The following is a 57,671-nucleotide window of genomic DNA, read 5'->3' as shown; positions in this document are numbered from 1 at the left end:
GCCGAAAGCTCGCTTTCCGGTACGCCCGCTGATCGCAAATAGGCAAAAACAGATTCCCGTTTTTTCCGACTGGCGACAAACGCCACATAGGGGAGGTTTACCTTTAGCGCTGCTTTCAACGCCATCTCGTCCTGCTCGCCCTGCGTGGCGACCACCACAAAGGTATGCTTGTTGACAGGCGTTTTGGTGAAACTGAATGCTATTTTAACGTCGTCGACGCCGGTAAATGTTCCTTCGGGTATCCCCATGGCCATGACCGTTACCCGATAGTCGAGGAGCTTGGCGGTGGTGGCCAGGGCCTGCGCAATGGCCGATTTTCCCATGATGATCAAATGCGTTTTGGGCAGTATCGGCTCAATAAACAAGTCGACACTGCCACCACTCTGACACGTCATTTTATATTCTTTGATGCCCTGTTGAGGAGCCACGTCGGGGTTGGGGCTTACCCGTACCAGCCGGGGGCGGCCTTCCTGCATGGCGGCACTGGCTTCTTTCAACACGATGCCTTTGGTGCAGCCACCGCCTACCCATCCCCATACCTCACCCTGGCTGCTGATGATGGCCCGGTCGCCCGCTTTGCCCGAACTGGGAGCTTCGCGCCAGACGACCGTAGCCGTGGCAAACAGTTCGTTACGCTGGCGGAGGAAGTTGTATTGCGTCAAAAATTCGTCAAGCATGGGCTAAAATGGTTTCAAGTTCTAATAGACTATTCAGGGTGTGGGCGGCATTAAAGGCGTCGACGGAGGGCAGGGCGGCTGCCATACCCCTGGCCGTTGGCTCGTAGCCGTTCATGCCTTTGAGTGGGTTGAGCCAGACTACTTTTTTGGCTTTGCGATGAATGCGCTGCATCTGCTCCGCTAGTTTTTCAACGCTCCCCGTCTCCAGCCCATCGCTCAGGATAATTACGGTAGGTGAGCCATTCAGGGTGCGTTTTCCGTAAGTATCGCAATAGGTTTCCAGACAGTCGCCGATTTTTGTACCGCCCGACCAGTTGTTGGCCTGTTGATTGAGCAGGGACAAAACCGTCTCGATCTGGTTGTGCTGCAGGGCTTTGCTGATGCGAATCAGGGTAGTGCTGAACACGAAAGCCTCAACTTGACGAAACTGTTCGCGCAGCACCATGATGAACCGAAGCAGAAAGAAACTGTATTTGTCCATCGAACCACTGACGTCGAGCAGCACAATGAGCCGTTGCTTTTTGGGTTTCCTGGCCCGCCGGAACAGCTCTACCGGCTCTCCTCCGTAGCTGATGCTCCGCCGGATGGTTCGACGCAGGTTGATGCTGCCTTCAGTAGTGCTTTCCTTCATGCGTCGGCGCAGACGGAGGGCAATTTCCCGGAACAGTTGTTGAGCAATTTCTTCCAGTTGCCGGACATCAATGTCGTTGACTTTGGCAAAATCGGTTTGACGTAGCCGCTCGATCTCATTCGCCCCCGATACGGTTTTTGCTTCCTGAAGGATGTCGGCCGTTTTGCCTGCTCCCAGCAGCACCAGCGTGTTGTTGGTCTTCTTTTTGACGGCTCCCTGAATACTGGTTTTGTTTTTCTCTTCCCGCAGATCAATGGGGTTGGTATCCCAGTACAAGGTGAAAAGCCGGTCGAAAATTTGCCGCTCTTCGGGCGAGGTGCAGAAAATCGCTTTTAGTGAATACCTGAGCGATGAGCGGCTGGTTAGCAAATCATTATTGGCCGCGTGGAGCGCATCCTGCGTTTCCTGGATGCCCACATTAAGGCCATGGCTGCGCACAAATTGGGCAAACCCGACAATCGACTCCGTGAGGCTACTCGTGGCGAAGGCTTGTAACTTCATCTGGGCGGTATTCCGTTTTTATCGCTCGTATATCATCCACCGATTTCAGAATGCTGCCTAGCGTTTGCTCGATGGCTTTGCGGTTCAGGTCGCGATGGCCCAGCGCTACCAGCGATTCGGCCCAGTCGAGGGTTTCGGAGATGCCCGGTGTTTTTGCCAGTTTCCGTTGCCGCAAATCCTGTACAAAGTCAACCACCTGCGCCAGCAATTGAGGCTCAATCTGGGGCAACCGCTTCTGTACAATCGCCATTTCTTTTTCGAGCGAGGGGTAGTCGATCCAATGGTACAGACAACGCCGTTTCAGGGCATCACTCAACTCGCGGGTCCGGTTCGACGTCAGGATGATGTAGGGCTTATGCGTGGCTTTGATCGTCCCGATTTCGGGAATGCTGATCTGAAAGGCGGAGAGCAGTTCGAGCAAAAAGGCTTCAAACTCTTCGTCCGAGCGGTCCAGCTCATCAATCAGCAGCACCGGCGATTGCGTTTCGTTGGTAATCGACTGCAGGAGCGGGCGTTTGAGCAGGTAATCGGCCCCGAAGATGTGCTTCTCTTTCTCCAGCACCGATAAACCGCTCCCTTCCTGAAGTTTGATACCCAGCAGTTGTTTCTGGTAATTCCACTCATACACAGCCGCGTTGACATCCAGCCCTTCGTAGCATTGCAGCCGGATGAGGGGTGTTTGCAGCATCTCGCTCAGCACGAGGGCGATTTCGGTTTTTCCGACCCCCGGCGGCCCTTCGAGCAGCAGCGGTTTGCGAAGCGTAAGCAGTAGAAAAAGTACCGTCGCCAACTCTTCATCGGCGACGTACGTATGATTTTCTAAAGCAGCGAGTATCTCAGAAGAGTTTTTTAATGAATCCACCAATACCGGATTTTGATTCGTCAGATGTACTGTCTACGGCCGTTTCAGCGGTTGAGGCATCCGTTGCTGCGGGGGCAGCCAGCTTCTCTTTGAAATTGGATACAAACTGATTGAAGACCTGGTTGGACACATCGTTGATGAGCCGGGCGCCAAACTGCGCCAGCATGCCGGTTATGCTGATGTCCATGGTGGCTTCCACGTGCGTTTGCCCATCCACTTCGGTCAGGGTGGCATTCATGAGCATTTCGGCGCTGCCTTTCCCTTTGCTGTCGAGCCCCAGGCCTTTCAGCGTCATTTTTTTGTTGACGGCATCCCGCTCAACAAACGTTACCAGGCCGTCGTAGCCAGCTTTTACGGGTCCGAACTTAAGGCCAACGTATCCTTTATAGTTATCGGCATCGACCTGTTCGGTGAGCGACGCGCCCGGAACACAGTCGACAATTTGCGGTGGATTAGTCAGCGTCGCCCAGACGAGTTCGATGGGCTGCGCGACGTCAAATGATTTGGTGAGATTAGTCGTCATTTTTTCTTGGTTTAAGGCTTACGGTTTACGGTTCAGCAACATTGAACCGTAAACCGTAAAGTTTGTGGTTACACAACTCCCTTTTCCCGCAGTGCCTTCCAGACTTTGAACGGCGTGATGGGAATGTCGAGGTGGGTGATGCCGTAGGGCGACAGCGCATCGACGATGGCATTGGCGATGGCCGGTGGTGCGCCCACCGTTGGCGACTCACCCACACCTTTGGCCCCGATGGGGTGGTGCGGAGATGGCGTAATGGTATGCCCCGTTTCCCATTTCGGCGACTCAACAGCCGTTGGCACGAGGTAGTCCATGAGTGTACCGTTCAGGATGTTGCCATCTTCGTCATACACCAGTGATTCGTACATGGCTGGGGCGATACCCTGTGTAAGGCCACCGTGAACCTGCCCTTGCACAATCATCGGGTTGATGATGTTGCCGCAATCATCAATGGCAACAAACCGGCGAACGTGAATGCCGCCCGTTTCCTTGTCCAGATCGACCACGCAGATGTAGGCGCCCGAAGGGAACGTCAGGTTTGGTGGATCGTAGTAATGGGTGGCTTCAAAGCCCGCTTCCATACCCTGCGGGTGGTTGGTATAGGCGGCAAAGACCAGTTCCTGAATGGTTTTGGCTTTCTCGGGCGCTCCTTTTACAAAGAATTTGCCCGGCTCCCACTCCAGATCATCTTCGCTTACTTCCAGCAGGTAAGCCGCAATTTTGCGGGCTTTATCCCGGAGCTTGCGGGCGGCAATGGCCGCAGCGGCACCCGCCGTGGGTGTGCTTCGGCTGGCATACGTACCCAGGCCGTAGGGGGCGGTATCGGTGTCGCCCTCTTCAATCTGTATGTTTTCGGCCGGGATACCCAACTCCTCGGCAATGATTTGGGCGTAGGTAGTTTCGTGGCCCTGTCCCTGCGATTTGGTGCCGAAACGGGCAATCGCCTTGCCGGTTGGGTGTACCCGAATCTCGGCGCTGTCGAACATTTTGATACCCAGAATGTCGAAGTCCTTTGAGGGACCGGCACCCACCACTTCGGTAAACGTCGAGATACCAATGCCCATCAATTCGCCTTTGGCCCGCTTTTCTGCCTGCTCTTTTCGCAGACCATCGTAGTCGATGGCTTCCATGGCCTTTTTGAGCCCCGCTTCGTAGTCACCACTGTCATAAATCCAGCCGGTGGGCGAGTGCCAGGGGAAAGCTTCTTTCTTAATGAAATTCTCGAAACGTAACTGAGCCGGGTCTTTGCCAACTTCCAGTGCAAAGCGGTCGGTCATGCGTTCGATGGCGTGAACGGCTTCGGTCACGCGGAACGAGCAGCGATAGGCAACCCCTCCCGGTGGCTTGTTGGTGTAAATCGCATCGGCTTCCATATAGGCCGTGCCGTAATCGTATGACCCGGTAGCAATGGAGAACATACCCGTCGGGAATTTCGATGGATTAGCCGACGCATCGGTATAGCCGTGATCGGCCAGCACTTTGAAGCGGGTCGCCTGAATCTTACCGTCTTTAGTACCCGCCATTTCGGCGGTGATGTGGTAGTCGCGGGCAAACGAGTCAGCTTGCAGGTTCTCGCTCCGGTCTTCGATCCACTTTACGGGTTTGCCAATCAGGAACGACGCGGCAATGGCAATCACATAGCCCGGATATACCGGTACTTTGCCGCCAAAGCCTCCCCCAATATCCGGCGAAATGACCCGTACTTTCTCCTCGGTCAGCCCCACGTGGCCAGCCACCAGCGCAATGACCGTGCGGATGGCGTGAGGAGCCTGCGTGGTCATGTACATGGTGAGGTGATTGTTGACTTTGTCGTAGTCGGCCACGCAGCCGCAGGTCTCAATAGACGCTACGTGAATGCGCGGGATGTGCATCTGCTCTTTAACCACCACGTCAGCATTAGCGAAAACTTCTTCGGTTTTGGCTTTGTCGCCTACTTCCCAGTGCCAGATGTGGTTGTCGGTCTTGCCCGGCTTGTCGGTCCGCAACACGGGTGCCGATGGGTCGAGCGCCTTGAAGGGGTCGATAACGGGCTTCATCGGCTCATATTCCACCCGGACGGCTTCGCGGCCGTCGCGGGCGGCATAGCGGCTGGTGGCAATAACGGCCGCCACTTCCTGCGCCTGATACATGACCGTATCGGTCGGCAACACCATTTGGGTGTCCGACATGAGGGTGGGCATCCAGTGCAGGTTGTATTGCTCCAGGTCACGGCCCGTAACAACGGCCAGTACACCGGGCACTTTGAGCGCGGCTTCGCTGTCAATCTTTTTAATTTTAGCGTAGGCGTAGGGGCTCCGGACAATGTCCATATAGAGCATGCCGTCGAGCTTGATGTCATCGACATAGTTACCCTTACCCTGTAGGAATCGGGCATCTTCTTTCCGCTTGATGGAATGGCCCATTCCACCAATGGCTTTCGATGTTTTACACGTTTGCATTATAGCTGATGAGTTAAGAATCGGTGAGATTAAACGAATTCGGGTTCGGTCGAAGCGGGCTCCTCGCCCCGTATTTTGGCTCCTGCATACTGGATGGCTTTTACAATGTTGTTATAGCCGGTGCAGCGGCAGAGGTTGCCCGAGATGCCCCACCTGATCTCGTCTTCGGTTGGGTTCGGGTTGTTTTCCAGCAGCTCGGTAGCGCGCATCATCATGCCCGGCGTGCAAAAGCCGCAGTGCAAACCGTGGTTCTCCTTGAACCCTTCCTGAAGGGGGTTCAGGGCGGCACCCGGCGCACAAAGTCCTTCGACGGTCGATACGGATTTGCCATTGGCCTGCACAGCCAGTACCGTACAGGATTTTACCGATTTGCCATCGAGCAGAATCGTACAGGCTCCGCAGCTGCTGGTATCGCAGCCGATGTGCGTACCGGTCATGTTGAGGTTTTCGCGGATGAAGTGAACAAGCAGCAAACGGGGTTCTACCTCGGCGGTATGGGCCTGTCCGTTTACGGTGATGGTTATTGGTTTCGTGGGCATATACTGAATGTTTGAATGGTTGGGAGTTTCTAGGCGATGGCTCGTTCGGCAGCTTTATGGATCATTCGTTTGACCAGCACACCCACCATGGCCCGCTTGTATTCTTCGTCGCCACGCAGATCGGACGATGGGTTGCAATCTTCCGAGGCAAAGAGGGCGGCTTCGGCAATCACGTCATCCGTCAGGGTTTTACCCAGCAGGGCCGCTTCAGAGCGTTCGGCGCGGAGTGGCAGGGGATTTACGTTGGTAAGCCCGATACCGGCATAGGTACATACGCCGTTGCCATCGAGTGTTAACTGAACGGCTACACCCGCCGTGGCATAATCACCCACTTTGCGTTCCAGTTTATGATAGGCGCTACCGGTTCCGGCCGCTGGCATGGGAATCTGAATCTCGGTCAGAATTTCGTCGGGCTGGAGGGCGGTCATGTAGAAGCCCATAAAAAACTCATCGATCGGGATGCTGCGCGACCCCTCTGACCCGGTGGCGACAACCGTAGCGTTGAGGGCTAGCATAACGGCGGGGTGGTCGTTGGCGGCATCGCCGTGCGCCAGGTTACCGCCGATGGTACCCATGTTCCGTACCTGCGGGTCGGCAATCAGCTTGGTTACGTCGCCAAAAATGGGGAAGTGCTCTTTCAGCAACGCCGAGTGTTCGAGGGCGGCTTCCCGCGTCAAGGCACCAATTTTCAGCGTCTGCCCGTCTACCGAAATATCGGACAGACCGGGGATATTGTTGATGTCGATGATATGTTCCGGCGATGCAAACCGGAGTTTCATCATGGGGATCAGGCTATGCCCACCCGACAGAATTTTGGCCTCGTCGCCATACTTCTGAAGCAGCGCGATGGCTTCGTCCAGGGTGGTAGGGGCCTCGTAATTAAAATCTGCAGCGATCATTTGGGATAATAAATGGTTTAGGTGAAATGCAATTCATGGTAAAAACTGTCATTGGTATACGTCGCTCTTCGACCATGCCGTCAACGACCAGGAAATGTTACACTAGTTTACTCAACCACCGGTAGCCGCGGCCATTGTAAAAACTGCCTGAAAACAGGAGGATAGCCCCGACATAATACCAGCCCATGGAATCGGGAGTAAACAGACCTATGCCCAGAAAAGAAAGGCCGGAAAGTGCTATGCATAGGGCCGTACGGGTGCCCTTACCCCGGTAGTTTGTCGCAATGCTGCTAAAACAAATTGCTGCCAGCCCAATGGCCAGCCAGGTTCCCCAGCCGATTTGAAAGTTGACAACTGATGGGGCTCCGCAGATAGCCATTGAACTTGTATAGGCAACTATACAGAATGGACATTTTGGGAGCAGAAGAACAAGAAGAGCTGAGGCTGTAGAATACCAGTGACCGTCTGGCTGTTTTCCAGATGAATTACCCGCATGGCAAGCCATGCATGGGGTTTCCTGCACATAATCCATTTGATGAAGTCAGTTAAAAAACTACAGGAGTATACGTTGAGCAGGGACGGCTTAAAAAGTGGTAATTTATGTGTATTTACTTTAATTATTCTTCTAAATACATCATTAAATTTTATTTTTTATTAAAATATTCATATGAAAATTAAAGCATTATTATTTGATCGATGGCATAATTCAGCCAACAGCCCATGTATCGTTAGATGGTTTTCGGATTAGTTGATCGGGGTTTTACCGAGAAGTGATCAACAAATAGGCATCCTATTAATGAAGCTTCGTAACAACCGATACCACATGACGAATAGCGGCATCAACCTCGGCTTCTGTGGTGAAGCGGCCCAGACTAAATCGCACCGAACTGTAGGCCTGATCATCCGATAATCCCATTGCTTTCAGGACGTGTGATGGATCGGTGGAAGCCGAGGTGCAGGCTGACCCATTGGAAACCGCAATTTCATTGAGGGATAGTAACAGCAGTTCCCCGTCCAGTCCCGAGAAACAGATGTTAGTCGTATTGGGCAGACGGAATTGGCGGCTTCCATTAACGGTCGCGTTGGGTAGCTGGGCCAGAATCCCCGCTTCAAGTTGATCGCGCAGGGCCACAATTCGCACTGTTTCGGTGGGCAGATGAAGCTGTGCCTGGCGGGCCGCTTCACCCAGTCCAACAATGCCCGGTACGTTGAGGGTGCCGGAACGTCGCCCCCGTTCGTGCCGACCGCCATCCTGCTGGGCGGTGAGGGTGACGTTTTTTCTGACAATCAAGGCCCCAATGCCTTTAGGCCCGTAGAGTTTGTGTCCCGACAGACTCAGCAAATCAATGGGGCTGTTGGTCATTGAAAGCGGTAATTTGCCAATGGCCTGAGTAGCGTCGGTATGGAATAAAGCCCCCTGTTTGTGAGCGACTGCACCGATTTCCTGAATCGGCTGTAAAACGCCCGTTTCGTTATTGGCCGCCATGACGGACACCAGCAAGGTATCCGGCCTGATCGCTGCCTCCACCTGATCGGCCGTAATAAGCCCATCACTACCGGGCTGAAGATAGGTGACCTCAGCCCCCTGACGGGACAGGTGTTCGAAGGTGTCCAGCACGGCTTTGTGTTCGGTGCTGACGGTGATAAAGTGCCCCGCCCCCCGATGTTTATTGGCCTCCCAAACACCTTTTAGCGCCAGATTGATCGACTCGGTGGCACCACTGGTAAAAACTACTTCTTTTCGATCGACGCCCAGTAGACGGGCGAGTTGTTGCCGGGCTTCATCAACTGCTTCTTCCGCTTTGGCACCAAAAACGTGCGTACGCGAAGCCGCGTTGCCGAAGTGCAGGCCGAAGTAAGGCAGCATGGTTTCCAGCACCACCGGGTCGACGGGTGTGGTGGCATTGTAATCGAAGTAAGCAGGGTAGTTCATGGATCAACCTGGTCTGTTGTCAATACAACGTTCGGGCCGGGGAAATTCAGTTGCTTTTATTTTTTTACGACTTCAATATGCTTCGGTGATGGATGTATTAAACAAGAAGCGCGATAGGAAGTATTCCTTATCGCGCTTCTTGTTTAACAGGGTAAACCCTATTCGACGGTTACCGATTTGGCCAGATTACGGGGCTGGTCGACATTACGACCGCGCATCACGGCAATGTCGTAGGAAAGGAGTTGCAAGGGTATCACTGAGATCAGAGGCATCAAAATCTCATGTACTTTCGGAATCTCAATCGTGAAATCGACCATACCGGGCAACTGGGTGTCGCCTTCGGTCGTGATCGCGATCACGCGGCCTTTACGGGCTTTTACCTCCTGAATATTCGACACAACTTTTTCGTAGGAACTGTCTTTGGTGGCAATGACCACGACCGGCATATCTTCGTCAATGAGGGCAATGGGGCCGTGTTTCATCTCAGCCGCCGGGTAACCTTCGGCATGGATGTACGAGATTTCTTTCAGTTTCAGCGCACCTTCCAGGGCCACCGGAAAGTTCAGACCCCGGCCGAGGTAGATGAAATTCCGGGCGTAGGTGAAGATATACGCGATTTCTTTGATCTTGTCGGCCGCTTGCAATACCCGTTCAACTTTGGCGGGAATACTTTCCAGTTCGGCCAGCAGTTGCCGGAAAAGCGAGTCCGAAATAGTGCCTTTTCGTTTGGCCGCAGCCAGTGCCATTAACGTCAGTACCGTTACCTGGGCTGTGAACGCTTTGGTGCTGGCCACCCCAATTTCAGGTCCTGCGTGTGTGAAAGCACCGGCATGGGTGGCCCGCGCAATGGATGATCCCACTACGTTACAAACGCCGAAGATCGTGGCACCTTTCGATTTCGCCAGTTCAATGGCGGCCAGCGTATCGGCCGTTTCGCCCGATTGGGAAATGGCAATAACGATATCGCCTTCCTTGATGATCGGGTTGCGGTACCGGAATTCCGAAGCATACTCTACCTCGACGGGAATACGGGCCAGTTCTTCAAAAATGTATTCGGCTACCAGACCTGCATGCCACGACGTACCACAACCAATGATTACGATACGTTTCGACTTCGCCAGCTTATCCAGGTAATCACGCAAGCCGCCGAGTTGCAGGGTACCTTCATCGGCCTTCACGCGACCCCGCATGGAATCGGCAATGGAGCGGGGCTGCTCAAAAATTTCTTTAAGCATGAAGTGGTCGAAGCCGCCCTTTTCAATGGCCTCCAGCTCCAGTTCCACCTTATGGACATAGGGCGTGGTGGTGGTATTATCGAGCGTAACTACGGTTAGCTCACCATTTTTGATAACGGCTACTTCGTAATCGTTGAGGTAGATGACGTCTTTGGTGTATTCGACAATGGGTGTCGCATCGGATGCCAGAAAAAACTCGTTCTCGCCAACACCAATCACGAGCGGTGAACCTTTGCGGGCCGCTATGAGCTGGGTGGGGTCGCTTTCGTTCATGATAACAATGGCGTAGGCACCTACTACTTCCTGCAACGCCAGTCGTACCGCTTCTTCGAGGGTACCGCCGTTGTTTTCCCAGATATCTTCGATAAACTGACCAAGAACTTCCGTGTCGGTTTCGCTGCTGAACGTGTGGCCCTTTTTGAGCAATGCCTGCTTGATGGATGAGTAGTTCTCAATGATGCCATTGTGAATGATGGCCAGCTTACGGTGGAATGAGTAATGCGGGTGAGCGTTCACATCGTTCGGCTCGCCATGCGTGGCCCAGCGCGTATGACCCATGCCAATAGTGGCGTGCAGCGCTTTGCCCGCCAGTTCCTGCTCCAGCGCGGCCACTTTTCCTTTTTTCTTGTAAACGTTCAGGCCCTCGCCATTCATCAGCGCCACGCCTGCACTGTCGTAGCCCCGATATTCGAGTCGTTTTAAGCCTTTTATTACTATTGGACACGCTTCCTGGTGTCCTACATAAGCGACAATACCACACATAAGTCAATACATACCGGAACGCCGGTGCGTTTATCTGTTGGAACGGATAAAAGGAGATAAACTGATTTTGAAAGTAAATTAAACTTAAAAAGCCGGAAACGTCCGGCTTTTTAGAAGGGTCTTACTGATATTGAACAAGCTAGTGTACTAGCCAGCCAGCTGCGTATACAGGTTGTAATAGCGGTCGGTTACATCTTCGTCTTCAACAGCGTCGAACTTGTGTTCGGGGAAGTCCGTCAAAATGGCGTTCAGGCTTTCGCTCGATTCTTCTTCGGCCCGAACAACGGCGTCGGCATAGGTAGAGCCAATGCGGATAAAGCCTTCGAAATCGGCCGTTTTTAGCTCGGCCAGCATTTCGTCGTCAATATCCATCATGCGTGCCTTTTCGATGATGTCGCCTTCAAAGCGGTGCTCAAACGAATTGTTGTAGACCGTAAAAACTGACTTAGTGTCTTTGAACATGGGGTCATTTTTGTAGGTCGTTTTCAGATACAGCGGGATTAAAGCTGTCATCCAGTCATTGCAATGAACGATATCGGGTGCCCAACCTAGTTTCTTAACCGTTTCGAGCACGCCTTTGCAGAAGAAAATCGCCCGTTCGTCGTTATCGTCGTAGAATCGATTCTCCTTATCGTGAAAAACATATTTCCGCTGGAAATAGTCTTCGTTATCAATGAAATAAACTTGCAATTTCGCCGTCGGAATAGAGGCAACCTTGATAATCAATGGTTTTTCATCATCTCCTACGGCAATATTAATTCCCGACAACCGTACCACCTCGTGCAACCGGTTTTTTCGCTCGTTAATAAGCCCAAAGCGAGGCACCAGAATTCTAATTTCCATCCCACGCTCCTGCATGGCCTGCGGCAATTTGCGGACGAAATCAGCGACGTCAGACGTTTTCAGGAAAGGGTTGATTTCGCTGGCAACGTAAAGGATGCGGAGTTTGCTCATAAGTTAGGGGAAGCGTGTGTTGTCTGAGTGAACCAAAAAACTTGCAAAATTATACAAATTTTTCCCGTATTTCAATACGTTTTGTGCAAAAAAGATCAGGTTCCCGTATCATTGCAGCCCCAAAAAGACTTGACCCATTATGTATCGTTTCGACACGGTTTCTGCACTTCGGCAATACTTGAATTCCATTCGTTCTGAACAGTCCATTGGGCTGGTGCCAACCATGGGTGCCCTGCACCAGGGTCACATAACGCTCATTGAAACGGCTCGCCGGGAGAATGATGTGGTGGTAAGCAGTATTTTCGTCAACCCGACCCAGTTCAATAACCCCGATGATCTGGCCCGCTATCCCCGAACGCTGGAAGAAGACTGCGAAAAGCTCGAAGCGGCTGGCTGCGACGTGGTGTTTGCCCCGTCGGTATCAGAAATGTATCCCGAGTCGCCTACGCTACGCATGAACTTTGGCGAACTGGAAACGGTGATGGAGGGGGCCTTCCGGCCGGGCCATTTCAACGGCGTCGGTATTGTGGTGGCCAAACTATTCAACATCGTACAGGCCGACCGCGCCTATTTTGGTCAGAAGGATCTGCAGCAGGTGGCCGTTATCCGGCGACTTATCCGCGACCTGAACGTCCCGGTCGAGCTGATCCGCTGCCCGACGGTTCGGGAGAGTGATGGACTAGCGATGTCATCCCGCAATCGTAATCTTACACCTACCGAGCGAAAGGAGGCTACAACGTTATTTAAAGGCCTGTCAATGGCACACGAGCTGCTGATTGAGGGTCATAGCACTGCGCAGGCGAAAGCGGCTGTAACGGGCTTATTTGCGGGCAATCCCCACTTCCGGTTAGAGTATGTTGAAATAGTCAATGCCGATACGTTGCAACTGGCCAACGAAGTGCTGGCGCCGGGGCAAACGGCCATCTGTCTGGCCGCTCATTTGGGAAACGTCAGACTGATCGACAATCTGGTGTTCTGAGCGGAGAGTTCTCAATAATTGGATTTAGGGAGTCGGATTGGCGGCCAGCCAGGCTGTTTGAAAGACAAGTGTTGCCCGTTTTTGAAGCAGATCATAGGTAATCTTATCCGCTGTGTCGGAAGGCTGATGGTAGTCATTGTGGCTACCGTTTGTGAAAAATAGGGCGGGGATACCTATTCTGGCGAAGTTGTAGTGGTCTGACCTGTAGAAGAGCCGTTCAGGATCGTTTTTCGTATCATATCCACCCTGATTTAATGTCAGGTTCACGGATTGTTGATTCGCTGTCTCAGCGATTTTCCGTAATTCGTTGACCTGATCTCCTGTCAGTAGATAGCAGTAATCGGGATTCTTGCGATGAGCATTATCGACTCGACCTACCATGTCAACATTTAGGTCACACACGAACTGGCTTAATGGAATAGGACTATTCCTGACGAAGTATTCCGACCCCAGCAACCCACCTTCTTCACCAGAAAATAAAACAAACATGATCGTTCTGCGAGGTTTAATACCCCGCTGGGCCAGACTATCAAACAAGGCGGCCACGCTCAAAACGGTAGCCGTCCCCGACGCATTATCATCAGCACCATGAAAAATCCGATTGCCAGTTCCACCCAGATGATCGTAATGGGCGGACACAATGACTACTTCTTGTTTTAAGTCGGTTCCAATAAGTGCCCCTGCAAGATTGTCGCCAAAAAGCACATGGCTGCTGTCTTTGGCTGTGAGTGGTGGAGGTGATAATTCGTACTGTTTATAGGCAGGTGACGTAACACGATAAGCACCGGCTGAACCAAAATTGGCTACCTCCGTGGTGATGAAAGGGTACGTCTGGCGAAAAGAACGCCGAATGGAATCAATCGGGAATACCGTAACTAGATGATTTCTTCGGAACGTTGTTGAGCAGTAAAATGCGGCCTGAAGCTGGCCTTTGGTTCCGGTTGCTCGGCCCTGCAAACTATCAGAAGCTAACAGATAAACGTGCTTTTTAAGCAGTGAATACGAAACAGAGACCGACGAAACATCGGGTTGCCCCAAACAGTGCATGCTACTGAAAAGCATGTAAAACGCTGTGCTTAGGAACGTTGTTTTTATCACGTAACGGCTGGATAAACGGTTATATACATGCTTTTTACGGGCTGGGTTCCATTAAGTCACTTCCTGTAGGTTAATCCACAATCCGAAACATCATCTTCGCTTTCTCCCTTGACAGCGAATTGAAATGCCACCACTCATATTCAATTGGCGTGAATCCCCCCTGTCGCATGGCCGTACGCAGTATCTGGCGATTGTCGATTTGCTGCTGTGTTAATTTGCCGGATTTTAGGAGTTGTTTTTCGCGGGAGGGGTAGGCCAGTTCGCCGAAGAAATCGTATTTGGTGCCCATATCCAGCGCCTTGCCGTCGGCGGTGGCTACGGTTAAGTCGACCGCGCAGCCATAGTTGTGAATAGAGCCAATGCGCGGGTCGGCTACGTATTTCCGGCGCTCATTTTCGGATAACTCGGGCAGGGCGTTCCAGAGTTTCCATTGGGCCGAGCGGGGGCGGGCGGCATCATACACCAGCAAGCGAAGATTGGGGTGATGCGCCTGCAAGTATTTGCTGGCTGCTGCCAGTTTTTTTGCCGCCATCGGTTGCATATACGCTCGTGTCAGATCGCCGTACACGTCTCTCCCTATGAAGTTGTCGGTGGTCGAATACTTGAGTTCGACCAGAATCGTCGGGTCTGTTTTCTGCACGTCGACAAGGCCCTGTTTGGCCATAGCGGCTTCGAAGTCCTGCGCTTGCAAGGGTAAGCCACAGAGGCACACAAAGACGCACAGAGATACACGGAGAAAAATCTTTGTGTATCTCTGTGTTTGCTCTGCGCTGCTCTGTGGCTTAACTTTTTTACCATTCATCATAACGCAAATAACGCCAAAACGCACTACTTTGCTTGCTAAACCGCCCGTAACATGGCCTTAAATTACATTTGGGTTGCCTTTTTTATCATTGCGTTTGTCGTTGCACTGGCCAAACTGATCTTCCTGGGCGACACCGAAATCTTCAAAATTCTGGTCGAAGGACTGTTCGATTCGTCAAAGGTCGCCGTCATGGATATTGCCTTGCCGCTGGCGGGGGTGATGACGTTTTTTCTGGGCTTGCTCAACATTGGCGAGAAGGCGGGAGCTATCAATTTTCTGGCTCGCATCATCGGCCCCTTCTTCCATAAACTCTTCCCCGAAGTACCCCGCGATCACCCGGCCAACGGCCAGATGATCATGAATTTCTCGGCCAATATGCTTGGTCTGGACAATGCCGCCACGCCGTTCGGGCTGCGGGCTATGGCGAGTTTGCAGGAACTGAACCCAACGAAAGAAACGGCCTCCAACGCCCAGATCATGTTTCTGGTGCTGCACACTTCGGGATTGACGATTATACCATTGAGTATTATGGCGCAGCGGGCTATTCTGGGGGCCAAAGACCCGTCGGATATTTTCATTCCGTGCCTGATTGCCACCTACGTAGCCACGGTCGTCAGCATGATTGCGGTGGCTATCAAGCAGCGCATCAACTTGATCAATGCCACGGTAATGGGCTGGTTGGGGGGTATCACCAGTCTGATTGGGCTGGCGTTGTGGTTCCTGTCGACCAAGACGAAAGATGAAATTGAGATCATATCCAAAGTAACGGGCAACCTGGTGCTGATGCTCATTGTGGTGTCGTTTCTGCTGGGGGCGATGCGCAAAAAAGTAGACATTTTTGACGCCTTTATCGAAGGAGCCAAAGGCGGTTTCGAAACGTCCGTCCGCATTATTCCATACCTGGTCGGTATGCTCGTTGCCATTGGTGCGTTCCGAAATTCCGGGGCCATGGATTACGTGATCGACGGACTAAAATACGTGTTCAGCCTGACAGGTATCAACACCGAATTTACGGATGCGCTGCCGGTGGCTCTCATGCGGCCTTTAAGTGGTTCGGGGTCGCGGGCGCTGATGATCGATGCCATGAAGCAGTTTGGCCCCGATTCCTTTGTGGGACGACTAGCCTGCATGTTTCAGGGGGCAGCCGACACCACGTTTTACATTGTGGCCCTGTACTTTGGCTCGGTTGGTATTCGCAATTCGCGCTATGCCATTCCCTTCGGGTTATTTGCTGATCTGATGGGCGTTATCGCCGGTATTGCCCTCGGTTATTTCTTCTTTCATTGAGCGAAAAACATCAGAAATGTGTTAGCTAACTAGCTAATCCAACAAACTAACCGCTTCGGCGGAATTACCGAATGAATATTACCCAGGTACGTGAACAACTCCACTTACTGATCGACGAGGTCGACGATATTTATGTACTCAATGGCCTGTACCGCAACCTCCTTTCCGATAAACGGCAGCGGGAAGAGTATGAGAAAGAGCAGGTAGAGAAAGCGAAAAAGCAGGGTCGGGCTGGTAAGTACTCCTAAACTAATTAGCTAGACCGCCAACCGTCAGGGCGATAATAATGGCGTTGAACCCGAAGGATAGTACCCCGTGAACAAGGGCCGTTCGGCGCATGGGTTTCGACCGAACCGCCACGTCAGAAACCTGACTGGTCATGCCAATCACAAACGAGAAATAGGCAAAATCCAGGTAGTCGGGTTCGTCGTCGCCGGGGAAGTCAAGTCCACCCGGGTGGGTTTTCCGGCTCTTATCATTGCCGTAAAACAAGTGTGCATAGCGGAGGGTAAATACCGTATGGACAAGCGTCCAGGCACTGGCAATGGCTGAGATCGCCAGTAGTCTGTTTCGTGGCCATTCGGGGGCATTTTTATTGGTCGAGTCCAGCAGTTCGATAACGGCGAAGAGGCTGGCTATAGCGGCTACAACGACGAAAAGCATAATCAGTGTTCGGCTCGAATCCTCAAGGCTTGTCAGTTTGGGTAGATCGCGGGGATGCGCAATGCTTATACTCGTCCACATCAGCACAAGTATTGTCACGGCAAACGTTATCCAGACAACGGTCAGGTGGGCAGCTACACTGAACTTGCCCGGAACGGCGAAGTAGGCAACGAATGCCGCGAACAGACCAATTGCTAACCGGTGTTGAGAGTCCAGGCGGGCAATGGAGTGCAGTGGATGGGTCGACATTTTCTAAATGAGTGAACGGGTAGGTTACGAATAACGTCCTTCAGGTAGTGTTCCCCAAATTTTTAGCGGCTCTCGTCACAACTTTTAATGTATTCCGTAAAAGGCTCTATGTCTCAACCCATTCAGCATCAACTTGTCCGAATTGGCACCGGTAGCGATTCACTGTCGAAGTCGCAGAAGGAATTTAATCGGCTTACGCAGAAAATAGAAGAAACAACGGCTGAATTACAGCAACTGCGGGAGTCTTCGGACTACATATACCAGCGATTGCAGGCTGATTATCAACCTTTCGTTGATCAATATATTCAACTGCGGGTCAATCTGGTTCGGCTGTTCGACCGGGCGTATGAGCATGACGATATGACACGGGCGGAACAGAAAAAACTGGCTGACCTGATTCAAACCATCGCGTCCGACCTGATTTACCAATACGACGTTGATAGTCTGGAGTCTATTTATGCCAAATACAAAACATCCGACTTCGATGAGTCCGATCAGCAACTGGCACCATGGACAGAAGGCGATGACTCCGGGTACGAGTCGGATAGCATAGCCGCTCAGGAAGCCGCCGAAGCGGAACGCCAGCGACAACGAGCCAGTAAACCCAAGTCGGAGAAACGGTTAGCCCGCGAGGCCAAAAAGAAAGCCGATGAGCAGAACACGACCAAAGCGGTTCGGACGCTTTACATGGATCTGGTAAAAGCGTTCCACCCTGATCGCGAACCGGATGAAGCCGAAAAGGTGCGTAAGACCGAAATCATGCACCGCGTCATTGCCGCATATGAAAAAAGTGATTTACTCGCCTTGTTTCGGTTGCAGCTCGAATTCGAACGCATCGATCAGTCGCACCTCGAATCCCTGGCCGAAAGTCAGCTCAATTATTACAACAAAATTCTACGACAGCAGGCGCAGGAACTGGACGACGAAGTAACCACGCTGCATAAACAGCTGGCGCGAATGACGGGAAAATCCAAGTTTACCGCGGGTTCGCTCGTTGGCTTCGACATCAGTCTCAATAGCGACATAGGGCAGCTCAAGCGGGATACCAAACAGTTGAAAAACGACCTGAAAGCGCTGGCTGATCTGGGTGTATTGAAACAGTGGCTGAAAAGTTATCGGTGAGGTGCCAGGTACTGCGTAAAAGCAGAAAGCTTATAGGGGGAGTAGATTTAAATTAAGTAAAACGCGGCTTTGTTGCTTTCTGCAATATTCCCGGAAAAAACTATCTTCTCCAAGGATTATGAAGAGGAGGGTAGTTATTTCAAAATTTTCAACAATCTTGCTATGTTATTTGGCACTTGTATAGCCTGAAGCCGCTTTTGTTGAGAATCATGAAAGAGTATATCCGACCCATTAAACGTTTGCTCGTCGCCAACCGGGGCGAAATCGCTATTCGCATCATGCGGGCAGCTACTGAGCTCGGCATCACAACTGTTGCCGTTTACACCTACGAAGACCGCTATTCGCTTCACCGCTACAAGGCTGACGAAGCCTATCAGATTGGTCGTGACGAAGATCCGCTGAAGCCGTATCTGGACGTTGAAGGGATCGTTCTGCTCGCCAAACGACACAAGGTCGATGCCATTCATCCCGGCTACGGATTCCTGTCGGAGAACGTGAAGCTGGCTCGTCGGTGCCGCGAAGAGGGTATTATTTTCGTGGGTCCATCGCCGGAAGCGATGGATGCATTAGGCGATAAAGTACGGGCCAAAAATCTGGCCACCAGCGCCGGCGTACCGCTCATCCCGGATTCGCGGGAGGAGAATATGTCGCCGGAATTTGCCCTTACGGAAGCCCAGCGGATTGGTTTTCCCATTATGGTGAAAGCCGCTGCCGGGGGCGGTGGTCGCGGTATGCGCGTCGTACGACAGGCTGAAGAGTTTGAAAAAGCGTTCGCCGAAGCCAAGAATGAAGCCCGCAACGCCTTTGGCGACGATACCATTTTCCTCGAAAAATTCATTGAAGAACCCAAGCACATTGAGGTTCAGTTGCTCGGCGACCAACACGGCAATATCGTTCACCTGTACGAACGTGACTGCTCCGTACAGCGACGGTTCCAGAAGGTTGTTGAAGTTGCTCCATCCTTCGGGCTGAAACAGGAAACGAAAGATAAACTTTATGCCTACGCCCTGCAACTGGGGCGGGCCGTTAATTACTCCAATGCCGGCACCGTTGAGTTCCTGGTCGACAAAGCCGAAAATATCTACTTTATTGAGGTCAATCCTCGTATTCAGGTCGAGCACACCATTACCGAAGAGGTAACGGGTATCGATATCGTCAGAACGCAGATTCTGATCGCGATGGGGTATCAGCTTTCCGATAACGGCATTTATATCAATCACCAGGACGACGTTCCCCTCAACGGCTACGCCATTCAGTGTCGGATTACGACCGAAGACCCCGCCAACGGTTTCAAGCCTGATTTTGGAACGATAACGGCTTATCGGAACGCAGCTGGTTTTGGTATCCGTCTCGATGAGGGAAGCAGCTACGCGGGCATGAAAATCTCGCCCTACTTCGATTCCATGATCGTGAAGGTTTCGGCACGGGGACGGACGCTCAAGGGGGCTACCCAGCGACTGACGCGGGCATTGGTTGAGTTCCGGATTCGGGGCGTGAAGACCAATATTGGCTTTTTGCTGAACGTGATCAGCCACCCGGTTTTTCAGCGGGGCGAAGCGCGGGTATCGTTCATTGAAACTCACCCTGAACTGTTCAACTTCCGCAAGCCGCAGGACCGCTCGACGCGGGTACTCAACTACCTGGCCGATGTGATTGTGAACGGTAACCCGGAGGTTAAAAAGAAAGACGACAGCAAAATATTCCGTACCCCCGTTGTTCCCAACTTCGATATCTACGGAACTTACCCTGCTGGCAATCGCGATCGGCTCAAAGAGTTAGGTCGGGAGAAGTTCGTTCAGTGGGTGCTCGATCAGAAAAGTATTCTCTACACAGACACAACCTTCCGCGATGGGCACCAGTCGCTGCTGGCCACCCGTGTTCGAACGCAGGATTTGCAGAAAGTAGCCGAAGGGTTTGCCAAGAACCACCCGGAGCTATTCTCGATGGAAGTCTGGGGTGGTGCCACCTTCGACGTGTCGATGCGCTTCCTGTATGAAAGTCCGTGGAAACGACTGGCGGCCCTGCGCGAAGCCATGCCGAATATGCTGCTGCAAATGCTGTTCCGCGGTTCGAATGCCGTTGGGTATTCGGCTTATCCTGACAATCTGATCGAGAAGTTCGTGGAGCAATCGTGGGAAACGGGCATTGATGTTTTCCGGATTTTCGACTCGCTCAACTGGGTCGAAGCCATGAAAGTGAGTATGCGGGCCGTTCGCGAACGGACTGATGCGCTGTGCGAAGCCGCCATTTGCTACACCGGCGATTTGCTGGATCCGAATCAGAAGAAATATACCCTCCAGTACTACCTGGATATGGCGCGTCAGCTGGAAGACGAAGGCGCTCACCTGCTGGCCATTAAAGATATGGCTGGTCTGCTTAAGCCCCTGGCCGCTGATGTGCTGGTTCGGGAACTGAAGCAGGCCGTGAGTATTCCGGTTCACCTGCATACGCACGACACGCCGGGTATTCAGGCAGCTTCGTATCTGAAAGCCATTGATGCCGGTGTCGATATTGTCGATTGTGCCCTTGGGGCGCTGTCGGGCCTGACCTCACAGCCGAATTTCAACTCCGTGGTGGCCATGATGCAGGGCCACGAGCGGGAATGTAAAACGGACTTGTCGTCGCTGAACGCGTACTCGAACTATTGGGAAGATGTTCGGGAATATTACTACCCCTTTGAGTCGGGTATGAAGGCGGGCAGCGCAGAAGTGTACGAGAACGAAATTCCGGGTGGCCAGTATTCGAACTTGAAACCACAGGCCATTGCCACCGGCCTGGGCGATAAGTTCGAGACGCTAAAAAAGAACTACTCGGTAGCCAACCAGCTCTTCGGCGACATTGTAAAAGTGACGCCATCCTCGAAAGTGGTGGGCGACATGGCTATCTTCATGACGGCCAACAACCTCACGGCCAACGACGTGCTGACGCGTGGCGATTCGTTGTCGTTCCCGGAATCGGTAAAAGAACTGATGAAGGGAATCCTGGGTCAGCCCGTGGGTGGTTTCCCCGAAAATATTCAGAAGGTAGTGCTGAAAGGGGAGGAGCCGATTAAAGGCCGTCCGAATGAGCATCTGAAACCAATTGATTTCGATGCCGATTTCAAAACCTTCCAGGAGAAATATCCCCAGTGCGACGGGTTCGTGGATTACCTGTCGTACCAGATGTACCCGAAGGTATATGACGAATATTACAAGGCCAACGTGCAGTACGGCAATGTCAGCATCATTCCAACGCCTGCGTTCTTCTACGGACTGAAGGAGAACGAAGAGATACTGATCAACATCGAAGAGGGAAAGAACATTCTGGTTCGGCTGCTGTTCAAATCGGAGCCTGACGAGTTTGGTATGCGGACCATCACCTTTGAGCTCAACGGCCAAAGCCGTCAGGTTCAGGTGCGCGACCGGGCCTCGAAGGTGGAGAAGGCCATCAATGCGAAAGCGAGCAAACCGGGCGATGTAGGTGCCCCGCTGCAGGGACGATTGACCCGAATTCTGGTGAAGGAAGGCGATGTTGTCAAGAAAAATCAGCCGTTGTTCGTGATTGAAGCCATGAAGATGGAAAGTATCGTGGCGGCTCAGAAAGAAGGTAAAGTAGCGAAAGTCGTGCTGAAAGAAGCTACCACCGTTGAGCAGGACGATTGCGTAATAGAGTTGGCGTAAGCTCCTGGTTGACTAAACTCCATAATGAATAGAAGGAGTTAACGGGAAGCTGAAAAATAAGAAAGTGTTAAGAAAAGGTCGTTTCTCCGCGGAACGGCCTTTTTTTACTATTTACAGACCTTACGAAGCGGTTGGTCTTCCATACCGTTGTATCAGTCAAAATTTTATGGCAACTTACTTATCGAACTAAACCGCCTGTAATCATGGAAAATCAACCGCCAACGCCAAATTACACACCTGTTCCTGTCCCTATGAGTGAATCAGACGCCCGCATGTGGGCTATGTTTGCTCATTTAAGTGCGCTCACCGGATTGTTTACCGGTTTTGGTAGTTTGATTGCTCCCATCATTGTCTGGCAAATACAAAAGGACAAGTCAGCCTACGTGGATTATCACGGAAAAGAAGCCGTTAACTTTCAGATTACGATGGCCATTGCCTTCGCGGTCTCCATTCTGCTAACGATGATCCTTGTCGGCATCGTACTGATTTTTGTGGTCGGTGTGGTATGGCTCGTTTTTACTATTATTGCGGGCATAAAAGCCAATAATGGCGAATATTATCGTTATCCATTAACCATACGGTTTATCAACTAACGGAACCGTTAGTTATTGGCCCTGATCAGCTATTAAAAAATCGCAGAATGACTCCTCCCCAACAAAACCCTGAAGGCGCTATTGACGTCGAATTAAGCGAAGAAATCGCCGAAGGTGTATATGCCAATCTGGCAATGATTGCTCACTCGAATAGTGAGTTTATTCTAGATTTTATTCGTCTGATGCCGGGTGTTCCCAAGGCGAAAGTGAAAGCCCGCATTATTCTGACCCCTGAACACGCCAAGCGCTTACTGGAAGCCCTGCGCGAGAATATCAGCCGTTTCGAAGAAGCGTATGGCGGCATTAACGAGCCTAACGAATTTAAGTTTCCGGCTGGTGGCTTTGGTGGTCCGGTCGGCCAGGCGTAAATCGTAGTTTGTAAACTATAAATCCTTTGGCTTTCAAACTGTTTTCCGTATCTTTGCACCTCAAAATTCGGGAAGACTGTTTTTTCGTAAACAAAACTAAGAATGCCTACTATACAACAACTCGTGCGTAAGGGCCGCGAAAAGCTGATCGACAAGTCAAAGTCGCCAGCTTTGGACTCTTGCCCACAACGTCGGGGCGTGTGTACGCGTGTGTACACAACGACGCCGAAGAAGCCAAACTCGGCGCTTCGGAAAGTTGCCCGGGTTCGCCTGACGAACCAAAAAGAAGTTAACGCCTACATTCCAGGCGAAGGTCACAACCTCCAGGAGCACTCGATCGTACTGATTCGTGGTGGCCGGGTTAAAGATCTTCCAGGTGTACGTTACCACATCGTTCGGGGTGCTCTGGATACGGCTGGCGTAAGCGGTCGTCTGCAAAGCCGTTCGAAATATGGTGCTAAACGGCCAAAACCAGGTCAGGCTCCAGTGAAAGGTGGCAAAGGTGCACCACCAGCAAAAAAGAAAAAGTAATCTAGTGTAATGAGTTGATTGGTGCAGTAGGTGTAATTAGTGGTTTTGACCTTACTACACCACTTCACTTAATGAACTACTTACCAAAAACTGACTGGGCGTTGGAAAGACTGCGTCCAGAGTAAGATCAAAAATCTGAAGAAATCATGAGAAAGGCGAAACCGCCCAAGCGTTACGTATTACCCGACCCGAAGTATAAAGAGGTCCTCGTAACCAAATTTGTAAACAATCTGATGTACGAAGGCAAAAAGAGCCTGGCGTACTCCATCTTCTACGACGCTCTCGATGTGGTTGCCAAGCGCACCAGCGAAAGTGGTCTGGATACCTGGAAAAAGGCATTGAATAACGTCATGCCATCAGTTGAAGTAAAAAGCCGTCGTGTCGGTGGAGCTACCTTTCAGGTGCCAACCGAAGTACGGGCAGACCGAAAAGTCGCGGTAGGCATGAAATGGCTTATTAAGTATGCTCGTTCACGTGGTGAAAAAACCATGGTAGACCGGTTAGCCGCTGAAATCGTTGCAGCCGCAAAAGGCGAAGGCGCAGCAGTGAAAAAGAAGGACGATACGCACCGTATGGCTGAAGCCAACAAGGCGTTCTCTCACTTCCGGTTCTAAACCAATTAATCTGGCCAAAATCCCGATGGCCATTACCTTTGCAAAAGCTATCCAACATTGGGTAGCTTTTGTTGTTTTTCAGCCATATGACAACTTTAGAAAACGACCATCTCCACGTTTCCATCCGGCCGAAGGGCGCCGAGCTGACGTCTGTCTTTCATAAGACAACGGGTATCGAACATCTCTGGCAGGCAGATCCATCAGTGTGGGGATGGCATGCGCCAAACCTGTTTCCGGTCGTGGGCGGTTGCCTGAATAACCAATTGCTGGTAGATGGCAAAGCGTACCCCATTGAGCGGCACGGCTTCACCCGCCAGTCGACCTTTGAAACAACCGAATCGACCAGCACGCACGCTATTTTCTCCCTGCGTTCGAGCGACGCTACCCGTGTGCATTACCCCTACGAGTTTGAATTTCAGATTATCTATGAAATCGAGGGGCCAAAACTGACCGTTTCGTATCGGGTGGTGAACGAAGATGAACAGACGATATTCTTCTCAGTAGGCGCGCATCCTGCCTTTGCCGTGCCGTTCAGGGCCGGAGAAGCTTATGAAGATTACGTCGTTGAATTCGAAAAGGCAGAGCCGCTGGAAACGCACATGCTATCAGCCGGAGGGTACTTTACAGGAGAAACCGTGCCCGTTCCGACGGTTGATGGCGATAAGCTGCCCTTAACAAAGCACCTGTTTGATGCCGATGCGCTGGTGTTTAAGAATCTGGCTTCCCGCCGGGTAACCATCCGTAGCGATAAGCATTCGCATACATTATCGGTTGCCTACCCTGCTTTTCCGTATCTCGGCATTTGGGCGAAGCCAGGAGCGCCTTTTGTCTGTATAGAGCCGTGGTTGGGTTGCGCAGATAGCGAAGGAGAACCCAAACCCATTGAGGAGAAAGAATTGATTCAGCAGCTTGCTGAAGGTGGTGTGTTCGAAGCTACCTTTACCATTACAGTAGAGTAGAACCAACAGGGGCGGCTATTGTTAGCCGCCCCTGTTGGGTTACTGGGTTTCCTCTAAAGGCGCAAAATCTTTAAATGTCCGTTTCAAGGCCTTATCGGTAGCTTCTTTCTTGCTTTGCCAGTTGGCATCCAGCTCCAGCGCCACCAGACCGCTCAAGCTCATCGCATTCCGGAAATCGTCCAGTTTCTTAACAAACTCTCCGTTTCGGCGGGCAGATTTCAAGGCGAATTCTCGGGCAAATACATCCCCCTTGTTCTGGAGTTCACTGCGTTTGCCCAGCACGTAGTTATAGCGGTCGAGCAAATCTTTCATTGATTTGCCAATCACTTCCGTCGCTTCCAGCGTGCCCATGGTCAGTACGGCCGTGCCGCCAACCGCCGAAATAATTCGTCCGTTTTTCTGGGCATCAACACTGGCACTTGAACCTGTAACGGCGGGGGTTACACCTGTAACGGCACCCAGCGATGCGTTGGCTACAGAGCGATTCCGTTTGCCGCCTTTCGCTTTCTTGTAATCATGCTTGAGCTGTTCTTCTTTGTCACCGAGCTGTTCAATCAGGCCCCAGGCCTGCACCAGCACTTGGCGGTATTGGTTGTAATAATACCGGTCCTTTTCAGCTTCATTGACGGTATTCAGTACCGTGAACGTGATCCGACGTTCTTCGCGGTTTTGGGCTTTGTCCAGTACGTAGAAGGTAATTTGGGCTGTCAGCGAATCGTACGGGTCTTTAACAAACTCATAGCCAGGTTGCCAGATAAATTCGTATTGATTATCCGTGTTCTTGACCAGGGCTGATTTTGGTATCTGCTGGTTATCGGACAGAAAGCCAAAAGCCGCGACGTCGTCTTCACCATTAGGGTCCGACAGGTAGAACTTAAGATTTACGTTTGCGTTTTCTTTCAGTTTGTAGTGAACATCTTTCGGAATCACGGCAATGTCGGGTGGCAGGTCCATCTGCGTCACTTCTATTTTTAGCCGTCCTTTCGTACGTGTTTTGGCTGGCTGATCTTCCACCCAGAATTCCATATACTGGGGCGCTTGCTTCAATCGGTTAAACTGATTGAGGGACAGCGTCCAGGTCAACTCACCCTGCGACGAAAGTTTGCTGCCTTCGGGCATTTGATCGGCAATAGGGATAAACACGATCGGGTCGCCATCATCGTCCCGAACGGTCTGCGAATCCATTTTATAGGTATTCTGCGTTCGGTAGCTCACATAGAAGGGGCGTAGTTCACCAATGACGGGCGGGCGATTCACATGGGTTACTTTGAATTCAGCATTTTGCGTGACCGTTTGCCCATGCGTATTGCGAACTTCAAAGCTTACAGGGTAAATTTTAGTCGTTTGGATACGATCAGCCAAATCATAGCCCGGTGTCCAGCTAAAATGACCCAGGGAGTCAAGCTGCATACCATCCTGTTTATCGTTGCCAAAAGAAAATTTCAGCGTGTCGCTGGGTGCACCCGTTGCCTTTAAATCGAATCGGACTGTACTACCTTCGGGCACAACGTTCCAATTGGTTTGCGTTGGCAAGAGTAATTGAATTGACTTGGAATCCTGCGCATGGAGGCTGCCTATGGTACCAAACAGTAGCGCCCATGCCAATATACCGGCAGTTCGGTTCATAATAACGTTCAAAGGTGGTCTGTTTTCAAAAACGTAAAAGTAAGTCTAAGATTTTGCCCGATTGGGATTATAAACCCGATTTGAGATTATTCTTAGCAAAGAGGCCTTGAATAGCAAAAATAATTACATATTTCCAATAAAAAGTAATACAGTTTAAGTAAGGCTGACGGACAGTGGAAAAGGTAAACGCATAAAAAAGTCGCTCTCCGTCCATACGGAGAGCGACTTTTTTATGCGTTTGTTACAGCCTTAGTTCTTTTTAGGCGCAGCTGCACCTGCGGCTGGTTTAGCAGCTGGAGTGCTTCCACCCGTTGTGGCTGGTTTAGCGGCTGCTGCTGCTTTCGCTGGATCGATGCCCATTTTTTTCAGTACCAGCTCCGTGATGTTATTTTCTTCGGGAGCAACCAGAAGAATGGGGATGGTGTTAGCACCGGCATCCAGGTTGAATACATACTGATACCCGTTTTCTTTGGCAACGGCATCAATAGCCTTTTGGATTTTCTGCACAACGGGGTTTACCAGTTGCTGGTATTTCGTTTGCAGTGACGTTTGGCCGGTCTGGCTAAATTCCTGAATACGGGCTTGCAGGCTCTGTAGTTCCGTTTCACGGTCTTTTTTGATCACGTCCGACATTTGTGCTGCCCCTTTTTCGTAGGCAGTGTATTTGTCTTCCAATTCCTTCTGCATCCGCTTCAGTTCGTTTTCTGTTTGCGTCCGCTGAATGGTCAATTGGTTCTGAATATCTTTAGCATCGGGCGTTTGCGACAGAACGTAATCAATGTTCGTATAGCCTAACTTCAATGGACCAGCTGCAGTGGTCGTAGCTGGTGTTGTCGCTGGGGCTTGTGCCTGAGCGCTGAAACCGCCTAATAGAAGGGCTGCTGCGAACGCCATGACGAGGTTTTTCTTCATCTCGAATTAGTTGTTTGTATTACTTTGGTTTTGTGGTTGTTTTGTTTGTTGGATTACTGTTAGTAGCCGTTGGTTTAATGTCTAATCCCAGTTCTTCCATCACATAGTCAGAATAATCGTGCCGTGGGTTAGTGTAAAGCATAACAAAATCAGAGGCTTTGTCGAACATAAAGTCCAGCTTTTTCTGCAAACACACTTTTTCTACCGCCCGATTAACTAACTCCATTGGGGCTTTCATCAGTTCCTTTTTCTTTTCGAAAAGTAACCCCTGATAGCCAAACACCTTGTTGTTGTAATCTCGTGCTTCCCGCTCTTTATCGCTGATAGCCCGCTGCCGATCGCGCTTCATGTCTTCTGTCAGCAGGATTTCTTCGGCTTGATACGCTTTTTGCAGTTTGTCTATCTCAACATATTTGTCCTGAATATCTTTCGACCACTTGTCTGCAAATTTGTCAATTTCCGTAAGTGCTTTCTGATATTCGGGCATTTTGCCAAAAATAAACTCCGTGTCTACGTACCCGAACTTTTGCGCTTTGGCTGGAGTGACTAGCCAAACAGCGCACAAAAGTACGAAAATTAGGGCTTTTTTCATTGATCACACGTCAATTTTTGCGGGAAGTAATTGATTGTCAAGGCTGATATCTGTAAACCTACAAGGCCTTGAGGGCCTTGTAGGTTTATTAAAAACGTTTAAGTTTTCAGAATCTTATCTGATCTGCTGCCCGATCGTAAAGTGGAATTGTCCTGACGCTTTGTCTTTCACACCTGGAATCTTGTCGAAGCCATAGCCATAGTCGATACCAATCAGACCAAAGGCTGGCATGAAGATACGGGCACCAAAACCAGCTGACCGCTTCAGGTCAAACGGATTGTACTGCTTGTAGCTGCCCCAGTTGTTACCAGCCTCGAGGAAGCCAAGAACAAAGATTGTTGCCGATGGATTCAGCGATACAGGATACCGGAGTTCTGCCACAAATTTGTTGTAGGCAACACCGCCCTGGCTGCGAGCCTGCGCATCAACGGCACGGTCATAATCGGCCGTATACACACTGCGGTCATCGTAACCACGAAGACCAATGATGTCCTGGGCAAGGGCAAACTGTCCCTGACCAGCCAGACCGGAACCACCCAACACGAACCGTTCGAATGGTCCAATGGAGGTACGTTTGTTATAGCTGCCCAGAAATCCCATGTGAGCCCGCGCGTTCAACACTAACTTACCAAATACCGTCTGGAACCAGCTGGCGTCGAACATCCATTTGTGGTATTCAACAAACTTGTACTTGTCTTCCGGTTTCTCGGTGGTCGTGGTGGTACGCCAGGCCGAATAAGGCGGTGTAAACGAGCCGCTCAACGTAAAGGACGAGCCGTTTCGGGGAAACTGGGGATTGTCGATGCTGTTCCGCGAAAGTGTTGTGTTGAACGTGATGTTGTTCGAGATACCGTCTTTGTAGCCAATGTAGAACAAATCGAGGTTGTTCAAATCGTACCGCTGAAACGAGATCGAGTTGCTAAGGCTGAAATAATCATCGGGGACTTTTAACTGACGACCCAGCCCGATGGTAACGGCCGTGTTGGTATACGAACCGGTTGGTTTACGACCTTTCAGGCTTTGGTAGATACTGGCCGGGTTGAGTGGATCATAGAACGTTTGATAGACCGTGTGGCTGGCGCTTACCGACAACGCATTGGGTTTACGACCGCCCAGCCAGGGTTCGGTAAACGACAACGAATACACCTGGTACTGCGAGCCATTGGCCTGGAAACGTAACTGCACCCGCTGCCCGTCACCGGCCGGCAAAGGCCGCCAGGCTTTCAGGTTCGGTATATTACGGGCCGAGAAGTTGTTAAACGTCAGGCCCAGTGTACCAACGAAGCCTACGTAGCCACCCCATCCGCCCGAAAGCTCGATCTGGTCGGAGGGCTTCTCTTCTACCGTATATTCAATATCAACGGTGCCATCACTTTGCGGAACGGGGTTGATCCCAATTTTCTCGGGGTCGAAATAGCCGAGTGTCGATAATTCGCGTTGGGTACGAATCAGGTTCGTTTTCGAGAACTTTTGTCCGGGCAGCGTCCGGATGGTCCGCATGACCACGTGATCGCTGGTTTTTGTATTACCGTTCAGGATGACCTTATTGATGGTGGCCTGCTTACCTTCAAAAATACGAATCTCAAGATCGATGGAGTCGCCTTCAATGGCCCGTTCGATGGGTTGAGCATTGTAGTACAGATAGCCCAGATCCATATACTGCGAACTCAGGTCCTGGCCCGGGTTACCGTTCAGGCGTTTGTCCAGATCGTCGGGGTTGTACACATCGCCTTTTGTGATGCCCAACACGGAGCGTAACTGATCGGATGTATAGAGGTAATTACCCGAGAAATCAATTTTGCGGTAGTAATACTGATGACCTTCATTCAACTTCATGTTGATGCTGATCGTGTTATTCCCGTTATGGATGATGGTGTCTTCTTCTATAGCCGCATCCCGATAACCCAGTTTGTTGTAATATTCAACAAGCTTCTGTTTGTCTTCTTCGTATTTCTTGGGAACGAATTTCGATGGGGTAAACACCCGTCCGAAACGCTGCTCTTTGGTGCCTTTCATCTTCATACGCACCGCCGACTCGTCTACTTCATTCAGTCCATTGAAGTTGATTTTGGCAATTTTGACCTTTTGTCCTTTATCCACCAACACGCGCATAGTCGCGTTGTTTCGTGTGCTGTCAGGAATAGTCGTAATCTTAACTTTCGTGTTCAGGTACCCTTTGTCCACGAAGTATTTGCGGGTAGCCATCTGGGTATTCTTGGTGATCGTGTTGGTCACGATTTTACCCAGGTTGAGTTTTACTTTGTCTTTCAGGTTGTCCTGCTCTCCTTTTTTGATGCCCATGAAACTAACCCGATACAGGCGGGGGCGCTCGCGTACCCGGTACATGAGAGAAACTTTACCTTCACCCGTTTCCGTCGCAAACACTTCTACATCGTCCAGAAGACCCGATTCCATCAGTTTGCGAACCGACGAACCATTTGCCTCGCCAGGTAGTCGAACTTTATCGCCCACTTTCAGTCCGGTAAGCGACACTAATGAGTTTGGGTCCAGATACCGCGTTCCGGTTATGGATAGACCGGTAATTTCATATTCTTTTGGATTGGCGTAATTGAGCAGATCGTTCGTTTCTGTCGGAACGGGGGTGTCGCGCGGAACGCCAACGCGCACCTGAGCCTTGGCAGGCAGCAGACCAATGAGCAGGCAAACGGCTCCTACTAGTACTTTTATACGGTGTTCCAAGTTATGTATTACAATTATGTTGTTGATTGTCAGGAGTCCGCTGGTTCGAAAAGGGTTGTAATGCATACCCTTAATTTTCCATAAAACGGTGCCCCTTGTTTTGGCTTACTTCACTAACTGTTCACTGGTTTTTCCAAACCGACGTTCGCGTTGCTGATAACTCAATATAGCTTCATACAGGTGCTCTTTACGGAAGTCGGGCCAGAGCACATCGGGCATGTATAATTCAGAGTAAGCCAGTTGCCAAAGCATAAAGTTGCTGATGCGCATTTCGCCACTGGTTCGAATCATCAATTCGGGATCAGGAATGCCTTTGGTGCTCAGATGTTGGCCAAACACGGTTTCGTCAATCTGATCGGGGGTGATTTTACCGTCCCGCACTTCAGCCGATAACTGTCGAACGGCTTCCAGAATCTCCCAGCGACCGCTGTAACTCAGGGCCAGCACCAGGGTCAGGCCCGTATTCTGGCTGGTTTCGCGGATGGCTTCTGCCAGTTCCCGCTGGCAATCGGTTGGTAAACTACCGGTATGACCAATGGTCGCCAACTTGACGTTGTTGTCCATCAATGTTTTTATCTCCCCCCGAATGGTATGAACCAGTAACGTCATTAAGGCATCTACTTCATATTTCGGACGATTCCAGTTTTCGGTTGAAAACGCGTAGAGTGTCAGGTATTTCACCCCTAATTCTGCGCAGCCTTCCGTTGTTTCCCGCACGGCCTTAATTGCATTGCGGTGGCCAAATACCCTGGCAGCACCCTGTTTTTTCGCCCAGCGTCCGTTTCCGTCCATGATAACGGCAATGTGTTGGGGCAGATTGCTCGGGTCAATGTGTTCCTTCATCCCAATGGGGGAGTTTTAACAAAAGTTAACAAGACCGCGAAGATACGGAATTTTAGTCGGTAAGTGAGTGAGTTAATTGGTAAGTTAATAAGTTGGGTAAGTTGGTCAGTGAGTCAGTAAGTCGGTAAGCGGCTTCGCCTAAGTTAGTAAGTTAATAAGTCAGTAAGCGGCTTCGCCTAAGTTAGTAAGTTAGTAAGTCGGTAAGTGGCTGACGCCAGATCAACACATGCGTCAGCTACTTACTGACTTACTGACTTAGGCGCAGCCGCTTACCGACTTAGGCGCAGCCGCTTACCGACTTAGGCGAAGCCGCTTACTGACTTAGGCAAAGCCGCTTACCGACTTAGGCAAAGCCGCTTACCGACTCGCTTACTTCGCGTATCTTTGCCTTTGAAGACTATAAGTTGGGGTCTGGCGTTTTAGATCAGATTCCTGTTAACTCGTTTTTCATGCGTATGAACCCCTTTTTTTTGATGAGCACCCGTCGGGTTTCTGTATTTGTTTTGCTGGTTATGGTTTTACTGGGTTGCCAGAAGAACGACGATACCGTTGCCACACCGCCCACTGTAATCGACCGGGTTATTGAAGATACTCAGTTTAGTCTGCTGCGGGTTGCTGCAACCTATGCCGAAGTGAATGATGCCCTTAAAGGGGCTAATCTGACGCTGTTTGCGCCCAACGATGCCGCTTTTCAGGCATATGGACTGGGTTCTCCAGCGGCTATTACGGCCTTACCGAAAGAGCAGGTAAAAGCACTGGTCATGTATCATGTGTTATACGGGTCTGTTGCGGCCTCAGCCATTCCATCGGGCCAAAATCCAGTGGCTACGGCGAGCAAAGGCATTGCCTTTCTCAATAAATCGTCGGATGGTAAGATCTTTATCAATAACGCGCAGGTCATTCAGGCCGATCTGGCGGTAGCCAATGGCTATATACACAGTATAGATCGTGTGCTGACGCCAACGGCCGGGAATCTGCTGACCACCATTCAGAACAATCCAAATTTAACGTTTTTAACAGCCGCTGCTCAGCGCGTTGGAGCCAGTAACCCTACTTTATTGGCAACCCTGAACAATGAAACGTCGACAACGCTCGTAACGGTATTTGCACCGACGAATGCCGCGTTTCAGGCGGCAGGCTTTAAAGATCTGGCCGCCGTCAATGCCGCTAATGTGCAAACGCTGACCAACGTCCTGCTCTATCATGTGGTTTCGGGCGTTGCGTTTTCAAACCAATTGCAAACCGGAACGGTCAATACCTTACTGAGCGGAAACAGACTCACCGTTACGTCAACCGCGAACCAGCTCACGATAAAAGGCAATAAAAACACAACGGCGGCTATGATTAAGCCTGCCGACATCCCTGCTACCAACGGAGTCGTACATATTATCGACCAGGTATTACAACCGTAATGATAAATTTTAACAGGTTTACAACGCTCTGCCACGTTTTGGGGTCATTAAGCGTAGTGTTTAAGATTTCTGGTTATTTTAGTTTCATGCGTATTCTTCATTTTATCCTGTTGGGGGCATTGCTGCTGAGTGGGTTAGCTTCGTGTAAACAGGAAAATATTGATGCCACGAATACGGCTTCGACCTTGCTGGCAAACCAGGCCGATATAAAAACGTATACATCGACCCCGGCCTTCCAGTCGTATATCGTCAGCCAGGGCATGTCGGCTACAACGACCAGTTCGGGTCTCTATTTTGCCACGACACAGCCGAATTCAGCTACCACCGTAGACAATTACGGCAAGGAAGTGGAGTTCAATTATACGCTTTACGTACTCAACGGCCCCAGCAACGGGGCAAGCACAACGGTAACGAGCGGGACAACGACCAGCCCGGTAGCTATAACGGCCGTCAAGGTAGATTCTGCTTTTGCATCAACGTCGGCTTTCTTTCCTCTTTTTGAAAAGTCTTTAAAACCGGGTCTGGAAGAAGGTTTACGGCGAATGCATGAAGGTGAAAAAGCGATACTGATCATGCCGTCGCTCTTAGGGTATGGTGGCGTTACCAATGGCAATGTCCCCGCAAACTCGCCGATTCGGTTTGATGTAACGTTGAAACGGGCCCGCACGGAAGCGCAGCAGATCAATGAATACATGGCCGCCAATAAGCTGACGCCCACCAGGGTGACCACGAGCGGCCTTCGGTTCATTAAAACCCTGAGTGTTGCCACTGGAGACACTATAAAGGCGAATTCGACGGTGACTATTAATTATGTGGCAAAGCAGCTGCGTGCCCAGACTGCCGTCGGCTTCGACAGTACAAAAGCTGGTGTTGACCCCTATAATCTGGTCGGCTTCAAAGAGGGCCTTGTGGGAATGAAGGTTGGTGAAAAAGCGACGTTCATTTTTCCGTCTTCGATAGGTTTTGGCACGAAGGGACTTGTTAATACAGAAACAGGTTTATATAAAGTTGCTCCTAATACACCTTTACGGTTTGATGTTGAGGTAGTTAAGATAAATCTTTAACAAAAGACAATTTAAATTCAGTCTATTTTCATGCGTAAACTCTCTTTATCAATTATCGGCTTCGGCCTCCTCCTGGTCGGCGGGTTGTCTTCCTGCCAGAAAGAGGATGTTGGCACCAGCGACGAGGCAATCTTTCAATCGAACACTGCCGATATTCAAACTTATGCCACCAGCAAAGGGCTGTCGGGTACAATGACGACGACAGGTACCTATTATGCCTTAACAAAAGCAGGCACATCAACGACGACACCGGCTAATGGTCAGGAAGTTGAATATAGTTATTCGATCTATGCACTGACCCGGAGCACAACAAACTCAGCGCTGGTAGTCGACTCGTTTGTTGATTCAACGTATGCGACCAAGTCGAACTATGCCTATCTGGTATCAACTAATCCGGGTTTGACGGAGGGGTTACTGCGGATGCGCGAAGGCGACGAAGCCGTTATCATGTTGCCGTCTGCCTACGCGTTCGGATCCAGCGGCAGCAACGACGGGAAGGTGCCGCCCAATGCGCCTATACGGCTTAATGTGAGATTGAAACGGATACGAACGGAAGATCAACAGATCAATGAGTACATGACGGCGAATAAATTGACGCCAACGGAGGTAACGCTAACCGGATTGCGCTTTATCAAAACGCTCGACAATCCTACCGGTATAACCCCTACCGCCAATCAAAGTCTTTCCGTAAAATACCGGGGGCAGCTCCTGCGGGCTAAAACCGCTTTTGACAGTACGGGAACGGGCACCTATTTAACTACATTGGGGCGGTCTATTCCGGGTTTCGATGAAGGGTTGGCCAAGCTGAAGACGGGTGAGAAAGCCACCATCATCTTGCCGTCGAAGATCGGGTATGGAACTACCGGCAACGGAAGCATTCCTCCGTATGCACCCATGCGCTTCGATATTGAACTGGTATCGGTTCAATAAGCGCCGAAGTGAATTTTACCAAAAAAGGGGCTGTGCACCAATGTGCACAGCCCCTTTTTTGGTGTGTACTACAGCTTCTCGGCAATTCGTAGTTTGGCGCTGCGGGCACGGGGGTTCCGGGCAATCTCCTCGGGTGTGGCTTCGACGGGTTTTCGCGTTACCGACTGCAAAGGTTTGATATCATTTCCGAATAGGTCCTTCTCCACATCGCCCTGAAATTTTCCTTTGTTAATGAAGTTCTTTACCAGCCGGTCTTCGAGGGAGTGGTAAGACATAACGACCAGCCGGCCGCCGGGTTTGAGGATGTCCGGCACCTGCTCCAGAAATTCTTCCAGCGCCTGAAGCTCTTCATTTACTTCAATGCGAAGTGCCTGGAACACCTGAGCGAAGTATTTATTCTCTTTTCCTCTGGGGGCCAGTCGTTGCAGAGCCGCCTTAAGATCATTGACCGTGTTGAGGGACTTGTTCGACCGGGCCGACACCAGTGCTGCGGCTGCCGTTCGGGCATTGGTAATTTCGCCATACATGCCCAAAATGCGGTGCAGGTCTGCTTCCGTGTATTCGTTAACAACCTGACGCGCTGTTTTGTCGGCGTTCTGGTTCATGCGCATGTCAAGGTCAGCATCGAAGCGGGTCGAGAAACCCCGTTCGGGCGTATCGATCTGGTGGGACGAAATGCCCAGATCGGCCAGAATACCATCCACCTGTTCGGCTTTATAGAGTCGCAGGTATCGTTTGATATTTCGGAAGTTAGACGCCACAAACGTAAGCCGGGGGTCGGCGATCGCCTGCGCATTGGCACGGGCATCGGCGTCCTGATCGAAGCCAAAGAGCCGCCCTGCTTCCAGCTGATTAAGGATCTCACGGCTGTGGCCACCACCGCCAAAGGTGATGTCGACGTAGGTGCCGCCGGGTTGTAAATTCAGGCCGTCGATGCAGGCTTGTAATAAAACGGGTTCGTGGTAGGTAGTCATTCAGAAACTAACCGTGTTAGGCGGTCGTTATTTTGGACATTGACGCTCAGCTACTAAACGCATACAGACGTTTTTTGACGTATACTTGTTTAACAGATACAACCAGCATCCTGAATTTAATAAAACAATGAAACATTTTCTTCCCGTTGCAGCAATCACACTGCTCTTTGGGCCATCGGCCTGCTCTGGACAATCGGCCCCGGCCACTGTCAAACCCGGCATCTACCGGGCCGTTCTGAAAACCCGGGGTGGCGAATTACCGTTCGGGCTGGACATAAAACCGGCTCCCGGTACTGCCAAAGGGTACACGGTTTTCGCTATCAACGGCAATGAGCGCTTACCCATGGACCCCTCTACCGTGCAGGACGACTCGATTCATATCCCAATGGCCCTGTTTGAATCGGAATTAGTGGCAAAGATAGACGGTAATACGCTCCGGGGTGTATGGCGCCGACGAAGAACAGGTCAACAAGTGCAAACGCTGCCCTTCGAAGCCCAGCATGGGGTAACGTATCGCTTCGTACCCACTGAGAAAACCGCTTCGACTAATCTGAGCGGAAATTGGGCGACCGAGTTTGGCAGCAAGACTGGCAAAGTAGATACCGTTAATGCCGTTGGGGTCTTTAGCCAGAAAGGAAATCAACTGAGTGGAACATTTCTGACACCCACCGGCGATTACCGTTACCTCGATGGGAATGTGGTGGGCGATAGTTTATTTCTATCCTGTTTTGATGGGTCACATGTCTATCTTTTTAAAGCTGGCTACGAGCCAGCTACAAAAACGTTGCGCGGTGGGCACTGGGCCAGCGTGACAGGCTATGAGGCCTGGGCAGCCCGCTTCGATCCTAAAGCCGAACTGCCCGATCCGGCTAAACTCACCTATCTGAAGCCCGGTGCGAAAACACTCAATTTTTCATTCCCTGAGCCCGATGGTAAGATCGTTTCCATAACCGATCCGCGCTTTAAAAATAAAGTGACAATTGTGCAGATCATGGGCTCATGGTGTCCCAATTGTATGGACGAAACCAATTTTATGAGTCCCTGGTATAAGCGAAACAAACAGCGCGGTGTTGAAATCGTAGGCCTGTCGTTTGAGCGATCGGCCGAGATGGCCGAGTCGGGCCCGAAGATCGAGCGCATGAAACAGCGATTTAAGATCGATTACCCAATTGCGCTGGCGGGTACCAATGATAAAGCGCAGGCCTCCAAAGCCTTACCGGATTTAAATGCCGTTGTCGCTTTTCCAACCACCATTTTCCTCGACAAGAAAGGGAAAGTGCGGCATATCCATACCGGTTTTTCGGGTCCCGGCACGGGTAAATACTACGATCAATACGTAGAAGAATTCAATCGGCTGGTAGATAAGTTGTTGGCAGAATAGTCTGAACCTGGATTTATTTGATTTTTTCTGATCACCAGGATTGATCCTACCGGTCTAGCGAAATCATGGCAATCAGAAAAAATCAAATAAATCCAGGTTCAGACATTTAGTATGCACGCATACTATTTTCAAAAAAAATAGTAGATTTACATCCATAAGTTGCAGACGACACCAGTTATGAAGAAGGAGAAGACGGTTGATTTCCATATAAAATGGGGGTGGCATGCCATTTCGCGCATGTACAATGCCTATGCCTCCCGTTTCGGTATCACTATGGCCATTGGCTATGTGCTGCTGAACATTGACCTCGATGAGGGAACACCGGCTACTAAAATCGGGCCGTTGCTGGGCATGGAGCCGAGGTCGTTGGTCAGGATGCTGAAAAGTCTGGAAGAGCGTGGCCTGATTCGGCGGGAAGTGGATGGCAACGACAAACGGTTCGTCCGGATCTACCTTACCGACGAAGGAAAGGCTAAACGGGAGATGGCCCGCGATGGTGTTATCCAGTTCAACAATATGATTCGGGAGAAAATCCCCCTCGACAAACTGGTTGTCTTCTTCGATGTAATGAAAGAGATCAACAAGATGGTCGAAGAAGAAAATACGAAAATAAAAGCCGGCGAACCGGAGGAACTGCCCCTGGAATAGTCCGCTGATACCGATAGTTAGTTAAAAACACAAAAGATAGGAATGCTAGCCCGGCCGCATTCCTATCCCATTTGAGTAAAACAAAACGCATGGAAGCTACCTTAGAAAAACCCAAAGCTCAAACGAAGAATCGGACCATTCGGCGCGTGGCCGTGTTAGGCTCCGGTATTATGGGCTCGCGCATTGCCGCCCATTTTGCCAACATCGGGGCCGATGTTCTATTGCTGGATATTGTCCCGAAGGAACCCAATGCTGCCGAACAGGCCAAAGGATTGACGACGGAGAACCCGGCTGTGCGAAATCGCATCGTCAATGATGCTTTCCAGACTATGCTCAAAGCCAGTCCGGCGTCATTGTACACCCCCAAATTTGCGGAGCGGGTGAAGCTGGGAAACTTCGACGATAATCTGAAGGAGATCTCGACCTATGACTGGGTGATCGAAGTTGTTGTCGAACGTCTGGATATTAAGCGGTCGGTATACGAGCGGGTTGAGCAGTTTCGGAAGCCTGGCACGCTGATTACGTCGAATACGTCAGGGATTCCGATGCATCTGCTGGCCGAAGGCCGAACGGAGGATTTCAAACGGAACTTCTGCGGAACGCACTTTTTCAACCCACCGCGTTACCTGCGTTTGCTGGAGATCATACCCGGCCCGGATACGGATCCGGACGTTATTGATTTCCTGATGAACTACGGCGATTTATACCTTGGTAAAACGACCGTTCTATGTAAAGATACGCCTGGGTTTATTGCAAACCGGCTGGGCATTCAATCGCTGATCCAGACCATCCGCGTAGCTGAAGAACTCGGCCTCACCGTTGAAGAAGTCGATAAGCTGACCGGTCCGGTGGTTGGTCGGCCCAAGTCAGGAACGTTCCGACTGTCGGATGTTGTCGGGTTGGATACGACCGTCAACGTGGCCGGGAATCTGGTTAAAATGGAGCACGACGAGTCGCGGGCGAGTTTTGAGTTGCCAGCTTCGGTGCAGAAACTGATGGAGAACAAATGGCTGGGTGATAAAACCGGTCAGGGTTATTATAAGAAAACAAAGGATTCGACGGGCCAAACCCAGATTCTGGCACTTGACCTGAAAACGTTCGAGTATAAACCATCGCAGAAGGTAAAATTTGCGACGCTGGAAAGCACCAAAGCAATTGATAGCCTTAAGAAACGCTTCCCGGTATTAGTTGCCGGCAAAGACAAGGCAGGTGAATTTTATCGTAAAACCTTAGCGGACGGATTCCAATATGCTACGCACCGCATCCCCGAAATCTCAGACGAACTGTATCGGATCGACGCGGCTATTACGGCTGGTTTTGGCTGGCAGTTGGGACTCTTTGAAACCTGGGACGCTATTGGCGTAAAAAATGGCCTCGACATGATTGAAGCCCAGGGGCAGAAACCCGCCCAATGGGTGTATGACATGCTGGAAGCTGGCTTCGATCGGAATGCCGAACCAAGCTTCTATAAAGTGGAAAACGGCAAGCGCAAATACTACGACATTCCAACCAAAAGCTACAAGGCGATTCCGGGCGTGGAGGCATTCACAATTCTGGAGAACCTGAGTAACAATGTAGTCTGGAAAAACGCCGATGCCGCGATCTACGACATTGGCGACGGTATCCTGAACGTCGAATTCCGCAGCAAGATGAACACCTTCGGCCAGGGCGTATCCGAAGCGCTGAACAAAGGTATTTCGCTGGCCGAAAAAGATTTCCGGGGGCTGGTTGTAGGGAACGACTCTACCGAAGCCTTCTCGGCGGGAGCCAATCTGGCCACGCTGTTCATGTTTGCCGTAGAGCAGGAGTTCGACGAGGTGAACCTGATGATTGCCCAGTTCCAGAAACTCATCACCCGATTGCGCTATTCGTCCATTCCGGTTGTGGTTGCACCGCATACCCTTACGCTCGGTGGTGGTTGCGAAGCCGTATTACATGCTGACCGGGCTGTAGCCCATGCCGAGAGCTATATTGGTTTGGTCGAAGTGGGAGTGGGTCTGATTCCGGCAGGGGGTGGTACTAAAGAGATGGCCGCCCGTGCCTCAGATCTGTATCAAACCGGTGATCCTGAGTTAAATATTCTACAGAATGTGTTCATGAACATTGCCACTGCCAAAGTATCGACTTCGGCGCAGGAAGCACGTGACATGAATTACCTGCGGTCGACCGATCAGATTGTACTTAACCGCAGTCGGCTGCTGGCCGAAGCTAAACAGGCGGCTATCGAACTGGCTGACAATGGTTATACACAACCCAAGCCACGGGCCGACATTAAGGTCCAGGGCAAAACCGGTATCGCTTTATTCAAGGCAGGATTGACAGCCATGCGAATGGGGCGCTACATCTCCGATCACGATATGAAAATTGCCGATAAGCTGGCTTACGTCATTTGTGGCGGTGATCTAAGTGCCCCTCAGGTTGTATCGGAGCAGTATTTGCTCGATCTGGAGCGTGAAGCTTTCCTGTCGCTTACCGGTGAAAAGAAGACGCTGGAGCGAATACAAAGCCTGTTAACCGGAGGCAAGCCATTACGGAACTAAGTTGCCGACAATTGTGTGGTCACTGTGGATGAACTGATTAGCCAGGCAGGAGGTGCATTCAGATGCACCTCCTGCCTGGCTTAATTATGTAGCAAATGCTAAAGGCACACGCGCGAAATTATGTTTCGCGCGTGTGCCTTTTTTGTTGGCCAGGATTGGTTTGCTCATCCACCTGTATGGCAACACCCAAGCAGGCTGACAGGTAGGGACTTCTTTACGATGGCTGGTAGTTATGCACCGAGTAATGAGTATACTTTACACCTGAATGGTAAAGGAGGATAGTCTGGCAATAGTATGAAAAGTGACTAGTACTGACGTATCATTTTTTATTAAACGCACTAAATATCTATCGAACAGATATATAATATAGATAAAGTTGATTTTAGAGGATGCCAACGCACAAAATAGACACCTAAATGTTTGTACTCTTTGACTATTGAGAAAGTAGGAAATAACAGTTAATGTACATTAAAAATTATGAGTTTGTACTAATAAGTAATCTATCCGGGTAGTTTTATCGTATAGTTAATTAGCAAACACGACCTACTAATATATTATATGTCGTATAGTTATAAATAATTCAAGATTTAGTTGTAAAAAGTATCATTGTCTATCAAAATTTGTGCCACTTAATATATATTTATCAATCTATTGAAACAGGTTATATGGTGATTTAATTAACTTGTAATCAGTATTGCCTACCCATAAAAGTAAACTAGCCCATAAAAATTAAATGAATGTTCCACTGAGTGACGAAGAGATGATTCGGCAGTACCTGCCCAGTCAGCCTGCACATTGCTTTGAGGCTCTTTACAATCGTTATGTGAACAAAGTCTATAGACGTTGTTTGTCGATGACCAAAGACCCATTGAAAGCAGAAGATTTTACGCACGACATCTTCCTGAAAGTGTTCCATAAACTGGATGCTTTTCAGGAACGGTCGAGTTTCTCGACCTGGCTTTATTCAATAGCCTTTAATTACTGCTCTGACCAGATCCGGTTATCAAGAAGGCTATCCGTGACGGGTATTGATGAAACGTTCAAGCATGACATTCCGGAAGCAAAGGATGAGTATTTGCATGAAGAAACGCTCTACCTGGTTAATCGCGCCATGGAGTCTCTTTCTGACAATGAACAAGTTTTGCTAAAGCTCAAGTACGAAGAGGGCATGAGCATTGCCGCCATTGGTCAGATTTGTGAACTGAAAGAGAGTACGGTGAAAATGCGTCTTAAGCGAAGTCGGGATAAGATCTACAAGCTGTATGAGAAAATGTATACTGCATAAGCGTGACACTACTGTTCGTGTAAAATTGCCTCACGGCCTTAAAATGAATCAACCCGCAATAACAGTTGCGGGTTGATTCATTTTAAGGCCAGCGTTAGTCGGTTACTGAGCAAAACCCACAAACTGGTCCAGCGCAGCCGGATTACGTACGGTATCTTTGCTGGTGGCCAGGGACGCATCTACACCCGATAAGATCTTCTTGATTGGGGTTTCGAGTTTTTTGCCGCTGATCGTGTAAGGTATATCCGTTATGGCGTAAATCGCATCAGGAACGTGGCGCGGGCTGAACTGACTCCGCAGTGTTTGTTTGATGCGGTTTTTCAAGTCATCCGTCAGGTCAAAATTGTCCTTCAGCACAACAAACAGAGGCATAAAATACTGTCCGCCTGGTTTTTCCAGCCCTACCACCAGGCTGTCCGCAATTTCGGGCAGGCTTTCCACTGCACTGTAAATCTCACTGGTGCCAATCCGCACACCATCGCGGTTGAGGGTCGCATCCGAGCGGCCGTAGATGATCACGCTGTTTCGCTCCGTAATGCGTATGTAATCGCCGTGCCGCCAGATGCCGGGATACTCGGCAAAGTAGCTTGCCCGATACCGCTCGTTATTCGGGTCGTTCCAGAAATAGATAGGCATGGATGGCATGGGCTCCATAATAACCATCTCGCCCAGTTCACCCCGGGTTGGTTTGGCGTTTTCGTCAAAGGCGTCTACTTTACAACCCAGCAGCCGACACTGGATTTCGCCTTCATAGACGGGCAGGAGCGGATTGCCGCCGACAAAACCACTACATACATCGGTGCCACCGCTGAGGGAAATCAACCAGACGTTTGCCTTTACGGCTTCATAGATCCAGCGGTACCCTTCGGGCGGCAGGGGGGAGCCCGTTGAGCCAATGGTGCGTAAATGCGGTAACGACAGCGTATCGCCGGGGCGCAGGCCTGCCCGTAAACAGGCCAGATAATACGCAGCCCCCCCACCAAAATGATTGACCCGGGCGTCTTCAGCCAGTTTCCAGAGGGCATTCATAGTGGGGTAACCGGCGGCACCGTCAAACAGGACGAGCGTGGCACCGGCCAGCATCGAACCAATGGCGTAATTCCACATCATCCAGCCCGTAGTGGAATACCAGAAATACCGTTCGCCAACGCGTACATCCTGGTGCAGGGCCAGTGCTTTCAGGTGTTCAAGTAAACAACCTCCTACACTGTGGGTAATGGCCTTGGGCTTCCCCGTTGTGCCGGATGAGTACAATACCCATATGGGGTGATCGAAAGGAACAGCTTCAAAAGTGAGGCCGTCGGGCGCCGGGGTGTCCAGCACGTCGTACCAGTCTACAGAACCGCTCAACTCACTCTCTTTGTCCAGGTAAGGTACTAAAACCACATTTTCAAGGGTTGGCAGCTTTGACCGCAGTTCGCGAATGGACTCCATTTTGTCAATTCGCTTGCCGTTGTAGGTGTACCCATCGGCCGCAATCAATAATTTCGGTTCAATTTGCTGAAACCGATCAACGACGCTCGACGTGCCGAAATCGGGCGAACAACTCGACCAGATGGCCCCAACGGCATTGGTTGCCAGAAAGGCGACAACGGCTTCCGGACAGTTGGGCAGCAACGCCACCACGCGGTCGCCAACCCCCACATTATGCTGCCGTAAATAAGCGGCCGTGGCGGCTACCTGTTGTTCGAGGGTGCTCCAGGAAAGACTGGCAACGGCTGGCTGTTGTTCCGATGAAAATAAAATAGCGGGCCGCTGGCTGCTGCGGTGCCGGAAAATGTGTTCGGCGTAACTCAGTGTTGCCTCCGAGAACCAAGTCACCCCAATCATGTCCAGGCGGTTTGGTCTGAAAATGACCTGGTGGTAGGGGGTGTGGCTCTGGACGTCGAAAAACTGCCAGATGCTTTCCCAGAAATCTTCCAGATCCGTTACTGACCAATCCCACAAATCGTCATAGTCCCTAAAATACAAGCCTTTTTTTACGAAGAGCCAGTCCATGTACCGTTTTAAAAGTGATTGTTCGGTGGCGTTTCTGCTGGGTTTGTAAAGAGGGGTTAGCGTTGGTCGGGGCATACACGTAATGGTCAGGAATGGAGGATGAGGCTGTCAACTAAGGGCGTTAAAAAATAACTGTACCAATAGCTCGGTATTGACTAACGAGCAATGGGTTCTGCGGATTGTTTTTTTGATAAAAAGCGTTGCAATAAAACGGGTATAGTTAGGTTGTCTTTAAAAGCCCTAACTTTGTGGCCCATTTTGTATTATTAAGTAATAATCAAGCTGATTATCAGTCAGATTTAAGTAATAAAAATCTGATTTACTGTATTATTCCATGAGTCAAGATTCAGAACAGAACGACCGGAAAGCCGGACCAAGCCGTGATGGTGATCCGCAACGGCAGGATGGTCGTTCATTCGGCCGTCGGGATGACGTTCGCAGCAATGGACCAACGGGTCCTCGTAGTAGTGATAACCGGGACAATGATCGTCCGCGGTTTAGTCGGGATAACGACCGACCCAAATTTAATCGGCCCGCCGACGGTGATCGTCCTCGCTTTAACCGGGATGATCGGACTAGCGGGCCAAGAGACGGAGGTTCGCCGAACCGAAATGCGGGAGCCCCCAACCGCCCTTTCCGCCCCGCAGGACCACGTTCGGATGGTCCGTCGGGTAAACCGCGTTTTGATCGCGATCAAAACGACCGCCCTAAATTCAATCGCCCAGCCGATGGGGATCGCCCCCGCTTCAGCCGCGACAATGATCGGCCAAAATTCGATCGTCCAGCCGACGGTGATCGTCCCCGCTTTAACCGCGATAACGACCGTCCGAAATTTGACCGTCCTGCTGATGGCGACCGTCCACGGTTTAGCCGCGATAATGACCGTCCAAAATTTAACCGCCCGGCGGATAATGATCGCCCCCGTTTCAACCGGGACGACCGGACTTACCGACCCGCCGGCGCTGGCCCCCGCAACAATACGCCCCGTACCGACGAGCCAACCGGAAACCCACGCGCTAATCGTGATGAGCGGCCGGATACCCGCAGCCGGGATACCGATTCGCCCCGTTTTGCTAAAGATCAGGGTCGCGGTGCTACCCGCTTTGATGGGGATCGTCCATCGCGTGAAGTGAACCGGGACGGCGACCGCCCACGCATAAACCGGGGTGACTTTCCCCGCAATAACGACCGTCGGAGTGATTCCGGACGTACTGGCTCACCTCGCTTTTCGCGAGAGGGGGGTGCTGGCCGGCCGGAGAAGCCTGCCTTCAAACGGGTGGGTGGTTTTAGCCGGGAAGCCGACGAGCGTAACCGGTTTGGAAGCGACGATCAGCCCAGCGGACGCCGGAATGATCGGGAAGAGGATACCCGTTTTTCGGGCAAGCAACGCAAGGAGTCGGGCGATCGGCGAACCGGAAGTTTTACGAAAGCACCTAATTATAATCTGGAGCAGACTCGCGCTGCGGACACGTTCAAGCGTGGCCGGGGCGACGACAAGCGCCGGGACCAATCGGGCGAAGGCGCATCTGACAAGCCCAAGCGCCAGCCAGCCAGCGACGGTACCACACGCCTGAACCGCTACATCGCCAATTCCGGCGTTTGTTCGCGCCGGGAAGCCGACGAACTGATTGCGCGGGGTGATATTTCAGTGAACGGCAAAGTCGTGACCGAAATGGGCTACAAAGTGAAAGAAGGCGATACCGTTAAGTATGGCACCAAGTCGCTGACTCCCGAGCGTTTCGTTTACGTATTGCTGAATAAGCCAAAAGATTACATCACGACTACCGAAGATCCCGAAGAGCGCAAGACCGTTATGGAACTGGTGGCCGATGCGGGCAAATTCCGAATGTATCCCGTGGGCCGTCTGGACCGGAACACAACCGGTTTGTTGCTGATCACGAACGATGGCGAACTGGCCGATAAGCTGACGCACCCATCGAACAACATCCGGAAGATATACCAGGTTGAGCTGGACAAACCCATCACGGAAGAACATCTGGAAGCCATCAAAAAAGGCATCGAGCTGGAAGACGGCCCGATCAAGCCCGACGCTGTGAGCATCGTTACGCCCGATGGGTATGTAGTAGGTATTGAAATTCACTCGGGTCGCAACCGCATCGTGCGTCGCATCTTTGAGAGCTTCGACTACGAAGTGACCAAACTCGACCGCACAACCTATGCCGGTTTGACCAAGAAGGAGTTACCCCGCGGCAAATGGCGCTTCCTCGATCCGAAAGAGGTGGTGAAACTGAAGTATCTTAATTCGTAAACTTAAAGAGCGAAAGAGTGAATGAGTGAAAGAGCGCCCTACTAACATAGTATTAACCGCTCTTTTACTCATTCACTCTTTCGCTCTTTATAAATATGAACCATCTCTTCCCTTACATAGAGCGCACTTTGTTGCATCCGGGGGTAACACTTAATGAGCAGTATAACGCGCTCGATGAGGTTATTCAACTGGGTATGGCTGGCCTGACCGTGGCGCCGTTCTGGGTGAAGAAATTTCGACGTGAACTGGGCGATAATCACCCGGCTATCCTGTCGACCGTTGTTGGTTTTCCATTTGGCTACCAGCGTACGGAAGCCAAGCAAACCGAAATCGAGTGGGCTCTGCGCGATGGGGCTACCGAAATAGAAGTGGTGCTGAACACCTCGGCTTTGTTTTCGCCATCGTCGGTCTGGCTCAAGATCGAACTGGCCAAGCTGGTGGCGCTGGTTCATAAGGAAGAGAAGTTTTTTACGGTTATTCTGGAAACATCCTTGCTCAACGCTGAGCTACAGGAAAAGACCATCAGGCTCGCGGCCGATGCCGGGGCAGATTTTATCAAGAATGCTACCGGAGCGCTCAACACCGACTTCTCGCTGGAAGCCGCCCTGCAATTTCGCCAGCTCGTCCCGAAATCGGTAGGGGTGAAAATCATAGCTGATCACGCTGCTGAGCACCACATGGAAGCATTGGTTGCCGCTGGAGTGGATCGATTGTCAGTAGGGCGCCTTTCCCTATAAATAGCTTGGTCGCTATGTTACCTTTCTTTATATTTCGAACGACTCATATGAATAATGGGCCGTATCGTTATGAAAGGATTGTTAACTAGTCTCTTCTGTATCTGGGCCATTTCGTCAATGGCCCAATCGACCGTTTATCAGGCTTTTGAGGCCGATACAGCCGCCGAACCCCGTGGTGGCATGGCGTACATGACTGCGTTTCTGCAAGCCAATCTTCGAAAACCCATCGCTGCGGAAGCGAAAGGCGTTGGCGGACGTGTGGTTCTGAGTGGTATTGTTGAAACGGACGGGCGCATCAGCGATGTAAAATTAATGAACTCGCTCCAGCCCGACTGCGATCGGGAAGCCCTGCGCGTTTTCAGCTTATTCAATGCCTGGAAACCCGCCTATAAAGCCGGTAAACCGGTTCGGCAGCAGGTGAGTATTCCTGTTTATTTCAAACCTAACACGCCCTTTATTTACCAGAATGGTGCCCGAATCAGCTATTTTGATGCGGATGATAAACCGTTGGCTGATAGTAGTAAAGCCCGTTATAAACAAATTGTGCCGCTGGATTCTCTGGGCATACCCGCCGGGGATATTGTGGTCTATAAAGCCAAAGGAGACTCCTGGAAGGAAGATAGACGAGTCTCACTCATTCAAAAGCCGACTAGTATCCGGAGTGCATCGGGAAGACCGGGGTATCTTATTGGCTACCCGAATAGTATAATCCAGTGGGATGGCTTGCTGGTGAGCGTCGATGATCGGGGAGCTTTACTTCGGCAGGCGTATTTCCAGAACGGGAAGCGGGTGGGCACCGAGTTGAATTACCATCCGAATGGAGCCGTTTCCGAAAAGATCGAAGAGTTTACCGAGAAATATGTAAGTACGTCCTGGTACGCCAATGGGCAGGTCAAACAAATTCGGGCTACAGACAAGCTAACGCCCGGAGTGATGAGTAAACCCCCGCACGTTTTATCGGTTTGGGATAGCACGGGACATCAGTCGGTTAAAGAGGGGACCGGTCAGGTTAGTTTCCAGGGGCTGGTAAAGTCACATTCCGACACATCAAAATACGTTGCCTTTGCTGAGCAGGGAAATTACGAAAACGGGTATAAGCAAGGTGTTTGGCAGGGACGCTATGCCGATGGCTCCTACGGATATGAAGAGGAGTACGACAAAGGCATTCCTAAAAGTGGAAAAGCCCTGGGGAAAGATGGCGCCCTGTTGTACTACACCGTTGTGGAGAAGCAACCCGAGTTCAAAGGGGGCATGCAGCGATTAGGCCAGTTTCTGGCTAGTAACCTACGCTACCCGGCCGATGCCCAGCGGGCCAGAGTGCAGGGGCGGGTATTTATGACGTTTGTGGTCAATACGGATGGCAGTATCGATGATGTGCAGGTATTGAAAGGGATTGGCTTCGGTGCCGATGAAGAAGCCACGCGCGTTATCAAAGCAATGAGTGGCCAATGGACGCCAGGCATACAGCGGGGCCAGCCCGTTCGGGTAAAGTACAATCTGCCGATCAATTTTACCTTTAATTGATGCCTGTTTTAAAAACACATTGTCCTATTGAGAGGCCATCTTCTTAAGATAATAGAACATATAATTATTTGCTTGTTTGTCTTTTGGCGGCAATGGATGTTTTTATAGATTTGGCCTAAATCTAGTCTACATCTATGCGAAACCCTTTACTTTTTCTCTTACTCATTTGCGGCTCCCTTTCATTTGCGCAACAACCAATCTATAAGGGTTTTGAAACCGATACGGCCGCCGTACCCCGCGGGGGTATGGGTTTTCTGACGTCGTTTATTCAGGCAAATTTGCGGAAACCCATCGCTGCCGAAGCAACCGGTATTGGTGGTCGGGTAATTGTGATCGGGGTTGTTGAACCTGACGGGCGTATCAGCGATGTGAAATTGTTGAACTCGCTTCAGCCCGACTGCGACCGCGAAGCCGTGCGGGTATGCCGTTTGTTCAATGCCTGGAAGCCGGCTTACAAAGGTGGGAAGCCGGTCCGGCAAGAGGTTACCGTGCCTGTACTGTTTAAAGCAAATGAGCCGTTTATATATGTCAATGGTGAAAGGATTAATTACTTCGACATTGATAAGAAAGCACTTAAAGACAGCAGTGAGAATGCTCGCTATAAGCAAATAACTTCGCTAGATACCAACGGCTTTGCCAACGGTGACATTATCGTTTACCGAGGCAAGCCGGGAAAATGGAAAGAAGAGTATCGCATTCCTTTTGTTCGCCAGTTCAATGAAGGTAGTGGCTTGTTAAACCAGGCAACAGTTACAATTGGCTATAAAAATCAAAGCAAACTTTGGGAAGGGGAGGTGCTGTTACTGAGTGAATCGGGGTCAATTCTTAGTCGGTCTTTTTACAAAAATGGTCTCCCTGGTGGTGTCGCCACGGACTACAATCGGAATGGATTAGTCGCTAGAAAAACGGAGGAATTTGACTATGGCTCCATCATCACAACCTGGTACAATAATGGTCAAATACGGGAAGTGCTACTCAACAAAAAAAAGGAAAAGCCAACGGACAAACCAACCCCGTTGTCCTTACTTGCTCACTGGAGCCCAACAGGAGAACAGCTTGTTCGTGATGGGAATGGGCGAGCTGTTTATAACGAAACAACAAACTCCCGTGCTATTGGAGCCCCGAAAACAACACTCGTTGAGCAGGGGATGTATGAAAATGGGTTCAAGCAAGGCCTTTGGAATGGTCACTATGCAGACGGCTCGTATTTTTATGAAGAGGTATATGAGCAAGGAGTATGTAAGGGAGGTAAGGCAAAAACCATCGAAAAAGATACTATACGCTATACGGTTCAGGAAGAGCTGGCTGAATTTAAGGGCGGCATCCAAGCTTTAGGCCAGTTCTTAAGTAATACATTGCGTTATCCGGTCGATGCACGGCGAGCCAGCGTACAGGGCCGGGTATTTGTCAGCTTCGTTATCAATACAGATGGAAGCGTTGACGAAATTCAGCCCTTGAATAAGCTTGGGTATGGTACTGAAGAGGAAGCTATATGGGTAGTGAAAAAGACCGGTGGACGTTGGAAACCAGGTTCGCAGCGGGGAGAACCAATTCGGGTAAAGTATAATCTGCCCATTAATTTTACTCTCCAATAAGGTTATTCAAAACGGTATACAGCTTAGAACCACGTTTTTCGGTAAATTTGCCGGATAACCCCTGCGTACATGTCGCTTCAGCAAGTTCCCCTTCATCATATTCATCAGCAGTTAGGTGCGAAGATCGTACCGTTTGCGGGTTTCGAGATGCCCGTTCGCTACTCGTCCGATCTCGATGAGCACAATACCGTTCGCAATGCCGTTGGTGTATTCGACGTCTCGCACATGGGCGAGTTCATCCTCAAAGGTGATGGTGCATTGGGCCTGATTCAGCGTGTATCGGCCAACGATGCCAGCATCCTGTACGATGGTAAAGTGCAATATAGCTATCTGCCCAACGGGCGGGGTGGCATTGTCGACGACCTGCTGGTGTATCGGATTAGTGCAACGGAGTACATGCTCGTTGTGAATGCCTCGAACATTGACAAAGACTGGAACTGGATTAGCCAATACGCTGCCGACTACGACCTGAGTATGGTGAATATCTCCAGCGATATGTGTCTGTTTGCCGTGCAGGGGCCTTTGGCTGCTAAAGCCATGCAGTCGCTGACCCCCGCCGATCTGGACGCGATGGAGTATTACACCTTCGAAAAAACGGACTTTGCCGGATATGCCAACGTCATTGTTTCGGCAACGGGGTATACAGGCGCGGGTGGTTTCGAAATTTACGTATCGAATCACCAGGCCGAAGGTGTCTGGAATGCGATCATGAAAGCGGGCGAACCCTTCGGTATCAAACCCATTGGCCTCGGTGCCCGCGATACGCTCCGGCTCGAAATGGGTTATAATCTCTACGGAAACGACATCACCGATGAAACCTCGCCCATTGAAGCGGGACTTGGCTGGGTCACCAAATTCACCCACGACTTCATTGATGCCGATATGCTGAAAGCCCAGAAAGAACAGGGCGTATCGCGCAAACTGGTGGGCTTCGAACTCCTCGACCGGGGCGTTCCCCGCGGGCATTATGAGCTTACCGATGCCGAGGGGAATGCCATTGGCGAAGTCACCTCGGGTACGCAATCTCCAACACTCAGCAAGGGTGTTGGTCTCGGATACATCAAGACCGCCTACAGCAAGCCCGGCACTGAAATATTCGTTAAAGTGCGCGACCGGCTGCTGAAAGCACAAGTCGTTAAACCTCCTTTCGTGAAAAAATAACTTATTCTTTTGTCATGCTGACGAAGGAAGCATCTTAGGGCATCCCAAAATTCTATCAGGATAGTTCAAGATGCTTCCTTCATCAGTATGACAAAAAAAGTCTATGAAACAAATTGACGTTTGCTTAACGCCGGATTTATTGCACCTGCACACCGTTGAAAATACGATTGTAGTAGTGGCTGATGTCTTCCGGGCTACTTCATGCATGGTTACGGCCTTCGCTTATGGCGTAAACAGCATTATTCCTGTGGCCACTGTGGCCGAATGCCAGCTCTATCAGGAGCGCGGTTATCTGGCCGCAGCCGAACGAAATGCCAAGCGGGTGGAAGGATTCGAGTTGGACAACTCCCCATTCACCTACATGGATGAGCGGATTCGGGGGACTAATGTAGCCATGACTACTACCAACGGCACCCTGGCCATTACCAAGTCGCGCTCTGCCGTGAAAGTGCTGGTCGGCTCGTTCCTGAATCTGGATGCCATTGCCCGCTTTCTGAAAAGTGAGCGCTACGATGTTATGGTGCTTTGTGCCGGCTGGAAGGGCCGCGTCAACATGGAAGATACCCTCTTTGCCGGGGCACTGGTCGAACGCCTGAAAGATAGTTATACGATGGCCGAAGACAGTGCCATTATGGCGTGGCGGCTCTATTGCCAGGGGAAAGACAATCTACCCAGCTATCTGTCGAATTCATCGCACATTCAGCGTCTCCAGCGGCTGGGTATCCAGAAAGACATTACCTATTGCCTGCAACATGACCTCTACGACGTAGTGCCGGTCCTGCGGGGTAATGCACTGGTGAGTATGCAGGTGTAGCAACTGGTTATTAAGTTAATGGTCATTAGCTGGCAATATGACAGCTAATGACCATTAACTTAATAACCAGTTAACTACTGGCCAATCCTTATGAACTGGCTGCGTTCTTTTTGCGGGTAGCTGCTGCTTTCTTGGCCGAAGCCGATCGTTCTTCCGGTGTGCGGGATGCCGAAGCGGCACCGCCTTTGCGCCCTCCCTTTTTCTCTGGTTCTTTGTTTTCGGCATGGCCCCGGCCTGAACCACTCTTTTTGCCCCCACCCGATATCTTGTTGACAGTAGCCCAGGCCCGGCTTTCGGCTTCCTCTTCGGGTACACCGCGTTTTTCGTATCCCTCTTCAATGTGCTCGGCCTGCCGTTTCTGCTTGTCCGTATAGGCTGATTTGTCTCCTCGTGGCATAGCTGTAGTTGTTTTGTTGTGTACTCTATCCGACTTGCTGCAGGCAAATCGTTCTTTTTGCCACTACAACTACGGCTCCTGCCTTTGTGTTTTTAGGGAAGAGCCAAACATGGCACACGGTCTTTGGGGCAGGTGAATAGACAACGCAAAAGGGAGACTACGTAGCCTCCCTCTTGCGCTTAAGGAAAAGATTTTATTGGATTTTAGAGAGCAGTCATTGATTATACTGTGGCCTGTTCGGCTTCGAGATAGGTTAGTACGCCCTGCATGGTCGTGAGTTTGTCATAATCTTCGTCAGGGATTCGAATGCCAAATTCACGTTCCAGCTGCATAATCAGATCAACGCTGTCGAGACTGTCCAGCCCCAGATCGCGCGAGAAATGTGTTTCGTCGGTAATGGCTGATTCGGATACACCAAATTCTTTCAGAATGTCAATAACTCGCTGTTTCATACGGATCACTTTTTACGTTGTCAACCTGAATCTCTCTCTATACAATATCTTTTAATGCCGTTTAGTGTGTACCAGAAGGGTTAATTAACAAATTTTAACCCTAAAATAATGCCTCACCCAATAATCTTTTTAATTCCAATTGATTGAGCATCAATTGATACTGAAAATTTAGCTGGCCTAGTTTAGCTTCTTCTACACCCACCTCGGCACTTTGCAGTTCAACGTTGGTGATGACGCCGTTTCGTAGTCGGGCGTTGGCAATCTGAAGCGCCTTCTGGGCTTGCAGTACCTGCGTTTCCAGGTTGGCCAAACGAGTTTGATTACTGCGTATGTCGGCGTTGAGCAGGGCAATACTTTGCCGCACCTGGGCATTGGCGTTATCAACGGCATACCGACTGGCGTTCAGGTTTAACTGAGCCGCCTGATTCTGCAATTGATACCGTTTGCCGGCATAAATGGGCACCGTAAGCGCTACACCGGCCGCGATATTGAAGCGGGGTGTGTTGATTTCCGGCAAATACCCGTTGCGGAACCCCGCCGAACCCGAAAACCCAAGGCTGGGGCGTCCGGTCAGGTCAGTCACCCGTATATCAGTTTCAGCCTGCCGAACACGATCCTGCGCCAACTGAACATCTTTGTTGCCCGCCAGCGCCGATTGACCATCGGTAATCATAAAAGGCTGAGTTGTTACTGTGCCACCCGCTACTTCCTGACTAAACTGCGTCATGGCCCGACTAACATCCGGGTTGGTGTTTCCTGTCAGATAGGTGAGTACCGCTAACTGACGCTCTAGTTGATTCTGAATCTCAATTTTCCGGTTCTGCGCCGTTTTCACCCGAACCTGCTGGGTGAGTACGTCATACTCCAGGGCATCGCCATTTTGCAGACGTGTGGCCAGCAAGCGCACGTTGGCTCCGGCGGTCTGAATCACTGAATCCTGAACGGCCAGACTTCGCTGCAGGAAGCCGACACCGTAGTAAGCGGCTGCTACCTGATAGGCCAGTGTCTGCTGAGTAATTTCCAGACCCCGACGGAGCACCTGAACATTATCAGCCGCCTGCTTCACCGCAGCGTTGGTGCGTCCCCAGTCGTAAATGGTTTGTCCAACGCCGACCGATGCATTTATGTTGTGGTTTGGCTGAAACTGTAGCGTCCGGTTTACCCCATCGACGGGTAAAGTGGCCTGCGCCACGGGCGTTATATACTGGTAAGAAGCATTGCCGTTTACGTTGGGTCGAAGCGCCGTACGGGCAATATCGGCCCGTAAATCGCCCGCCTGAATGAGTTGCTGCTGTTGTTTCAGGCTTGGATAGTTTGTATTTGCCTGCTGAACCAGCGCCCGCAGGTCGTCGGGTACCTGCTGCCCCCGGCTCCCAAAGGGAGCAAGTAAGGCCACAATGGCCCAAAGACTTGTCCAGGCCGACCGTATAAAAGGATAGTTATATTTCATGATGACTTGCATGTGAATTTTGGTGAAGCCTTACAGCCAAGGCTTTAGTGAGAGGAGTCGGCAATGGCTTTCGCGGCTGCCGCATCTATTTTCTTGCGTTTGAGTAAGAAGAGCAGCGGGAAGGAAACTACGAAAAACAGACCTGCCAGCTTGAACGTATCCAGATAAGAAAGCATCAGAGCCTGCCGGGATACAATTAAATCCATGTTCTTGTAAGCACCCGTCACGGCATCGAACGAGTTGACGCCTTTCGCAATTAAGCCTTGAGTCATGGCATTAAGCCGTTCCATAGTCAGCATATCGCCCGGTTGCAGGTTCGACACCAGATCACCCCGGTGCACGGCTGTGCGTTGGGTAACATAGGTGTTGGTAATCGCCACCCCAAAGGCACCGCCCACCTGCCGCATCATGTTCACGATAGCAATACCGGTCGGTAACTGACGGGGTTCCATCGTTGAAACAGACTGGTTGATCAGAGGCACATTCACAAACGCCAGCCCAATACCCCGAATAATAAGCGCGAAGATGAAGTCGCCATCCGAAGCATTCATATTGTAGGTAGACATAATGAAGCAGAAGCTTGAAAAAGCGACATACCCAATAACGACCATCAACCTTGGCGATGCGCCTTTGGCCAGCAGTCGGCCAACCAATGCGAACATCGGTAAGGTAATTAACCCACCGGGAATCAGGAGTTTACCCGTCTGGGTAGCGGTCAGGCCAACAATGCGCTGGGCAAAGAGGGGATACAGCAAAACGGACGTAAATAACCCATACCCGATAACGACCATCAGAATGGAACCCACGGCCAGGTTACGGTTCTTCAGGGCTCGAAGGTCCACCACGGGGTCTTTAGTGCCCCGAAGCTCCCACCAGATGAATATCGGAATGGCAACGGCGGCTGCAACGGCCAGCCACATGATGACTTTGCTGTCAAACCAGTCATCGGCTTCGCCCCGTTCCAGCACATACTGTAAACTACCAATACCCACCGCCAGAAGAAGAATACCGGTTTGGTCGATATGAATGGCTTTCCGGTCGATGTCAATCTCGTCGGGTTTCTTGTCGATGTAGGCTATGCTTAGCAGAACAGCGGCAATACCAATGGGGATGTTGATGTAAAACATCCAGCTCCAATGGTAATTGTCGATGATGAAACCACCCAGCGTTGGACCAAGGGTTGGGCCGAGCACAATGCCCATTCCAAACAGAGCCGATGCCAGCGGCCGCTGGGCCGGTGAAAATGAGTCGAACATCAGTCCCTGCGATGTGGACAGTAAGGCCCCGCCACCAATGCCCTGGAGGAATCGGAAAGCCACCAGTGTCCATAAACTATCGGCAAATCCACAGCCATAAGAGGCTATCGTAAAGAGGATAATGGACCCGATATAATAGTTTTTACGGCCAAAATACCGCTGCAGAAAGCCCGTCATGGGAATCACAATGACGTTAGCAATGGCGTATGACGTAACGACCCAGGATACATCTTCAATGGTAACGCCGAGGTTACCGGCAACGTCGGTCAGGCCAACGTTTACAATGGATGTATCAATTAATTCGATAATGGCTGCCGATATGGCTGTGATGACAATAATCCACTTTTTAAAACCAGTGGGTAAAGTCGCCTGAGCAGGTGGAGCCAGTGTTTGGGTTGCCATAATAAAGGGGAGGAGAGGGAAGAAGGAGACAAGAGGGAGCAGGCAGGAACATTTGGAATTCCCTTTTCCCCTTACATCCTTTTTTAGTTAGCGACTCGAACTTCAGCATCCACGCTTAGGCCCGCCCGCAATTGCTCCTTGTATTTCTCCGGGTTCAGAATTTCGATTTTTACCGGTACACGCTGGGTGATCTTGACAAAGTTGCCCGAGGCATTATCGGCTGGCAGGAGAGCGAATTTAGCCCCTGTTGCATCCGAAAGTGAAGCCACACGGCCCTTGATGTCGAGGTCAGGATACGCGTCCAGTTCGATGTCAACCGGCTGGCCCAGTTTCATTTTTTCCAGTTGGGTTTCTTTGAAGTTGGCCACAATCCAGAATTTAGAGTCGTCGACAATCGTGAACAGGTTCTGACCGGGCTGTACATATTGACCGACCACTACGTTTTTGCGGCCAATTTTACCGGCAATCGGTGCGCTGATCCGCGCATAGCCCACGCGAAGTTTAGCGTTGTCGATAGCGGCCTGTTTTACTTTCAGAACGGCCTGAATCTTCTGGATGTTGGCCTGTGCTTTGGCAATACCCGCCTGCGCTACACCCTGCGATGTTTTGGCCAGGGTGATCTGCTCCACGTTGGCGTCGTACTGACGGCTCTGTACTTCTACATTGTTCTGCGAGTCTTCCAGTTGTTTCCGGGTTAGCGACTGCTCTTTATAAAGATTCTGATCGCGTTGCAGATCCTGCCGTGATTTGTCGCGCCGGGCGGCCTGTACCTGCGCGTTCGATTGGGCAACGCGGGCGTTCTGCACGACGTTGCGGGCGTTTGCCTGGGCGTTCTGCAAATCGGCACGGGCGTTTTCAAGGTCGGCTAGTGATTGCTGATAATCGGCTTCGGCCTGTGCCAGAGCTACGTCATATTCCTGGGGATCGATCGTTACAATGGGTTGCCCCTGCTTTACATTAGCGTAGTCATCTACGTTAACGGCCGTCACATAACCCGCTACACGGGCCAAAACGGGGGCTGAATTGCCCTCAATTTGTGCATTGTCCGTTGTTTCGTATTCCTGACCGTGTACGTAGGCTTTATACCCAAAATAACCGCCTACCAGCAGGACGAGGGCTATAATAATACGGGGCAGATACGCTTTGATGCCGCTTTTCTCTTCGGTGGTTGCCATTTGTTCAGTTATGGTTGCCATAGTTTGCGTAGTTTTTTGACATAGGCCGATGTCATATGAAGAACTTGAATGATAGTCAACGTGTTTGACTATTGTTGGACAAAAGTAAACTAGGTTGACTATAAAGTCAAGTAGGTTGACTATATTTGTACAATCTTTTAGCGTGAATTGTTTCAGTAATATTTATTTTGCATAATGTTCGTGGAAACAGATAAGAATTCCTTTGATTTTAACCAGTTTCAGGCCATCCGAGACCGAGCCATCGGCCGCTTGTTTTGGCGGCTTAAACGGTTTACAAGCGCATTCATTGAACCGCGTTTGCATGCTCAGGGCTATACTGATTTCAAAATGAGTTACCTGATGTTCCTGTCGAGCATCGACGAAAGTGGTACCACGAACAATGAACTGGCAAAACGGGCCTGTGTCACCAAGCAGATGATGAGTAAGATCGTCGGATTGCTGGAGAGCGAAGGCTATATCTACACCCAGAAAAATCCGAGTGATTCGCGGTCCAGCATCATCTTTCTGAACGATCGGGGGAAAGCCCTGTTCGTTTCATTGAAAGACTGCATGCAGGAAGCCCGCGATAAGTTTGATGCAATTGTCGGCTATGATCGAATGGAGTTAGTGATCGACACCATGGTTGAGTTAGTCAA

Annotated in this window: 50 protein-coding genes (2 of these 50 running past the window's edge); 24 read left to right on the top strand and 26 right to left on the bottom strand. The window is 50.7% G+C overall.

Translation table 11 applies throughout. From position 1 onward, the window contains the following. The 11 genes from ACYVK4_RS07615 to ACYVK4_RS07565 all read right to left on the bottom strand — a co-directional run. Positions 1–677 carry the 5' portion of an XdhC family protein gene (locus tag ACYVK4_RS07615; RefSeq protein ID WP_461126896.1) on the bottom strand. Its footprint begins 289 nt before the window's first position, so the window shows 677 of its 966 coding nt (coding positions 1–677); its start codon is at positions 675–677; the stop codon falls past the left edge of the window. Beyond that, the gene (locus tag ACYVK4_RS07610) at positions 670–1,809 is read right to left on the bottom strand and encodes a vWA domain-containing protein (protein ID WP_461126895.1); all 1,140 of its coding nucleotides are present in this window, start codon (positions 1,807–1,809) and stop codon (positions 670–672) included. The genes ACYVK4_RS07615 and ACYVK4_RS07610 overlap by 8 nt, the downstream gene beginning before the upstream one ends. Further along, on the bottom strand, positions 1,781–2,671 hold the full coding sequence (locus tag ACYVK4_RS07605) for an AAA family ATPase (protein WP_461126894.1): 891 nt from the start codon (positions 2,669–2,671) through the stop codon (positions 1,781–1,783). The genes ACYVK4_RS07610 and ACYVK4_RS07605 overlap by 29 nt, the downstream gene beginning before the upstream one ends. After that, positions 2,646–3,194 carry an SRPBCC family protein gene (locus ACYVK4_RS07600; RefSeq protein WP_461126893.1) on the bottom strand — a complete coding sequence of 183 codons (549 nt, stop codon included), beginning with the start codon at positions 3,192–3,194 and terminating at the stop codon, positions 2,646–2,648. The genes ACYVK4_RS07605 and ACYVK4_RS07600 overlap by 26 nt, the downstream gene beginning before the upstream one ends. 68 nt (positions 3,195–3,262) lie before the next feature. Further along, positions 3,263–5,629 carry an aerobic carbon-monoxide dehydrogenase large subunit gene (locus tag ACYVK4_RS07595; protein ID WP_461126892.1) on the bottom strand — a complete coding sequence of 789 codons (2,367 nt, stop codon included), beginning with the start codon at positions 5,627–5,629 and terminating at the stop codon, positions 3,263–3,265. 29 nt (positions 5,630–5,658) lie between these two features. Further along, the gene (locus ACYVK4_RS07590; protein WP_461126891.1) at positions 5,659–6,168 is read right to left on the bottom strand and encodes a (2Fe-2S)-binding protein; all 510 of its coding nucleotides are present in this window, start codon (positions 6,166–6,168) and stop codon (positions 5,659–5,661) included. Between the two features lie 29 nt (positions 6,169–6,197). Then, a complete protein-coding gene (locus ACYVK4_RS07585) occupies positions 6,198–7,067 on the bottom strand; it encodes an FAD binding domain-containing protein (RefSeq protein ID WP_461126890.1) in 870 nt (289 codons plus the stop codon). 97 nt (positions 7,068–7,164) lie between these two features. Then, positions 7,165–7,446 carry a hypothetical protein gene (locus ACYVK4_RS07580; protein WP_461126889.1) on the bottom strand — a complete coding sequence of 94 codons (282 nt, stop codon included), beginning with the start codon at positions 7,444–7,446 and terminating at the stop codon, positions 7,165–7,167. 414 nt (positions 7,447–7,860) lie between these two features. Then, positions 7,861–9,000, bottom strand: coding sequence for a cysteine desulfurase family protein (locus ACYVK4_RS07575; protein ID WP_461126888.1), 1,140 nt, complete (start codon positions 8,998–9,000; stop codon positions 7,861–7,863). A gap of 158 nt (positions 9,001–9,158) precedes the next feature. Continuing rightward, positions 9,159–10,997, bottom strand: coding sequence for a glutamine--fructose-6-phosphate transaminase (isomerizing) (glmS, locus tag ACYVK4_RS07570; RefSeq protein WP_461126887.1), 1,839 nt, complete (start codon positions 10,995–10,997; stop codon positions 9,159–9,161). Positions 10,998–11,144: 147 nt separating this feature from the next. Beyond that, positions 11,145–11,951, bottom strand: a complete 807-nt coding sequence (locus ACYVK4_RS07565; protein WP_461126886.1) for a glycogen/starch synthase — start codon at positions 11,949–11,951, stop codon at positions 11,145–11,147. 139 nt (positions 11,952–12,090) lie between these two features. Between ACYVK4_RS07565 and panC the strand changes: the two genes are divergently transcribed. Continuing rightward, positions 12,091–12,930: a pantoate--beta-alanine ligase gene (gene panC / locus ACYVK4_RS07560; protein WP_461126885.1), complete on the top strand. Its 840-nt coding sequence runs from the start codon at positions 12,091–12,093 to the stop codon at positions 12,928–12,930. 24 nt (positions 12,931–12,954) lie between these two features. On the opposite strand, the gene ACYVK4_RS07555 is transcribed toward panC, so the two are convergent. Together ACYVK4_RS07555 and ACYVK4_RS07550 are read right to left on the bottom strand one after the other, a co-directional pair. After that, the gene (locus ACYVK4_RS07555) at positions 12,955–13,992 is read right to left on the bottom strand and encodes a M28 family peptidase (RefSeq protein WP_461126884.1); all 1,038 of its coding nucleotides are present in this window, start codon (positions 13,990–13,992) and stop codon (positions 12,955–12,957) included. Between the two features lie 106 nt (positions 13,993–14,098). Continuing rightward, entirely contained in the window at positions 14,099–14,692 is a 594-nt protein-coding gene (locus ACYVK4_RS07550; protein ID WP_461126900.1) for a M15 family metallopeptidase, read from the bottom strand. A gap of 192 nt (positions 14,693–14,884) precedes the next feature. On the opposite strand from ACYVK4_RS07550, the gene ACYVK4_RS07545 reads away from it, so the two are divergent. Beyond that, entirely contained in the window at positions 14,885–16,120 is a 1,236-nt protein-coding gene (locus ACYVK4_RS07545; protein ID WP_461126883.1) for a nucleoside recognition domain-containing protein, read from the top strand. Positions 16,121–16,191: 71 nt separating this feature from the next. Next, a complete protein-coding gene (locus tag ACYVK4_RS07540; protein WP_461126882.1) occupies positions 16,192–16,368 on the top strand; it encodes a hypothetical protein in 177 nt (58 codons plus the stop codon). A gap of 1 nt (position 16,369) precedes the next feature. On the opposite strand, the gene ACYVK4_RS07535 is transcribed toward ACYVK4_RS07540, so the two are convergent. Next, positions 16,370–17,032 carry a DUF1345 domain-containing protein gene (locus ACYVK4_RS07535; protein WP_461126881.1) on the bottom strand — a complete coding sequence of 221 codons (663 nt, stop codon included), beginning with the start codon at positions 17,030–17,032 and terminating at the stop codon, positions 16,370–16,372. 108 nt (positions 17,033–17,140) lie between these two features. On the opposite strand from ACYVK4_RS07535, the gene ACYVK4_RS07530 reads away from it, so the two are divergent. The 7 genes from ACYVK4_RS07530 (at position 17,141) to ACYVK4_RS07500 (ending at position 24,878) form a co-directional block, all read left to right on the top strand. Beyond that, entirely contained in the window at positions 17,141–18,154 is a 1,014-nt protein-coding gene (locus tag ACYVK4_RS07530; protein WP_461126880.1) for a hypothetical protein, read from the top strand. A gap of 209 nt (positions 18,155–18,363) precedes the next feature. After that, entirely contained in the window at positions 18,364–21,813 is a 3,450-nt protein-coding gene (locus ACYVK4_RS07525; protein ID WP_461126879.1) for a pyruvate carboxylase, read from the top strand. Positions 21,814–22,016: 203 nt separating this feature from the next. Then, entirely contained in the window at positions 22,017–22,406 is a 390-nt protein-coding gene (locus ACYVK4_RS07520; protein ID WP_461126878.1) for a DUF4870 domain-containing protein, read from the top strand. Between the two features lie 47 nt (positions 22,407–22,453). Beyond that, positions 22,454–22,774, top strand: a complete 321-nt coding sequence (locus tag ACYVK4_RS07515) for a DUF3467 domain-containing protein (protein WP_461126877.1) — start codon at positions 22,454–22,456, stop codon at positions 22,772–22,774. 102 nt (positions 22,775–22,876) lie between these two features. Beyond that, positions 22,877–23,305 carry a 30S ribosomal protein S12 gene (gene rpsL / locus ACYVK4_RS07510; protein WP_046577394.1) on the top strand — a complete coding sequence of 143 codons (429 nt, stop codon included), beginning with the start codon at positions 22,877–22,879 and terminating at the stop codon, positions 23,303–23,305. A gap of 146 nt (positions 23,306–23,451) precedes the next feature. Further along, positions 23,452–23,919 (top strand): 30S ribosomal protein S7, encoded by a 468-nt coding sequence (gene rpsG / locus ACYVK4_RS07505; RefSeq protein ID WP_012928933.1) that lies wholly within the window; start codon positions 23,452–23,454, stop codon positions 23,917–23,919. Positions 23,920–24,005: 86 nt separating this feature from the next. Then, complete coding sequence (locus ACYVK4_RS07500) at positions 24,006–24,878, top strand: aldose 1-epimerase family protein (protein WP_461126876.1); 873 nt, start codon at positions 24,006–24,008, stop codon at positions 24,876–24,878. A gap of 39 nt (positions 24,879–24,917) precedes the next feature. On the opposite strand, the gene ACYVK4_RS07495 is transcribed toward ACYVK4_RS07500, so the two are convergent. The 5 genes from ACYVK4_RS07495 to ACYVK4_RS07475 form a co-directional block, all read right to left on the bottom strand. Continuing rightward, positions 24,918–26,504: a hypothetical protein gene (locus ACYVK4_RS07495; protein WP_461126875.1), complete on the bottom strand. Its 1,587-nt coding sequence runs from the start codon at positions 26,502–26,504 to the stop codon at positions 24,918–24,920. 249 nt (positions 26,505–26,753) lie between these two features. After that, a complete protein-coding gene (locus ACYVK4_RS07490; RefSeq protein ID WP_461126874.1) occupies positions 26,754–27,416 on the bottom strand; it encodes an OmpH/Skp family outer membrane protein in 663 nt (220 codons plus the stop codon). A 19-nt stretch (positions 27,417–27,435) separates the two neighbouring features. Beyond that, a complete protein-coding gene (locus tag ACYVK4_RS07485; protein WP_461126873.1) occupies positions 27,436–28,008 on the bottom strand; it encodes an OmpH/Skp family outer membrane protein in 573 nt (190 codons plus the stop codon). 114 nt (positions 28,009–28,122) lie between these two features. Then, positions 28,123–30,708, bottom strand: a complete 2,586-nt coding sequence (gene bamA, locus ACYVK4_RS07480; protein ID WP_461126872.1) for an outer membrane protein assembly factor BamA — start codon at positions 30,706–30,708, stop codon at positions 28,123–28,125. Positions 30,709–30,813: 105 nt separating this feature from the next. Beyond that, the gene (locus ACYVK4_RS07475) at positions 30,814–31,551 is read right to left on the bottom strand and encodes an isoprenyl transferase (protein WP_461126871.1); all 738 of its coding nucleotides are present in this window, start codon (positions 31,549–31,551) and stop codon (positions 30,814–30,816) included. A gap of 455 nt (positions 31,552–32,006) precedes the next feature. Here ACYVK4_RS07475 and ACYVK4_RS07470 point away from each other — a divergent pair, with 455 nt between their 5' ends. The 3 genes from ACYVK4_RS07470 to ACYVK4_RS07460 all read left to right on the top strand — a co-directional run bounded on the left by ACYVK4_RS07470 (position 32,007) and on the right by ACYVK4_RS07460 (position 34,957). Next, a complete protein-coding gene (locus ACYVK4_RS07470; protein WP_461126870.1) occupies positions 32,007–32,963 on the top strand; it encodes a fasciclin domain-containing protein in 957 nt (318 codons plus the stop codon). Positions 32,964–33,049: 86 nt separating this feature from the next. Next, a complete protein-coding gene (locus ACYVK4_RS07465) occupies positions 33,050–34,027 on the top strand; it encodes an FKBP-type peptidyl-prolyl cis-trans isomerase (RefSeq protein WP_461126869.1) in 978 nt (325 codons plus the stop codon). A gap of 30 nt (positions 34,028–34,057) precedes the next feature. Next, a complete protein-coding gene (locus tag ACYVK4_RS07460) occupies positions 34,058–34,957 on the top strand; it encodes an FKBP-type peptidyl-prolyl cis-trans isomerase (protein WP_461126868.1) in 900 nt (299 codons plus the stop codon). A 68-nt stretch (positions 34,958–35,025) separates the two neighbouring features. Here ACYVK4_RS07460 and rsmH read toward each other — a convergent pair whose 3' ends face one another. Continuing rightward, on the bottom strand, positions 35,026–35,931 hold the full coding sequence (rsmH, locus tag ACYVK4_RS07455) for a 16S rRNA (cytosine(1402)-N(4))-methyltransferase RsmH (protein WP_461126867.1): 906 nt from the start codon (positions 35,929–35,931) through the stop codon (positions 35,026–35,028). A gap of 127 nt (positions 35,932–36,058) precedes the next feature. Here rsmH and ACYVK4_RS07450 point away from each other — a divergent pair, with 127 nt between their 5' ends. The 4 genes from ACYVK4_RS07450 (at position 36,059) to ACYVK4_RS07435 (ending at position 41,785) form a co-directional block, all read left to right on the top strand. Then, entirely contained in the window at positions 36,059–37,312 is a 1,254-nt protein-coding gene (locus tag ACYVK4_RS07450; protein WP_461126866.1) for a peroxiredoxin family protein, read from the top strand. Positions 37,313–37,489: 177 nt separating this feature from the next. Then, positions 37,490–37,960 carry a MarR family winged helix-turn-helix transcriptional regulator gene (locus tag ACYVK4_RS07445; protein ID WP_461126865.1) on the top strand — a complete coding sequence of 157 codons (471 nt, stop codon included), beginning with the start codon at positions 37,490–37,492 and terminating at the stop codon, positions 37,958–37,960. An 89-nt stretch (positions 37,961–38,049) separates the two neighbouring features. Further along, entirely contained in the window at positions 38,050–40,500 is a 2,451-nt protein-coding gene (locus tag ACYVK4_RS07440) for a 3-hydroxyacyl-CoA dehydrogenase/enoyl-CoA hydratase family protein (protein ID WP_461126864.1), read from the top strand. Positions 40,501–41,233: 733 nt separating this feature from the next. Then, the gene (locus ACYVK4_RS07435) at positions 41,234–41,785 is read left to right on the top strand and encodes an RNA polymerase sigma factor (RefSeq protein WP_461126863.1); all 552 of its coding nucleotides are present in this window, start codon (positions 41,234–41,236) and stop codon (positions 41,783–41,785) included. Positions 41,786–41,887: 102 nt separating this feature from the next. On the opposite strand, the gene ACYVK4_RS07430 is transcribed toward ACYVK4_RS07435, so the two are convergent. Next, positions 41,888–43,858 carry an acetoacetate--CoA ligase gene (locus tag ACYVK4_RS07430; RefSeq protein ID WP_461126862.1) on the bottom strand — a complete coding sequence of 657 codons (1,971 nt, stop codon included), beginning with the start codon at positions 43,856–43,858 and terminating at the stop codon, positions 41,888–41,890. Positions 43,859–44,117: 259 nt separating this feature from the next. Here ACYVK4_RS07430 and ACYVK4_RS07425 point away from each other — a divergent pair, with 259 nt between their 5' ends. The 6 genes from ACYVK4_RS07425 (at position 44,118) to ACYVK4_RS07400 (ending at position 51,883) form a co-directional block, all read left to right on the top strand. Next, positions 44,118–46,052: a pseudouridine synthase gene (locus ACYVK4_RS07425; RefSeq protein ID WP_461126861.1), complete on the top strand. Its 1,935-nt coding sequence runs from the start codon at positions 44,118–44,120 to the stop codon at positions 46,050–46,052. Positions 46,053–46,147: 95 nt separating this feature from the next. After that, on the top strand, positions 46,148–46,789 hold the full coding sequence (locus tag ACYVK4_RS07420) for a deoxyribose-phosphate aldolase (RefSeq protein WP_461126860.1): 642 nt from the start codon (positions 46,148–46,150) through the stop codon (positions 46,787–46,789). 69 nt (positions 46,790–46,858) lie between these two features. After that, the gene (locus ACYVK4_RS07415) at positions 46,859–48,313 is read left to right on the top strand and encodes a TonB family protein (protein WP_461126859.1); all 1,455 of its coding nucleotides are present in this window, start codon (positions 46,859–46,861) and stop codon (positions 48,311–48,313) included. A 134-nt stretch (positions 48,314–48,447) separates the two neighbouring features. Beyond that, a complete protein-coding gene (locus tag ACYVK4_RS07410; protein WP_461126858.1) occupies positions 48,448–49,908 on the top strand; it encodes a TonB family protein in 1,461 nt (486 codons plus the stop codon). Positions 49,909–49,977: 69 nt separating this feature from the next. Then, complete coding sequence (gene gcvT / locus ACYVK4_RS07405) at positions 49,978–51,069, top strand: glycine cleavage system aminomethyltransferase GcvT (protein ID WP_461126857.1); 1,092 nt, start codon at positions 49,978–49,980, stop codon at positions 51,067–51,069. A 103-nt stretch (positions 51,070–51,172) separates the two neighbouring features. Next, entirely contained in the window at positions 51,173–51,883 is a 711-nt protein-coding gene (locus tag ACYVK4_RS07400; protein WP_461126856.1) for a 2-phosphosulfolactate phosphatase, read from the top strand. Positions 51,884–51,971: 88 nt separating this feature from the next. Here the strand turns inward: ACYVK4_RS07400 and ACYVK4_RS07395 are convergent, their stop codons facing one another. The 5 genes from ACYVK4_RS07395 to ACYVK4_RS07375 all read right to left on the bottom strand — a co-directional run bounded on the left by ACYVK4_RS07395 (position 51,972) and on the right by ACYVK4_RS07375 (position 57,036). After that, positions 51,972–52,280: a plasmid stabilization protein gene (locus ACYVK4_RS07395; protein WP_461126855.1), complete on the bottom strand. Its 309-nt coding sequence runs from the start codon at positions 52,278–52,280 to the stop codon at positions 51,972–51,974. A 221-nt stretch (positions 52,281–52,501) separates the two neighbouring features. Then, complete coding sequence (locus ACYVK4_RS07390) at positions 52,502–52,732, bottom strand: acyl carrier protein (RefSeq protein ID WP_461126854.1); 231 nt, start codon at positions 52,730–52,732, stop codon at positions 52,502–52,504. A 100-nt stretch (positions 52,733–52,832) separates the two neighbouring features. After that, entirely contained in the window at positions 52,833–54,182 is a 1,350-nt protein-coding gene (locus tag ACYVK4_RS07385; protein ID WP_461126853.1) for a TolC family protein, read from the bottom strand. Positions 54,183–54,226: 44 nt separating this feature from the next. Beyond that, positions 54,227–55,840, bottom strand: coding sequence for a DHA2 family efflux MFS transporter permease subunit (locus ACYVK4_RS07380; protein ID WP_461126852.1), 1,614 nt, complete (start codon positions 55,838–55,840; stop codon positions 54,227–54,229). Between the two features lie 83 nt (positions 55,841–55,923). After that, positions 55,924–57,036: an HlyD family secretion protein gene (locus tag ACYVK4_RS07375; RefSeq protein ID WP_461126851.1), complete on the bottom strand. Its 1,113-nt coding sequence runs from the start codon at positions 57,034–57,036 to the stop codon at positions 55,924–55,926. Positions 57,037–57,210: 174 nt separating this feature from the next. On the opposite strand from ACYVK4_RS07375, the gene ACYVK4_RS07370 reads away from it, so the two are divergent. Next, on the top strand, positions 57,211–57,671 hold the 5' portion of the coding sequence (locus ACYVK4_RS07370; protein WP_461126850.1) for a MarR family winged helix-turn-helix transcriptional regulator. 25 nt of this gene lie beyond the right edge of the window; only the first 461 of its 486 coding nucleotides appear in the window; its start codon is at positions 57,211–57,213; the stop codon falls past the right edge of the window.

Source organism: Spirosoma aerophilum (genome assembly GCF_054782495.1).
The sequence above is the reverse complement of the archived record's forward strand: the minus strand, read 5'-3'. Positions and strand labels throughout refer to the sequence as shown.

Coding starts and splice junctions, on each gene's coding strand:
- ACYVK4_RS07610 (WP_461126895.1), bottom strand. CDS start 1,809: ATGAAGTTACAAGCCTTCGCCACGAGTAGCCTCACGGAGTCGATTGTC.
- ACYVK4_RS07600 (WP_461126893.1), bottom strand. CDS start 3,194: ATGACGACTAATCTCACCAAATCATTTGACGTCGCGCAGCCCATCGAA.
- ACYVK4_RS07595 (WP_461126892.1), bottom strand. CDS start 5,629: ATGCAAACGTGTAAAACATCGAAAGCCATTGGTGGAATGGGCCATTCC.
- ACYVK4_RS07590 (WP_461126891.1), bottom strand. CDS start 6,168: ATGCCCACGAAACCAATAACCATCACCGTAAACGGACAGGCCCATACC.
- ACYVK4_RS07585 (WP_461126890.1), bottom strand. CDS start 7,067: ATGATCGCTGCAGATTTTAATTACGAGGCCCCTACCACCCTGGACGAA.
- ACYVK4_RS07580 (WP_461126889.1), bottom strand. CDS start 7,446: ATGGCTATCTGCGGAGCCCCATCAGTTGTCAACTTTCAAATCGGCTGG.
- ACYVK4_RS07575 (WP_461126888.1), bottom strand. CDS start 9,000: ATGAACTACCCTGCTTACTTCGATTACAATGCCACCACACCCGTCGAC.
- glmS (WP_461126887.1), bottom strand. CDS start 10,997: ATGTGTGGTATTGTCGCTTATGTAGGACACCAGGAAGCGTGTCCAATA.
- ACYVK4_RS07565 (WP_461126886.1), bottom strand. CDS start 11,951: ATGAGCAAACTCCGCATCCTTTACGTTGCCAGCGAAATCAACCCTTTC.
- panC (WP_461126885.1), top strand. CDS start 12,091: ATGTATCGTTTCGACACGGTTTCTGCACTTCGGCAATACTTGAATTCC.
- ACYVK4_RS07555 (WP_461126884.1), bottom strand. CDS start 13,992: ATGCTTTTCAGTAGCATGCACTGTTTGGGGCAACCCGATGTTTCGTCG.
- ACYVK4_RS07550 (WP_461126900.1), bottom strand. CDS start 14,692: ATGGCCAAACAGGGCCTTGTCGACGTGCAGAAAACAGACCCGACGATT.
- ACYVK4_RS07545 (WP_461126883.1), top strand. CDS start 14,885: ATGGCCTTAAATTACATTTGGGTTGCCTTTTTTATCATTGCGTTTGTC.
- ACYVK4_RS07540 (WP_461126882.1), top strand. CDS start 16,192: ATGAATATTACCCAGGTACGTGAACAACTCCACTTACTGATCGACGAG.
- ACYVK4_RS07535 (WP_461126881.1), bottom strand. CDS start 17,032: ATGTCGACCCATCCACTGCACTCCATTGCCCGCCTGGACTCTCAACAC.
- ACYVK4_RS07530 (WP_461126880.1), top strand. CDS start 17,141: ATGTCTCAACCCATTCAGCATCAACTTGTCCGAATTGGCACCGGTAGC.
- ACYVK4_RS07525 (WP_461126879.1), top strand. CDS start 18,364: ATGAAAGAGTATATCCGACCCATTAAACGTTTGCTCGTCGCCAACCGG.
- ACYVK4_RS07520 (WP_461126878.1), top strand. CDS start 22,017: ATGGAAAATCAACCGCCAACGCCAAATTACACACCTGTTCCTGTCCCT.
- ACYVK4_RS07515 (WP_461126877.1), top strand. CDS start 22,454: ATGACTCCTCCCCAACAAAACCCTGAAGGCGCTATTGACGTCGAATTA.
- rpsL (WP_046577394.1), top strand. CDS start 22,877: ATGCCTACTATACAACAACTCGTGCGTAAGGGCCGCGAAAAGCTGATC.
- rpsG (WP_012928933.1), top strand. CDS start 23,452: ATGAGAAAGGCGAAACCGCCCAAGCGTTACGTATTACCCGACCCGAAG.
- ACYVK4_RS07500 (WP_461126876.1), top strand. CDS start 24,006: ATGACAACTTTAGAAAACGACCATCTCCACGTTTCCATCCGGCCGAAG.
- ACYVK4_RS07495 (WP_461126875.1), bottom strand. CDS start 26,504: ATGAACCGAACTGCCGGTATATTGGCATGGGCGCTACTGTTTGGTACC.
- ACYVK4_RS07490 (WP_461126874.1), bottom strand. CDS start 27,416: ATGAAGAAAAACCTCGTCATGGCGTTCGCAGCAGCCCTTCTATTAGGC.
- ACYVK4_RS07485 (WP_461126873.1), bottom strand. CDS start 28,008: ATGAAAAAAGCCCTAATTTTCGTACTTTTGTGCGCTGTTTGGCTAGTC.
- ACYVK4_RS07475 (WP_461126871.1), bottom strand. CDS start 31,551: ATGAAGGAACACATTGACCCGAGCAATCTGCCCCAACACATTGCCGTT.
- ACYVK4_RS07470 (WP_461126870.1), top strand. CDS start 32,007: ATGAACCCCTTTTTTTTGATGAGCACCCGTCGGGTTTCTGTATTTGTT.
- ACYVK4_RS07465 (WP_461126869.1), top strand. CDS start 33,050: ATGCGTATTCTTCATTTTATCCTGTTGGGGGCATTGCTGCTGAGTGGG.
- ACYVK4_RS07460 (WP_461126868.1), top strand. CDS start 34,058: ATGCGTAAACTCTCTTTATCAATTATCGGCTTCGGCCTCCTCCTGGTC.
- rsmH (WP_461126867.1), bottom strand. CDS start 35,931: ATGACTACCTACCACGAACCCGTTTTATTACAAGCCTGCATCGACGGC.
- ACYVK4_RS07450 (WP_461126866.1), top strand. CDS start 36,059: ATGAAACATTTTCTTCCCGTTGCAGCAATCACACTGCTCTTTGGGCCA.
- ACYVK4_RS07445 (WP_461126865.1), top strand. CDS start 37,490: ATGAAGAAGGAGAAGACGGTTGATTTCCATATAAAATGGGGGTGGCAT.
- ACYVK4_RS07440 (WP_461126864.1), top strand. CDS start 38,050: ATGGAAGCTACCTTAGAAAAACCCAAAGCTCAAACGAAGAATCGGACC.
- ACYVK4_RS07435 (WP_461126863.1), top strand. CDS start 41,234: ATGAATGTTCCACTGAGTGACGAAGAGATGATTCGGCAGTACCTGCCC.
- ACYVK4_RS07430 (WP_461126862.1), bottom strand. CDS start 43,858: ATGCCCCGACCAACGCTAACCCCTCTTTACAAACCCAGCAGAAACGCC.
- ACYVK4_RS07425 (WP_461126861.1), top strand. CDS start 44,118: ATGAGTCAAGATTCAGAACAGAACGACCGGAAAGCCGGACCAAGCCGT.
- ACYVK4_RS07420 (WP_461126860.1), top strand. CDS start 46,148: ATGAACCATCTCTTCCCTTACATAGAGCGCACTTTGTTGCATCCGGGG.
- ACYVK4_RS07415 (WP_461126859.1), top strand. CDS start 46,859: ATGAAAGGATTGTTAACTAGTCTCTTCTGTATCTGGGCCATTTCGTCA.
- ACYVK4_RS07410 (WP_461126858.1), top strand. CDS start 48,448: ATGCGAAACCCTTTACTTTTTCTCTTACTCATTTGCGGCTCCCTTTCA.
- gcvT (WP_461126857.1), top strand. CDS start 49,978: ATGTCGCTTCAGCAAGTTCCCCTTCATCATATTCATCAGCAGTTAGGT.
- ACYVK4_RS07400 (WP_461126856.1), top strand. CDS start 51,173: ATGAAACAAATTGACGTTTGCTTAACGCCGGATTTATTGCACCTGCAC.
- ACYVK4_RS07395 (WP_461126855.1), bottom strand. CDS start 52,280: ATGCCACGAGGAGACAAATCAGCCTATACGGACAAGCAGAAACGGCAG.
- ACYVK4_RS07390 (WP_461126854.1), bottom strand. CDS start 52,732: ATGAAACAGCGAGTTATTGACATTCTGAAAGAATTTGGTGTATCCGAA.
- ACYVK4_RS07385 (WP_461126853.1), bottom strand. CDS start 54,182: ATGAAATATAACTATCCTTTTATACGGTCGGCCTGGACAAGTCTTTGG.
- ACYVK4_RS07380 (WP_461126852.1), bottom strand. CDS start 55,840: ATGGCAACCCAAACACTGGCTCCACCTGCTCAGGCGACTTTACCCACT.
- ACYVK4_RS07375 (WP_461126851.1), bottom strand. CDS start 57,036: ATGGCAACCATAACTGAACAAATGGCAACCACCGAAGAGAAAAGCGGC.